Source organism: Runella sp. SP2 (assembly GCF_003711225.1).
Lineage (GTDB): Bacteria > Bacteroidota > Bacteroidia > Cytophagales > Spirosomataceae > Runella.
In genome coordinates, this window is record NZ_CP031030.1 from 2244982 (window position 1) to 2302482 (window position 57501).

General features: G+C 44.0%; 56 protein-coding genes, 1 tRNA gene and 1 CRISPR repeat array (2 of these 58 cut by a window edge). Of the genes, 24 read left to right on the forward strand and 33 right to left on the reverse strand.

The features are described from left to right. The 3 genes from DTQ70_RS09465 to DTQ70_RS09475 form a co-directional block, all read left to right on the forward strand. On the forward strand, window positions 1–466 hold the final stretch of the coding sequence (locus tag DTQ70_RS09465) for a DUF5682 family protein (protein WP_122930586.1). Its footprint begins 1796 nt before the window's first position; 466 of the gene's 2262 nt are visible here — the last part of the coding sequence; its start codon lies beyond the left edge, outside the window; it ends in the stop codon at window positions 464–466. Between the two features lie 11 nt (window positions 467–477). Further along, window positions 478–1674, forward strand: a complete 1197-nt coding sequence (locus tag DTQ70_RS09470) for a VWA domain-containing protein (protein ID WP_122930587.1) — start codon at window positions 478–480, stop codon at window positions 1672–1674. A gap of 88 nt (window positions 1675–1762) precedes the next feature. Then, window positions 1763–3004 carry a VCBS repeat-containing protein gene (locus tag DTQ70_RS09475; RefSeq protein ID WP_122930588.1) on the forward strand — a complete coding sequence of 414 codons (1242 nt, stop codon included), beginning with the start codon at window positions 1763–1765 and terminating at the stop codon, window positions 3002–3004. Between the two features lie 106 nt (window positions 3005–3110). On the opposite strand, the gene DTQ70_RS30650 is transcribed toward DTQ70_RS09475, so the two are convergent. Together DTQ70_RS30650 and DTQ70_RS09480 are read right to left on the reverse strand one after the other, a co-directional pair. Then, on the reverse strand, window positions 3111–3266 hold the full coding sequence (locus DTQ70_RS30650; RefSeq protein WP_164489948.1) for a hypothetical protein: 156 nt from the start codon (window positions 3264–3266) through the stop codon (window positions 3111–3113). 141 nt (window positions 3267–3407) lie between these two features. Further along, the gene (locus DTQ70_RS09480) at window positions 3408–4832 is read right to left on the reverse strand and encodes an ATP-binding protein (RefSeq protein WP_122930589.1); all 1425 of its coding nucleotides are present in this window, start codon (window positions 4830–4832) and stop codon (window positions 3408–3410) included. Between the two features lie 152 nt (window positions 4833–4984). Here DTQ70_RS09480 and DTQ70_RS09485 point away from each other — a divergent pair, with 152 nt between their 5' ends. From DTQ70_RS09485 to DTQ70_RS09500, 4 genes are all read left to right on the forward strand, one after another. After that, window positions 4985–5173: a hypothetical protein gene (locus DTQ70_RS09485; protein WP_164489781.1), complete on the forward strand. Its 189-nt coding sequence runs from the start codon at window positions 4985–4987 to the stop codon at window positions 5171–5173. A gap of 73 nt (window positions 5174–5246) precedes the next feature. Then, window positions 5247–7613 (forward strand): glycogen debranching protein, encoded by a 2367-nt coding sequence (locus tag DTQ70_RS09490; protein ID WP_122930591.1) that lies wholly within the window; start codon window positions 5247–5249, stop codon window positions 7611–7613. A 119-nt stretch (window positions 7614–7732) separates the two neighbouring features. Continuing rightward, window positions 7733–8884 (forward strand): sorbosone dehydrogenase family protein, encoded by a 1152-nt coding sequence (locus tag DTQ70_RS09495; RefSeq protein WP_122930592.1) that lies wholly within the window; start codon window positions 7733–7735, stop codon window positions 8882–8884. Between the two features lie 18 nt (window positions 8885–8902). Next, window positions 8903–9712 carry a DUF5829 family protein gene (locus DTQ70_RS09500; protein ID WP_122930593.1) on the forward strand — a complete coding sequence of 270 codons (810 nt, stop codon included), beginning with the start codon at window positions 8903–8905 and terminating at the stop codon, window positions 9710–9712. A gap of 48 nt (window positions 9713–9760) precedes the next feature. Here the strand turns inward: DTQ70_RS09500 and DTQ70_RS09505 are convergent, their stop codons facing one another. After that, window positions 9761–11032 carry an AGE family epimerase/isomerase gene (locus DTQ70_RS09505; RefSeq protein WP_122930594.1) on the reverse strand — a complete coding sequence of 424 codons (1272 nt, stop codon included), beginning with the start codon at window positions 11030–11032 and terminating at the stop codon, window positions 9761–9763. Window positions 11033–11098: 66 nt separating this feature from the next. Beyond that, a complete protein-coding gene (gene mog, locus DTQ70_RS09510) occupies window positions 11099–11620 on the reverse strand; it encodes a molybdopterin adenylyltransferase (protein ID WP_122934330.1) in 522 nt (173 codons plus the stop codon). A 100-nt stretch (window positions 11621–11720) separates the two neighbouring features. Here mog and DTQ70_RS09515 point away from each other — a divergent pair, with 100 nt between their 5' ends. Both DTQ70_RS09515 and DTQ70_RS09520 read left to right on the forward strand, forming a co-directional pair. Beyond that, window positions 11721–12137 carry a Fur family transcriptional regulator gene (locus DTQ70_RS09515; RefSeq protein ID WP_028525574.1) on the forward strand — a complete coding sequence of 139 codons (417 nt, stop codon included), beginning with the start codon at window positions 11721–11723 and terminating at the stop codon, window positions 12135–12137. Between the two features lie 92 nt (window positions 12138–12229). Then, window positions 12230–13192 (forward strand): hypothetical protein, encoded by a 963-nt coding sequence (locus DTQ70_RS09520; protein WP_164489949.1) that lies wholly within the window; start codon window positions 12230–12232, stop codon window positions 13190–13192. Window positions 13193–13361: 169 nt separating this feature from the next. Here the strand turns inward: DTQ70_RS09520 and DTQ70_RS09525 are convergent, their stop codons facing one another. Next, a complete protein-coding gene (locus DTQ70_RS09525) occupies window positions 13362–14012 on the reverse strand; it encodes a hypothetical protein (RefSeq protein WP_122930596.1) in 651 nt (216 codons plus the stop codon). Continuing rightward, window positions 14009–14602 carry a DUF4136 domain-containing protein gene (locus DTQ70_RS09530; protein WP_122930597.1) on the reverse strand — a complete coding sequence of 198 codons (594 nt, stop codon included), beginning with the start codon at window positions 14600–14602 and terminating at the stop codon, window positions 14009–14011. The genes DTQ70_RS09525 and DTQ70_RS09530 overlap by 4 nt, the downstream gene beginning before the upstream one ends. A gap of 309 nt (window positions 14603–14911) precedes the next feature. Between DTQ70_RS09530 and DTQ70_RS09535 the strand changes: the two genes are divergently transcribed. The 3 genes from DTQ70_RS09535 to DTQ70_RS09545 all read left to right on the forward strand — a co-directional run bounded on the left by DTQ70_RS09535 (window position 14912) and on the right by DTQ70_RS09545 (window position 18487). After that, window positions 14912–15586 (forward strand): response regulator transcription factor, encoded by a 675-nt coding sequence (locus DTQ70_RS09535; protein ID WP_122930598.1) that lies wholly within the window; start codon window positions 14912–14914, stop codon window positions 15584–15586. After that, complete coding sequence (locus DTQ70_RS09540) at window positions 15583–16845, forward strand: HAMP domain-containing sensor histidine kinase (RefSeq protein WP_122930599.1); 1263 nt, start codon at window positions 15583–15585, stop codon at window positions 16843–16845. The genes DTQ70_RS09535 and DTQ70_RS09540 overlap by 4 nt, the downstream gene beginning before the upstream one ends. A 115-nt stretch (window positions 16846–16960) precedes the next feature. Continuing rightward, window positions 16961–18487, forward strand: a complete 1527-nt coding sequence (locus tag DTQ70_RS09545; RefSeq protein WP_122934331.1) for a Do family serine endopeptidase — start codon at window positions 16961–16963, stop codon at window positions 18485–18487. A gap of 70 nt (window positions 18488–18557) precedes the next feature. Here DTQ70_RS09545 and DTQ70_RS09550 read toward each other — a convergent pair whose 3' ends face one another. Both DTQ70_RS09550 and DTQ70_RS09555 read right to left on the reverse strand, forming a co-directional pair. Next, window positions 18558–19883, reverse strand: a complete 1326-nt coding sequence (locus DTQ70_RS09550) for a DEAD/DEAH box helicase (protein ID WP_122934332.1) — start codon at window positions 19881–19883, stop codon at window positions 18558–18560. An 83-nt stretch (window positions 19884–19966) separates the two neighbouring features. Beyond that, window positions 19967–20587 (reverse strand): DUF1080 domain-containing protein, encoded by a 621-nt coding sequence (locus DTQ70_RS09555; protein ID WP_122930600.1) that lies wholly within the window; start codon window positions 20585–20587, stop codon window positions 19967–19969. A gap of 61 nt (window positions 20588–20648) precedes the next feature. On the opposite strand from DTQ70_RS09555, the gene DTQ70_RS09560 reads away from it, so the two are divergent. The 4 genes from DTQ70_RS09560 to DTQ70_RS09575 all read left to right on the forward strand — a co-directional run bounded on the left by DTQ70_RS09560 (window position 20649) and on the right by DTQ70_RS09575 (window position 24441). Further along, on the forward strand, window positions 20649–21503 hold the full coding sequence (locus DTQ70_RS09560) for an SMP-30/gluconolactonase/LRE family protein (protein ID WP_164489950.1): 855 nt from the start codon (window positions 20649–20651) through the stop codon (window positions 21501–21503). Window positions 21504–21582: 79 nt separating this feature from the next. Further along, the gene (locus tag DTQ70_RS09565; RefSeq protein WP_122930602.1) at window positions 21583–22143 is read left to right on the forward strand and encodes a DUF4126 domain-containing protein; all 561 of its coding nucleotides are present in this window, start codon (window positions 21583–21585) and stop codon (window positions 22141–22143) included. A gap of 48 nt (window positions 22144–22191) precedes the next feature. Then, window positions 22192–23541 (forward strand): Gfo/Idh/MocA family protein, encoded by a 1350-nt coding sequence (locus DTQ70_RS09570; RefSeq protein WP_122930603.1) that lies wholly within the window; start codon window positions 22192–22194, stop codon window positions 23539–23541. A 3-nt stretch (window positions 23542–23544) separates the two neighbouring features. Further along, window positions 23545–24441 (forward strand): EamA family transporter, encoded by an 897-nt coding sequence (locus DTQ70_RS09575; protein WP_122930604.1) that lies wholly within the window; start codon window positions 23545–23547, stop codon window positions 24439–24441. Between the two features lie 82 nt (window positions 24442–24523). Here DTQ70_RS09575 and DTQ70_RS09580 read toward each other — a convergent pair whose 3' ends face one another. The 4 genes from DTQ70_RS09580 to galK are packed head-to-tail and all read right to left on the reverse strand — an operon-like array spanning window position 24524 to window position 29494. After that, window positions 24524–25597 carry a mandelate racemase/muconate lactonizing enzyme family protein gene (locus DTQ70_RS09580; RefSeq protein WP_122930605.1) on the reverse strand — a complete coding sequence of 358 codons (1074 nt, stop codon included), beginning with the start codon at window positions 25595–25597 and terminating at the stop codon, window positions 24524–24526. 12 nt (window positions 25598–25609) lie between these two features. Next, window positions 25610–26662, reverse strand: coding sequence for a DUF1611 domain-containing protein (locus DTQ70_RS09585; RefSeq protein WP_122930606.1), 1053 nt, complete (start codon window positions 26660–26662; stop codon window positions 25610–25612). Window positions 26663–26669: 7 nt separating this feature from the next. Beyond that, the gene (locus tag DTQ70_RS09590; RefSeq protein WP_122930607.1) at window positions 26670–28301 is read right to left on the reverse strand and encodes a glycerol-3-phosphate dehydrogenase/oxidase; all 1632 of its coding nucleotides are present in this window, start codon (window positions 28299–28301) and stop codon (window positions 26670–26672) included. A gap of 23 nt (window positions 28302–28324) precedes the next feature. After that, window positions 28325–29494: a galactokinase gene (gene galK, locus DTQ70_RS09595; RefSeq protein ID WP_310588029.1), complete on the reverse strand. Its 1170-nt coding sequence runs from the start codon at window positions 29492–29494 to the stop codon at window positions 28325–28327. A 134-nt stretch (window positions 29495–29628) separates the two neighbouring features. On the opposite strand from galK, the gene DTQ70_RS09600 reads away from it, so the two are divergent. After that, a tRNA-Arg gene (locus DTQ70_RS09600) sits at window positions 29629–29702 on the forward strand. Window positions 29703–29795: 93 nt separating this feature from the next. Then, window positions 29796–30088: a CRISPR direct-repeat array (repeat unit 30 nt; unit sequence GTTTCAATTCCAAAATGGTACGATTTAAAG). 203 nt (window positions 30089–30291) lie between these two features. Here the strand turns inward: DTQ70_RS09600 and cas2 are convergent. The 10 genes from cas2 to DTQ70_RS09650 all read right to left on the reverse strand — a co-directional run bounded on the left by cas2 (window position 30292) and on the right by DTQ70_RS09650 (window position 39534). Continuing rightward, window positions 30292–30603, reverse strand: a complete 312-nt coding sequence (cas2, locus tag DTQ70_RS09605; protein WP_229600103.1) for a CRISPR-associated endonuclease Cas2 — start codon at window positions 30601–30603, stop codon at window positions 30292–30294. Then, a complete protein-coding gene (cas1b, locus tag DTQ70_RS09610) occupies window positions 30597–31601 on the reverse strand; it encodes a type I-B CRISPR-associated endonuclease Cas1b (RefSeq protein ID WP_122930608.1) in 1005 nt (334 codons plus the stop codon). Before cas1b ends, cas2 begins: the two co-directional genes overlap by 7 nt. A 20-nt stretch (window positions 31602–31621) precedes the next feature. Continuing rightward, the gene (gene cas4 / locus DTQ70_RS09615) at window positions 31622–32158 is read right to left on the reverse strand and encodes a CRISPR-associated protein Cas4 (protein ID WP_122930609.1); all 537 of its coding nucleotides are present in this window, start codon (window positions 32156–32158) and stop codon (window positions 31622–31624) included. Next, entirely contained in the window at window positions 32155–32667 is a 513-nt protein-coding gene (locus DTQ70_RS09620; RefSeq protein WP_122930610.1) for a transposase, read from the reverse strand. The genes cas4 and DTQ70_RS09620 overlap by 4 nt, the downstream gene beginning before the upstream one ends. Window positions 32668–32727: 60 nt before the next feature. Next, window positions 32728–33783, reverse strand: a complete 1056-nt coding sequence (locus tag DTQ70_RS09625; RefSeq protein ID WP_122930611.1) for a CRISPR-associated protein Cas7 — start codon at window positions 33781–33783, stop codon at window positions 32728–32730. A gap of 20 nt (window positions 33784–33803) precedes the next feature. Beyond that, window positions 33804–35120: a hypothetical protein gene (locus DTQ70_RS09630; protein ID WP_122930612.1), complete on the reverse strand. Its 1317-nt coding sequence runs from the start codon at window positions 35118–35120 to the stop codon at window positions 33804–33806. After that, window positions 35117–37261, reverse strand: coding sequence for a CRISPR-associated helicase Cas3' (gene cas3, locus DTQ70_RS09635; protein ID WP_122930613.1), 2145 nt, complete (start codon window positions 37259–37261; stop codon window positions 35117–35119). Before cas3 ends, DTQ70_RS09630 begins: the two co-directional genes overlap by 4 nt. After that, on the reverse strand, window positions 37261–37848 hold the full coding sequence (locus DTQ70_RS09640; protein WP_122930614.1) for a hypothetical protein: 588 nt from the start codon (window positions 37846–37848) through the stop codon (window positions 37261–37263). The genes cas3 and DTQ70_RS09640 overlap by 1 nt, the downstream gene beginning before the upstream one ends. 6 nt (window positions 37849–37854) lie before the next feature. Then, window positions 37855–38520, reverse strand: a complete 666-nt coding sequence (cas6, locus tag DTQ70_RS09645) for a CRISPR-associated endoribonuclease Cas6 (protein ID WP_122930615.1) — start codon at window positions 38518–38520, stop codon at window positions 37855–37857. 87 nt (window positions 38521–38607) lie between these two features. After that, window positions 38608–39534 carry a YafY family protein gene (locus tag DTQ70_RS09650; protein WP_122930616.1) on the reverse strand — a complete coding sequence of 309 codons (927 nt, stop codon included), beginning with the start codon at window positions 39532–39534 and terminating at the stop codon, window positions 38608–38610. 273 nt (window positions 39535–39807) lie between these two features. Between DTQ70_RS09650 and DTQ70_RS09655 the strand changes: the two genes are divergently transcribed. Further along, window positions 39808–40257 carry a DUF6934 family protein gene (locus DTQ70_RS09655; protein WP_122930617.1) on the forward strand — a complete coding sequence of 150 codons (450 nt, stop codon included), beginning with the start codon at window positions 39808–39810 and terminating at the stop codon, window positions 40255–40257. Between the two features lie 12 nt (window positions 40258–40269). Next, complete coding sequence (locus tag DTQ70_RS30655; protein ID WP_164489951.1) at window positions 40270–40422, forward strand: hypothetical protein; 153 nt, start codon at window positions 40270–40272, stop codon at window positions 40420–40422. Here the strand turns inward: DTQ70_RS30655 and cas6 (DTQ70_RS09660) are convergent. The 6 genes from cas6 (DTQ70_RS09660) to DTQ70_RS09685 all read right to left on the reverse strand — a co-directional run bounded on the left by cas6 (DTQ70_RS09660) (window position 40403) and on the right by DTQ70_RS09685 (window position 49192). Then, window positions 40403–41218: a CRISPR-associated endoribonuclease Cas6 gene (gene cas6, locus DTQ70_RS09660; RefSeq protein WP_122930618.1), complete on the reverse strand. Its 816-nt coding sequence runs from the start codon at window positions 41216–41218 to the stop codon at window positions 40403–40405. The two genes, DTQ70_RS30655 and cas6 (DTQ70_RS09660), sit on opposite strands and share 20 nt — an antisense overlap. 287 nt (window positions 41219–41505) lie before the next feature. Next, the gene (locus tag DTQ70_RS09665) at window positions 41506–41976 is read right to left on the reverse strand and encodes a hypothetical protein (protein ID WP_122930619.1); all 471 of its coding nucleotides are present in this window, start codon (window positions 41974–41976) and stop codon (window positions 41506–41508) included. A gap of 50 nt (window positions 41977–42026) precedes the next feature. Beyond that, window positions 42027–43121, reverse strand: coding sequence for a hypothetical protein (locus DTQ70_RS09670; protein ID WP_122930620.1), 1095 nt, complete (start codon window positions 43119–43121; stop codon window positions 42027–42029). Window positions 43122–43196: 75 nt separating this feature from the next. After that, the gene (locus DTQ70_RS09675) at window positions 43197–44378 is read right to left on the reverse strand and encodes a histidinol-phosphate transaminase (RefSeq protein WP_122930621.1); all 1182 of its coding nucleotides are present in this window, start codon (window positions 44376–44378) and stop codon (window positions 43197–43199) included. A 148-nt stretch (window positions 44379–44526) separates the two neighbouring features. Then, window positions 44527–45987, reverse strand: coding sequence for a SusD/RagB family nutrient-binding outer membrane lipoprotein (locus DTQ70_RS09680; protein ID WP_122930622.1), 1461 nt, complete (start codon window positions 45985–45987; stop codon window positions 44527–44529). Between the two features lie 13 nt (window positions 45988–46000). Beyond that, window positions 46001–49192, reverse strand: a complete 3192-nt coding sequence (locus DTQ70_RS09685) for a SusC/RagA family TonB-linked outer membrane protein (RefSeq protein WP_122930623.1) — start codon at window positions 49190–49192, stop codon at window positions 46001–46003. An 866-nt stretch (window positions 49193–50058) separates the two neighbouring features. On the opposite strand from DTQ70_RS09685, the gene DTQ70_RS09695 reads away from it, so the two are divergent. Continuing rightward, entirely contained in the window at window positions 50059–51243 is a 1185-nt protein-coding gene (locus DTQ70_RS09695; protein ID WP_164489952.1) for a histidinol-phosphate transaminase, read from the forward strand. A gap of 6 nt (window positions 51244–51249) precedes the next feature. Continuing rightward, on the forward strand, window positions 51250–52155 hold the full coding sequence (locus DTQ70_RS09700; RefSeq protein ID WP_122930626.1) for a Hint domain-containing protein: 906 nt from the start codon (window positions 51250–51252) through the stop codon (window positions 52153–52155). An 86-nt stretch (window positions 52156–52241) separates the two neighbouring features. Here DTQ70_RS09700 and DTQ70_RS09705 read toward each other — a convergent pair whose 3' ends face one another. Then, entirely contained in the window at window positions 52242–53093 is an 852-nt protein-coding gene (locus DTQ70_RS09705; protein ID WP_122930627.1) for a ChbG/HpnK family deacetylase, read from the reverse strand. A 47-nt stretch (window positions 53094–53140) separates the two neighbouring features. Then, complete coding sequence (locus DTQ70_RS09710) at window positions 53141–54133, reverse strand: cyanophycinase (RefSeq protein ID WP_122930628.1); 993 nt, start codon at window positions 54131–54133, stop codon at window positions 53141–53143. 113 nt (window positions 54134–54246) lie between these two features. On the opposite strand from DTQ70_RS09710, the gene DTQ70_RS09715 reads away from it, so the two are divergent. Beyond that, window positions 54247–55221, forward strand: a complete 975-nt coding sequence (locus tag DTQ70_RS09715; RefSeq protein ID WP_122934335.1) for a DNA/RNA non-specific endonuclease — start codon at window positions 54247–54249, stop codon at window positions 55219–55221. 5 nt (window positions 55222–55226) lie between these two features. Here the strand turns inward: DTQ70_RS09715 and DTQ70_RS09720 are convergent, their stop codons facing one another. After that, on the reverse strand, window positions 55227–55649 hold the full coding sequence (locus DTQ70_RS09720; protein ID WP_122930629.1) for a secondary thiamine-phosphate synthase enzyme YjbQ: 423 nt from the start codon (window positions 55647–55649) through the stop codon (window positions 55227–55229). Window positions 55650–56132: 483 nt separating this feature from the next. On the opposite strand from DTQ70_RS09720, the gene DTQ70_RS09725 reads away from it, so the two are divergent. Then, the gene (locus DTQ70_RS09725; RefSeq protein ID WP_206019668.1) at window positions 56133–56333 is read left to right on the forward strand and encodes a hypothetical protein; all 201 of its coding nucleotides are present in this window, start codon (window positions 56133–56135) and stop codon (window positions 56331–56333) included. Further along, window positions 56330–56482, forward strand: coding sequence for a hypothetical protein (locus tag DTQ70_RS30660; protein WP_164489953.1), 153 nt, complete (start codon window positions 56330–56332; stop codon window positions 56480–56482). The genes DTQ70_RS09725 and DTQ70_RS30660 overlap by 4 nt, the downstream gene beginning before the upstream one ends. A gap of 6 nt (window positions 56483–56488) precedes the next feature. Here the strand turns inward: DTQ70_RS30660 and DTQ70_RS09730 are convergent, their stop codons facing one another. Both DTQ70_RS09730 and DTQ70_RS09735 read right to left on the reverse strand, forming a co-directional pair. Then, window positions 56489–57388, reverse strand: coding sequence for an AraC family transcriptional regulator (locus DTQ70_RS09730; RefSeq protein ID WP_122930630.1), 900 nt, complete (start codon window positions 57386–57388; stop codon window positions 56489–56491). Between the two features lie 38 nt (window positions 57389–57426). After that, a protein-coding gene (locus DTQ70_RS09735) for an aldo/keto reductase (protein ID WP_122930631.1) crosses the window boundary here: on the reverse strand, window positions 57427–57501 show its 3' end. The gene runs 939 nt beyond the window's last position; 75 of the gene's 1014 nt are visible here — the last part of the coding sequence; its start codon lies beyond the right edge, outside the window; its stop codon occupies window positions 57427–57429.

A 57501-nucleotide genomic window follows, 5' to 3' on the forward strand; every position in this document is an offset into this window, starting at 1 on the left:
AAGTACATTATACCTTTTACTCGACAAAGAGGGCGTCAATTCGCTCATTTTGGGCTGTACCTGCCGACTCTTGTTTGATGCCAGCGAATTGAACGAAACACAGACCGCCCAACGGTTTGAGTTGGCTTTGTCAAAGGGCAACGAACCTGCTTACTCGGCAGGATGGGTCGAAGGGTTTCTCAAAGGAAGCGGTATGATACTGCTGTACGATAATGTGCTTTGGAACCTACTCTACCGTTGGGTCTTTGAACTTTCGGAAGACTATTTTATTGAATTGCTTCCCATTCTGCGCCGAACCTTTTCCAAATTTGAACCCTCGGAACGCAAACAACTGGGTGAAAAAGCAAAAAAAGGAGCTAACGTGGAGCAAACAGTAATTCTTGCACCCGCCGACACTACCGATTTTGATCACCATCGCGCCGAAGAAGTTTTGCCCATGTTGCAGTTATTATTGGGATTAAATTAACGAAAAAGCCAATGTCAAACACTGATTCTCAAAACTTACGCCGTTGGCGGCTTATTCTCGGCGGTGACGAGGCCGACGGAACCGACTGCCAACTCAGCGGGATGGATGCACAAATTGATGCTTCACTTTCTGCCCTTTATGAATTTGAACGAAAGCAACGGTTTGAATACATTGAAAAGGATAATTCAAAAGTAGGGCGTGGTCAATCACAACCTGCCGTGGCGCGTTGGCTGGGCGATATTCGTAATTATTTCCCGCAGTCTGTGGTGCAAGTAATGCAAGGAGATGCCCTCAAACAGCCCGTTCTACAACAAAAACTGATGCTCGAACCCGACATTTTGGAACAAGCCACACCGAACGTTGCGCTCGTTGCAAATTTGATGGAATTGGGAAAACTTATTCCCTCAAAAACCAAAGATACCGCCCGTCGGGTAGTTCAGAAAGTCGTAGAGGAGCTTATTCAAAAGTTGGAACAAAAAACGGTTCAGGCCATCACGGGGGCGTTGAATCGCAGCAGCCGTAACAAACGGCCACGTTATAACGAAATCGACTGGAACACAACCATTCGTAAAAACCTTAAACACTACCTTCCCGAATACCGTACGATTATCCCCGAAACCCGCATTGGGTACGGGCGTAAAAGCAAGCGCTCGCTCAAAGACGTGGTTCTTTGCCTCGACCAAAGTGGTTCGATGGGGGCATCGGTGGTGTATTCAGGGATTTTTGGGGCGGTGATGGCTTCGTTGCCCCAAATCAAAACCCAGATGGTTGTCTTTGATACCGAAGTAGTAGATTTGACTGAAGATTTGAAAGACCCCGTTGAACTGCTTTTTGGGGTACAACTTGGGGGTGGAACCGACATCAACAAAGCACTATCGTACTGCCAAAAAATCATTGCCAAGCCCAATGATACCATTTTAGTTCTCATCACCGACCTGTGTGAAGGAGGCGACGAAACCCAAATGCGCAAACGGGTCGAAGAACTTGTGGCCGAAGGTGTTCAAGTCATCTGTTTACTTGCCCTCGACGACTCAGGTGCCCCCTATTTTGACACCCGCAACGCCAAATTTCTAGCTACGCTGGGTGTCCCTGTCTTTGCCTGTACCCCCGACCTTTTTCCAGACATGATGGCCGCCGCCATCAGTAAACAAGACATGGCTCAGTGGGCGGGCGACCATGAAATTGTACTCAAAGGCCACAAAACCTAGGAGCACACGGAGACAATAAAGTAAAAGCAGGTTGAGGTTCACTTTTAGAAACAATCTTATATTTACAACCCCTATCCTCTCTAAAAACATGATTTTCAGGGCTTTTATACTGTTTCTTTTCATCGTCAGTTTTGGTAGTTGGGCACAACAACCCGTTACGACCATGCTGCCGTCGGGTTTTAAGAAGACCACCCTCACCCGCGAATTTATTTCGGAGGGGGCGACCGTCGCCGACTTGAACCGTGACGGTAAAATGGACATTGTGGCGGGGTATTATTGGTTTGAAGCTCCCACTTGGAAAGTCCACCAAATGCACCCTGCTGATGCGAAACAAACTGAGTCGCCTGCCGTGGGCTTCGGGATGTTTTCCAACGTTTTTAACCCCCGAAAAGAATACAGCAATTCGTTTCTGAATTTAGGAATGGACGTTAATCTGGACGGTTGGGACGATGTGGTCATCATTGATTTTCCAGGAAAACCCGCTTTTTGGTTTGAAAACCCCAAAAACAAGGCAGTAAAAGCTTGGACGAAACACATCATTGCCGACTCGATGGGCGTGTCCAACGAATCGCCCGCGTTTGTGGACATCGATAAAGACGGGCGGCTCGATATTTTGTGCGGCGACCCCGCCAAAAAACAAATTGTTTGGCTCAAAGCCCCCACCAAAAAAGGCGAAACTAAGTGGCAACGTTTTCCTCTAACGGGCGAAAAAGTAGCAGGAACCGAAAACTTTTCGCACGGAATTGGCTACGGTGACCTCAACAAAGACGGCCTCAACGACATTGTGGTGCGGGAAGGATGGTTTGAAGGAACCAAAGACCTTGGTTCAGGGAACTGGAAGTTCCACCCTGCCAACCTCGGCGACCCTTGCTCGCACATGCAGATTTTGGACGTGGATGGCGACGGCAAAAATGACGTGGTCAGTGCCTCCGCCCACGCATTGGGGGTATGGTGGCACCAACAAATTACGGATGCCCAAGGCAACCTCAACTTTAAAACCCATCTCATCAGTACTACCACCGCCCAAACTCACTCCTCCATCATGGCCGACTTAAACGGCGACGGCAAAAAAGAATACATTACGGGCAAACGCTTTTTGGCCCACCACGGCCGCGACCCAGGCGACGCCGACGCCTCTATTTTGTTTTGGCTAGCGTTTACCCCAGGGAAAGCCCCCTACTGGACTGAACACCTGATTGACAACGATTCGGGGTCGGGGCTGAACGTCACGGTAAAAGACATGAACAACGACAAGACCTTAGACATCGTGATTGCCAATAAAAACGGCGTGTATTTGTTTGTAAATTACCTTACGAAAGGTAAAAAATAACGTTAAACAGCTTCGGAGAAGCAAAACATTTGTTGAAAATCACACAACAAAAAGCGAGCCGAGGCTCGCTTTTTTTATAGAAAATGTTTGTCTTGGCTGCTAAAAGCTAGAAAAATAGCCCTTTGCTAATCATTGGGTACAAGTAGTGAAATACGATGTAACCAAAAATCAAGAGAGTTAAGCCAGCTAGCCAAATCGTCTGATCCAACACCAACGGGGTTCGTTTCTCTTCCATGATGCGGTAGCTTTTTAAGGGTTTCATAATGTGGTAAAGTTTAAGAGTTTTCAGGCTACAAAATAGCGGACTTTTCTTGAAATGATTTAGCGTAAAAATACCTGTTTTGTGAGTTTGGAAGAGGAAATTATCCCATATATCATAAGGCATTGATAATCTACACCTCATTTATTGAAAGAGCGCATCCATTGTCAATTCGTTTTGGATGATTGACGTTGAATATTCGTTAGGTTTTACCCCAAAAGTGGTGAGCATCGTCAGGAAAATAGACTTTTTGGTCGCCGTTTCTTCTTTGAATGACTGGATTTTTTGTCGAAGTTTGGCATCATACTCTTTTGTAATCACAAATTCATTAATTGAAAATTTTATTTCAAACAAATTGATGACTTGATCTCTACGATCAATGACTAAATCTATTTGGCTGCCTTTCTTTTCACCATCGCCTTTGGTGTACCAAGAATAGGTGTTGCTCAATACGCCACCGATGTTTAAGGCTCGTTTTATCTGGGTAATGTGCGCAAAGCATACTTGCTCAAACGCTAATCCCGACCATACCCTAAAAGACGGATTGTCTATTTGATGCAACCATACATTCGGTTCATATTTACCTGCTGTGCTAATAAATCGAAAATAAAACAAGGTATAAAAATCAGATATGCAATAAACTGAATTGGCTGTTTTATTGCCCAATTTGTGTAATTTGGCAATAAAACCACTTTCTTCTAATTCAGTAAGGGTCTTGGTAATAGCGCCCCCTGTGGTCATTTTTGTGTATTTCAATAACTCATCCCTCGTCAAAGCACCCCCTTTTTCAAAAATTGTTTTTAGTACCAACACGTGCTTTTCTGCGTTCCGAAACAACGAAGAAAAGACATAACTAAACTCCGTTCTTAACTTGCCATCATTTCTAAAGCACAAATCTTCAATATTCTGCATGGCGCTTTTTCCTGCTTCCACTTGATCCAAATAATACGGAATTCCACCCATAACCATGTACAATTGAATGATTTGGTAATGGTCTAAAACGATGTTTTTTTGCGTAAAATAAGCCTTGGTTTCTTGTAAATCGAAGGGCTCAAGTTTAATCCTTTCCGTTACCCGATTGTATAATCCGCCTGTATTTTTTATTAAATTATTGAGCATCCAAGAAGCCGCAGAACCACAGACAATTAGCAAGACATTAGTTTGAGCACTTGCCCAAGCATTCCAAAAAAACTCCAGTCCCATCATAAAATCCGACTTTTTAGTGTCCATCCAAGGCATTTCATCAATGAATATCACTCTTTTGTCGGTCGATTTTTTTTTCTCTAACTCTTTGATTAGAAGGCTAAACGCCTCCAACCAACTAGACGGTACTGCATGATGATTTGAGAAATAGTTATTGATAAAAATGGTAAAATTTGTCAATTGCTGTCGGGTGTTCCCTTTAGCAAGCCCCGTAGCATAAAAATCAAATTCATTCTTAAAGTAGTTTCTTATCAAAAACGTTTTTCCAACCCTTCGCCTTCCATAAACAGCCAAAAACTCAGATTGGGTCGAAGCTACAAGCTTATCTAATTTTTGAATTTCTCTAATTCTACCAATTAATTTCATTTGTCATCTCTTTCTATTATTGGCCAAAAGTAACCATAAAATTCAATTTTTGGCTAATAATAATCTTTATTCTTGGCCAAAAATAAAAATAACAGCCTATTTTGGCCAAGAATAAAGATTAATTGGTTGAGCCCAAACTCACTTGGTTCCCGATGCTCACCACTATTTTACGCGGCCCTTGTCCATACACTTGTCAATTCGTCGGAGTTTTTGTTTCACATTTAGACGACGGCAATCCTCCCCTTACTCCCGCTTGGGCTTTGGAATGTTGGCTTTGGGAAGACGATAAAAACACCGCTGCCTACGAAGATTCGTTACTTAGTTGGGAACTATCAAATTGACTATTAGGACTGCTTTTAACATCATTACAAAGTTTCTTGTAACTTGCAATCTTGTGTTCCATTTAACCTATTGATGATGAAAATAGCACCGTATCTCATTCTTGCGCTTTTGGCTGTGCAGTGTAAAACAGCCTCAAATTCTTCTTTTCAAAACTTACAGGCTAACCTTACCGATGTTGAAAAAATCAAAGGACGTACCGAATACATCGAGTCACCCTACGTAACGGCGGGCGACCGCGTCTATATGGTGGGTCACCAAGACGGCTCTTTTCCCGATTTGGGGTGGCACATTACGGGCGAGATGGGAGGAATTTGGGACCATCCGATTAAATTGATGGATGGATTTTCGGCCCAATTAACCCTCAACAATTCTACACTTTGCCTTACCAAAGCCGACACGTTTTACAATTATCCCTTTGCCAATCAGCACATTTACCTTCTCCCCAAAGAAGGAATGCGGGTTGAACGGTTGCAGTTTGTCCCTGATGGGAAGGAAGCCGTAGTAGTTCAGTATGCGTTTCATAACTCCGAAGCCAAAGAGAAAAAAATCACGTTTCAGTTCAACGGAAAATCGGATTTGCGGCCTACTTGGCTTTCGGAACGCACCAACACCCAAGACGGAAACGACCAAGCAACGTTTGATGCGGGCACTCACGCTTGGGTCGTGAAAGATAGCCTTAATGAGTGGTTCGTTACGTTTGGGTCAACGCTTGCGCCCGTTAAACACACAACGGAAACCAACGATTGTACCCTAAAATCAGGTGGCAAAGGCGTCAATGCTTCCCTGACTTACGAGCTCACGCTTCCTGCCAATGGCTCAATTGTGCTACCGTTCACAGTTGCGGGTTCGTACGAGTCGAAGGACAAGGCACAAGCCACGCTAGAAGAAGTTCAGGAAAAAACAGCGGAATTATTCAGTTCCAAAAAGAAAAGATATGCCGAATTGGCGTCACAAACGCAGATTTCGATTCCTGACCAAGACGTCCAACAGGCTTTTAACTGGCTCAAATACAGTACCGATTGGCTCGTTCGCGACGTTCCAAACGTAGGGCGTGGTCTATCAGCAGGGCTTCCCGACTATCCGTGGTGGTTTGGGGTGGACAATGAGTATTCTCTACAAGGCGCTTTGCTCATCGGCCGCTTTGACATTGTGTATAAAACCATTGAATTGCTCGTTAAAGAGTCAAATCGGGTCAATAAAAACAGCGGGCGGATTTTGCACGAAATGTCCACCAATGGGCAGGTTTTTAACGAAGGGAACATCAACGAAACGCCCCAATTTGCGACGCTCATTTGGACCATTTATCAATGGACGGGCGATAAGGAGTTTTTGGCCAAGTACTACCCTGTGGTGGTGAAAGGCTTGGATTGGTTGATGAAAGAAAACGACAAAGATGGCAATCTCCTGCCCGACGGCTTTGGCATGATGGAAATTCACGGGCTAAACAGCGAAATGATTGACGTGGCGGCCTACAGCCAAAAAGCCTTTGCAGACGCGGCACAAATGGCCAAAGAAATGGGAGATGTAACGCTGGTCGCTAAGTATCAAAACATTGCGCAAAAAATCAAAAACAAAATCAATACGGAGTTTTGGGTACCTGAAAGTCAGTCGTATGCCGATTTTATTGGTACCAAAGAACAAACGCTTCACCTCATCGACGACGCCATCGTGAGGGCAGACACCCTCAAAAAACCCTGGGCCGTCGCCGAAATGAAAGCTTTGAAGGCAAAGGTCAAATCTTTGCCCGCAGGAACGAAAAAAGGCTTTGTCCTCCACCACAACTGGGTCGTAAATACGCCGATGGAAATGGGCATTGCCGATTCGGACAAAGCCTTCAAAGCCCTTGAAACGGGGCAAAAATTTGTAAATCCGTTTGGAATGTTTGTCACGGGCATCGACCGCGACGAGTCGGCGGGAAAAGATGTAAGTTCGGCAGCGAAGGGCAAAAAAACGTTTACTTATACGGGCGCAGTGATGACGCTGCCAACGGGTGTGCAGGCCATTTCTGAAAACAACTACGGTCGTCCCGACCAAGCCCTCGATTACCTCAAGCGCATGACGCGGGCGTTTAGCTTTGCACTCCCTGGGTCGATGTACGAAGTTTCTCCCGATTTTGGCATGTTTGCCCAAGCATGGACGCTTTATAGTTTTGGCGTACCGATTATTCGCCAATTCTTTGGTGTTCAACCCAATGCCGCCCATAAAATCATTCGGATTCAACCTCAATTTCCTTCCTCGTGGGACAAAGCAAGCGTGGAAAAATTAACCATTGGCGACAATCAGTTAACGGTTCATTTTGAAAAAAGTGGCAACAAACAGACCCTTCGCCTCACTCAAACCAAACCTGATTGGAAAATCGTTTTTGCTTTGCCAAAAGGAAAGTATAAATCGTGGGAGGTAAACGGCAAAAAAGTAACAGCGACGCAGGAAGGGCGTTAGATGTGTCGGGAAGCAATGGGGAGAAAATAGTGCTCGAAGCCTTTTAATGGCATATAACTTACCTCCACCTTCCCGAAAGTTTTGAACTTTCGGGAAGGCAAAAAAGATACACCAACCCCATGAATATAAAGACTTTAACTCGCCTTTTTTCTATTATCTTCTCATTGGGGCTGTTGGGTTTCTTGTCCAATTCCCAACAACCGCTGAACCTAGAAAATGCCTTCCCTCAGCTCACGTTTGAGCGTCCTGTTGAGTTTACCCACGCAGGCGACGGCAGCAATCGTTTGTACGTAATTGAGCAAGAAGGACTGATTCGGGTGTTTGAAAATAGCCCTTCGGTAAAATCGGCTGATGTTTTTTTAGACCTTAAAAATAAAGTTTCCTCGGAAGGTGAAATGGGGCTGCTTGGGCTTGCTTTTCACCCCAATTTTAAGCAAAACGGCTACTTTTATGTCTATTATACCAAACGTAAACCGTTGGAATCCATCATTGCCCGCTACCGAGTGGTTTCCAACAAAGTGGATGTTTCAACGGAAACTATTTTACTACGGTTTGACCAGCCTTACGACAATCACAACGGCGGTAAAATTGCCTTTGGCCCCGACGGATACCTCTACATTGGAACAGGAGACGGCGGGGCGTGGGGCGACCAACATAATTATGCCCAAAACCGAAGTTCGTTGCTAGGAAAAATCTTACGCATTGATGTAAACCAAACAACCCGAGGTGCTTACGGAATTCCAGCTGACAATCCCTATGTGGGCTCAACAGAAGGTTTTCGGGAAGAAATTTATGCGTATGGACTGCGAAATCCGTGGCGATTTAGCTTCGATACCGCTTCTAAACAACTTTGGGTGGGCGACGTGGGCCAAAATGAATTTGAAGAAATAAACATCGTCACCAAAGGCGGAAATTACGGCTGGCGACTCAAAGAAGCCGTGCGTTGTTACAACCCTCGAAAGGATTGCGACCCTGCCCTACAACTCATTGACCCCATTCATCATTACCCTCGTACAGACGGTGTTTCGGTAACGGGTGGATTTGTGTATCGTGGTTTGCGTGCGCCTTCCCTGCGGGGAAAATACCTCTTTGCTGATTATAGCAACGGCAACATTTGGGCACTTACTTTTGAAGGAAATAAGAAAACGAGGCTGGAATTGGTCAGTAAAGAAGGAGGTTCGGTTTCTGCCTTTGGTGAAGATGCCCAAGGAGAACTTTATATTTTGGATCATTCTAGCGGCAAAATCAACCGATTTTCTCCATCAAACTAACCCAAAAACACCCAACGTATGACAACTCCCACCGTTCTTTTAAATCATTTTTACCTCACTCTCGACCGCGAAACATTTCAGGCAATAGCCCAATCTGAGTTTTTACGCCAACAGTTTGCCCCCAACGAAATCAGAACCACAAATCGTACCGACCGAAGTTATACTGGGCTTTATTTTTACGGGGAAAGAACGTATTTTGAATTTTTTGACGTCACGACAGAAACACACCGACACATTGGTGATTCAGCCATTGCATTTGGCCTTGAAAACGAAGGAGACACTTCGCTTTTAGAAGTCCATTGGCCTGATTCGCACCGACTTAGTATTACTCGTCCCACCCATACCGAACAAGTACCTTGGTTTGAGATGCTCATTCCGAAAGGATTCACACTTGAAAACCCTCTGACCTTCTGGACGATGGAATACCGCCCTACTTTTCTTACAAGTTGGTTTCCAACGGCCACTGCTGCCCCTTCATTGGCACGCCAGGAGGTTTTAGAGCGTTACAAATCCCGAATTGACAAAGTTTGTCAGCCCTATTTTAAAAATATAAGTGGCCTGACCATTGGACTACCCGAAGATGTCTATCAAGCTGTTGACCATTTTACCCATCAATTTGGGTATTCTAAAAAAGCCACGTCTAGCGGTTTTTTCTTTACCGATGTTGAAAATGTAACGTACCACATTCAGCTCTCAGAAAGTATGCACTATGGAATTTCGGAAGTAGTTTTTGATGTTACGCGCCAACCGAGTCAGGCAAATTGGGAATTGGGCAATTCCGAGCTTCGGTTTTTAAATGACCAAAACGCCGTTTGGAAGTTTTGGTAACTTACAGCACCTTCCCGAAAGTTCAAAACTTTCGGGAAGGTGGAACTCCTAAACGCCTTTCGCGATTTTATCCAAACGTACAATCGACTGCACCATCGAACGAACGTCGTGATAATTGATTTTCCAAGAATGGCTCATGTGTTTCCAAATCGGCACACCTTGGCGCGTCATCAGCGGCCACCACTCACCTAGTTCGTGATTAATCATTTTATCAAACACAAAACGGTGGATGTTTTCGTACGCCTCCAAATACTTTTCGTCCTTGAGGTAACGGTACGCATCCAGCATTCCAATCAACATTTCGGCTTGCTGCCAAAACTCCTTCTCGCGGTCATAGACCTCGCCCGCGTGTGAACCTTCTACATACACCCCGCCAAATTCCCAGTCAACACCATATTGTAATGAATGACTGTACGATTTTTTGATTTGCTCGCCGTACGTATCATAAGGTAAACCTAGCACATCGAGGGCGTGCATCAACAACCACGCAAACTCCGAATTGTGTCCGTAGCTAGTATTGTCTTCTGCGGCGGCTTTCATTCCGTCTTCAGAAAAACGATCCCATCCCCACACAATATCAAATTTGATTTGTGGTGCTACCGACCAATCTGCCCAAAACTGCGGGATACCCGTACCGTATTCAGGGTGCATGATTTTGGTCACCAACAATTCGATGATTTCTAACAACTTACGACGGTGCACCTCCAATCCTGTGCATTCGTAAAGCGTCGTAAAAGCTTCCATTAAGTGCATGTGCGCATCAAGCGTTTTACGATCCCCGCCTGCTGCACCTGGCCCTTTGAGCGTCCAATCGCGGTGGAACATTTCAAAATATCCCCCAAAGTGGGTATCTGCACCATATTTTTGGAGAAGGTCAAAACATTTTTCGGCGTACTCCCGACCGCGCAAATCTCCCGTAGCGAGGGTATATTCACTCAATGAATAAATACAAAAACTGAGGCCGTAGATGATTTTTTGGTCGTTGGTGACTTCCCCTTTGCGGTTGGTCATCCAGTAAAATCCACCAAACTCCTCGTCCCACATATTGTTGATGAGGTAATCAACCCCGTGGCGGGCCATTTCGGCAAATTCACCGTTTCCATATCCCGCACGGTGCACCGACGAATAGGTAAAAACCGACCGCGATTGAGCAATCAACGATTTTTCATCTTCGCCCGAATCGTTTCCAAACTGGTCGAAATGCGTTAAAAAGCCACCATTTTCTTTATCGACGGTACGCTTTACCCAAAAAGGCAATAATCCATTGTTAAGATACGTCTCAATTTCCTGACGCAAGGAAGCAATTTTTTCAGAAGTCATAGTGAAGCGCTTTTTTCATAAAAACACAAACGTGTGTAATAACTACTGACACTGTGCCGATTTGGGCTATTTAGGTCTAAACACCTTTATCACGGCTTCGTTGGTTTCTAAAAATGGCCCTCCAATCAAATCAATGCAGTACGGAATAGCGGGAAAAACAGCATCCAAACACTGACGAATGGCCGAAGGTTTTCCTGGCAAATTAACAATCAGTGTTTTGCCCCGAATCCCTGCCGTTTGGCGTGACAAAATGGCCGTGGGCACGTACTGTAAACTCACTTGCCGCATCAGTTCCCCAAACCCTGGCATCATTTTATGGCAAACGGCCTCGGTTGCTTCGGGAGTAACATCGCGGGGCGCGGGGCCCGTTCCGCCGCATGTTACTACTAAACAGCAACCTTCTTTATCAGCCATTTCGACAAGGGCTTGGCTAATCAAATGTTGCTCGTCGGGAATAACCCGATACACGGGTTCCCAAGCACTGGTTAGGTATTCGTTGAGCGTTGACACAATGGCCTTCCCTGGGATGTCTTCATAAACACCCGCACTGGCGCGGTCGGAGACGTTAATAATGCCTATTTTAATCATCATGGAACAGTTTGTTTATAGCAACCGTTTAAAAAGAAAGCCCGTTCAGTTCGGTAAATCCGAAGCTAACTTGATAAATTTGGGCAAAAATAACAAGGTCATGAATACTTTCGCCAAAGATACCCTGCGATTACACGAATTACGCCATACAAGCTGTCGTGAAGATATTTTGGAAATTTTACAAAACCGTGCTTCTGCGCTTTCACACGGGGATTTAGAAAATGGCTTAAAAGACCGCTACGACCGCGTTACTATTTACCGTACCCTAAAAACGTTCGTTGATAAAGGCATTATTCATAAAGTGTTGGACGAAGATGGCCTTCGCTACGCTTTGTGCAAAGATGCTTGCCAAGAGCACAATCACCACCACGACCACGTTCATTTTAAATGCCAAATGTGCGGTAAAACCACTTGTTTGGAAGACATTCATGTTCCGTCGCTGGCCCTACCCGCAGGTTTCAAATCCAAAGAAGTGAATTTATTGATTCAAGGCACTTGTTCGATTTGTAATAAGTAACTTTTACCGTTAACTAAAACAAGTTGATTTTCTGAGCATTAGAAGCAACTTTTGTCGTAAAGAATACCCTCACTTCAAATTTCTATACGACAATGAGACAGTTATCCATGCTTACCTCAGCACTTCTTTTTTTGAATGTGCTTTCTCTGAATGCTCAGTCCATTACCCTTACGCCCAATACAAACGGCAATCCCCAAGAAGGCCGATTGTATTATGATAATTCGGCCAAAGAACTTCGGTTCTGGAACGGGTCGGTTTATGTACCAGTCGGCAACTCGGGTAGCCCAACGCCAGGCTGGGTCAATTCGGGAACAAACCTCTTCAATGCAAATACGGGCAACTTGGGCGTAGGCACCGAATCGCCTACCTCAAAGCTTACGATACGTCATAATTTCTCCAATATCCTATCCCTTCTACACCTCAACGCCTTAAGCACGGGTTTAACCAACTCTATTTTTTTTGGAGGTAGTAACTACACCACTGGAATTATCTCTACCATTGGTACATCTAGTTCGGCTGCCCGAATGGCATTTTCAACGGGCTATTCGTTTTCAGGGGGCGTTTTCAACATGCAAGAACGGCTGAGTATTGCCAATGATGGAAAAGTAGGAGTCAATCAGCCTGCGCCCCAAGCAACATTGGATGTGGGTGGAAGCATTCGTTTTTCGGGGAGTAACCCTGCGGCATTTGTAGTAACGGCAACCTCGGGAGTCAATACCTATTCAGCACTCCCATTTTCGGGTTCACCTTCCTTAATAACTGCCGCTGGGGGTAAATGTTACGCCATCAGAATCGACCACCCGATGTGTAACAATAACGCCAATGCCATATTGATGGTAACTGCTCAAGTGTCAACTTTCGGTGGGGTTCAATATAATAACGGTTATTGGTACTTGATTCCAAGCAGCAACGAGCGCTATACCGTTGGACGTTTTAGCGCCCGACTCGACTGTACCAACACCGCAGCTTGCGTAGATGCCCTTTTTATTGGAGACCGTGAGTCGGAGTATTTTTTCAATGGCAATAAATTCAACGTGCTGATTATTCAAAATTAAGTGCTGTCGGTGCTGGAGGTTTCTTCCCGTGCTTTCGGTTTCTCAAAACCGAAAGTGAGGTTTCTCAAAACCTCGTTTTAATCAGTTTTGAGAAACCTCACGCGTCAGATTTGGTCTAAAAGTCGGTTTTGAGAAACCGACCTCACAGGGCAGAAACCCACTTCACAGGTTAGTGTCGGCCTCCTCGACCGCCGCCACTAAATCCGCCTCGGAATCCTCCACCGCCATAGCTATAACTTCTTGGCGCAGAAAATGACTGGTACGACTGACGAGTTTGAGGTCGTGCTTGATATGTTCGTGCTGATTCGTTACGGTAGGTTTGGCGTCCCGTATTTCCTGCCGACAAGCGAGGACTAGCAGGACGTGGCATGTTCAAAATTCGGTTTTCGGGAGAAAAACCAGACCGATTTACGTAATAACCAGCGGGGTAACGACGCACGTAAAAAGAGTTGTTTAACCAAGGGCGTCGAATGCCTTGATTAAGCATGACGATATAGGCCGAATTAAGGTTTATCCCTGCATACATACTGGGCAAAAAGGCCGAAGAAGCCCAAATACCCGCATTGTTGTACCAAAACAGTTGCGACGACAAATCATAATACATGCCGTAATCGGGCAAATAATAGTACTGAACACCCGCAACCGCAGCGCCTTGAGGAGCCCAAGTGGGAGGTACGTAGCTTTGATAAGTAGTACCCGACGCTATGGTATAGGTATTAGGTGAACAAGAATCGAGGGTAAAAAGGGTAACGAAAGCGACTACCCCTATGCCAATAAATCGACGTACCCCTTGAAACGGAGCGTGCTTTAGCGTTTTCATGACACAGTTTGTTTTAATGGATAATACTTGGTGAACATTTTACGAACACTCGAATTGATTTGGTTTTGGATGCGGTTGATTTTTCCGCTCAACGTTCCTTGAGCCACCCCTTCCCAAAGTACTTCTTTGGTTTTGGCATCCAAAATATCAATGACCAGCGTTCCTTCAGTGTATTGGGTTTGGTAAGGATAACCTCCTCCCCCCCAGCCCATCATGCCGTAAGGGTAAAAACCGCCCCAACGCCCCCATCCACCGAAGTAGGGATAAAAACCGCCTGAATAATTGGTGCGGCGTTGTTGCTGGGTGTAAGTATGAAATTGTATAAGAGCATCTGGTGCATCTTCATCTTCTTTCATTCCACGAGTGAGCAACTCCGTCCCCACTGACTGCTTGACGGTAGCCGAAAGCAAATCGCTGTTATACATCGGATTAGGCCCCGCTTTGACGTCAGGGCGTAACCAAGCAAAGGTTTTGTACTTACCCAAATCGGCGGCGGGGTTGATTCCTGCACTTACTTGGGCGAAAGCAGCTGAAACGGTCAGGGCAATCATTCCGAAAAACACTGACCCCATTTTTACGAACTTTTTCATTGTTTTCTAGCTATTAATTGGGTTATATTCTTGACCAAAAGAATACCACAATTCTGTAGAAAATCTATAGAAAACGGTATTGGGCCGTATTTTTTTAAGTTTTAATCACTTTTTTATTTACCCGCCGATGCCGCTGAATAGTACAAACGCAGATTTACGCTGAAAAAAGACTTTGTCAACCCATTCTTCTGCGGCATTCTGCGGCTCTACATCTGCGCTTATCTGCGGGTAAAACTTTAAACACAGGCTTACACAACACTTCGACCTCAAAATGCGTAAATGTGTTTGTAAGAAAATTTGGTAGAGATTATGAAAATCTTAATCATTGAAGACGAAGAATCATTGGCACATCCATTGCGCGAATACTTAACCAGCGAAGGCCACCTGTGTGAGTGGGTTTCGACTTATCTGGCTGCCGAAGAAAAAATAGGCGTTTATGAGTACGACTGCGTGTTGGTTGACATCATGCTTCCAGGTGGTTCGGGCCTTGATTTGGTCGATTTGCTCAAAAAAACGCAGTCACAGGCGGGAATTATCATCATTTCAGCCAAAAATGCGCTCGACGATAAAATTTTGGGGCTCGAACTCGGCGCAGATGATTATTTAACCAAACCTTTTCATTTGTCCGAACTGAACGCCCGCATCAAATCCATCCAACGGCGGCGGCAATTTGCGGGCAATCGTGAAATCAAATTTGGTGATATTCGCATTGTGCCCGATTCTAAAGAAGTATGGGTACATGATTCGGAAATTGTCCTGACCCGCAAAGAATACGATTTATTAATGTATCTGGTAGCCAATGCCAACCGCGTGCTGAGCAAAGGTGCCATTTCTGAACACCTGTACGGCGATGAAATCGACCAAGCCAATAGCTTTGATTTCTTATATTCGCACATGAAAAACCTCCGAAAAAAATTATCCGAACAAGGCTGCCCCGACTACATTCAAACGGTTTATGGGGTAGGTTATAAATTTGCCGCATGACGCTCATCACCAAAGCCACCCGCTCCTTTTTACTTGCCTGCCTTGTTGCCTTGGCCGTGGGGGGAGTGAGTTGCTTTTGGTTTTTACACAAAATCATGGACAACGAAGCCTCCGAGCAGTTGCTCCACGAAAAAGAACAAGTGGAAGATTATGTCAACGAGATTGGGGTTTTACCCAAACGATGGTTTTCCATTTCGGACAGCCTTTGGGCCATTCGCACGCATCCTCCCTTGCCGATGGTAATGAGTGACACCGTTTTATTTAGTACCGTCCAGAAAGAATACCTAGCTTATCGTCAACTTAGTTTTGGAATTGCGACCCTCAACGGCTATTATCAAGTTAATATCCGAAAAGCATTGTACGAAACCCAAGGACTCAAACAAGCTCTTTTGTTGGCATTTTCTGGCTTGAGTATCGTCTTGGTAGGACTGTTGTTTTTTATCAATTACCGTCTTTCCAGAAGCCTGTGGAAACCGTTTTACCGCACCCTTGATACCCTCAAAACGTTCCAATTGGCACAAAAAGAGCCTTTAAAGTTTCGGAGAACGAGCATCACTGAATTTCAAACCCTTCAGTTAAATCTAACAAAACTGACCAATCAACTTCGGCAAGATTACCAAAGCCTTAAAACGTTTACCGAAAACGCCTCGCACGAACTCCAAACGCCCTTGGCCGTCATTGCGTCCAATTTAGACTTACTCATTCAAGCCCCCAACCTGACCGAAGAACAGCTCGAACGCATCGGAAATCTGATTGAAACGGTGGGAAATTTATCCAAAATGAACCACAGTTTGTTGCTTTTAACCAAAATAGAAAACGGTCAGTTTACCGACGCCGTTGAGCTTGATTTGAGTTCGTTGCTTTCCGAAAAAATCGACCTCTGGGAACCGCTCATTCAAGACAAGGGCTTGACCCTTCACCAACAGATTGCTCCCAATGTTCGCCTCCACATCCATAAATTGTTGGTGGATGTGTTGTTGAACAACCTACTTGGGAATGCCCTCAAACACAACCAACCCAACGGCAGCATTCGGGTTGAGCTCACCCAAAATACCCTTATTTTATCCAACACAGGCCCCCAGCCGACCCTTCCCGTTGACCAGCTTTGGGAAAGATTCAGCAAAGGTTCTTCCCGTACTGATTCCGTTGGATTAGGACTGGCGCTTGTCAAACAGATTGCTGATACCTACCATTTCCCTATTTCTTACCACTTCCAAGACGGCTGGCACCACGTCCAAATCTCATTTAACATTTCTTAACACTCGGCCCTTCGTTTCTACAGAATCTCTACAAAATCGCGCCGTAATCTTGTTGCATCAATCAGCCACAAAGGCGTTGACAAACGATTCTTACAACCTAAAAAAACGAAAAGCCATGAGTCAAAATTGGAAACAGCTCGCCTTGGTAGGATTAATCTCAGGGGGAGTTTCAGTAGGAGCTTTAGAATTGCTCCACCAAACAAATCAAGATGTTATATTGAAAGAAGCGCCGTTAGCTTCGTTGGCCAAGCTCACTTCCGCAGGAGGCCCCGCTGGCGTACCAGGTGATTTTACCTACGCCGCCGACGTTTCGATGCCTGCCGTCGTACACATTACCTCGACCATCAAAACGAGGGGAGAAAATGCCCAAAATCTTCAGATTCCCGAAGCTTTCCGCGAGTTTTTTGGCGACCGCGCTCCCAATATGCAGCAAGGGCCTCAAAAACAACAGGCGTCTGGTTCGGGCGTGATTATTAGCCCCGACGGCTACATTGTCACCAACAACCATGTGGTTGAAGGCGCTGAAGAACTGGAAGTTGTGTTGAACAACAAACACACCTACAAGGCCAAGGTGATTGGCACCGACCCATCGACTGATTTGGCGGTGATTCAGATTCCTGCCAAAAACTTGCAGGCATTGACTTTTGCTAATTCTGACGCGGCAAAAATTGGTGAATGGGTGGTAGCGGTTGGGAATCCATTCAACTTGGAATCGACCGTAACGACGGGGATTATTAGTGCCAAAGGCCGTGGATTGGGTATCATTGGTCAAAAACAACAAAATGAATTTAGCGGCCCTGCGCGTAAAGGTGATTCTCCGCTTGAGTCCTTCATCCAAACGGATGCCGTCGTAAACCCTGGTAATTCGGGTGGTGCGTTGGTTAACCTCAAATGTGAATTGGTAGGTATCAACACCGCAATCGCGAGCCCAACGGGTAGTTATGCAGGGTATTCGTTTGCCGTTCCTTCCAATTTGGTCAAAAAAGTAGCGGGCGATTTGATTAAGTATGGCAACGTACAACGTGGTTACTTAGGCATTATGCTCGACGAATTGGACAGCAAAAAAGCCGACGAATACGGCGTAAAAGAAACCGAAGGGGTTTACGTAAAATCGTTTTCTCCCAACAGTGCCGCCAAAGAAGCGGGTCTAAAACCTGGGGACGTGATTTTGAAAGTTGATGGCAACAACGTCAATACCGTACCGCAATTGCAGGAATTGATTGGCCGTAAACAACCTGGAGAATCGGCAAAACTCGCCATTAGCCGCGACGGCAGTGTCAAAGACATAGCTGTAACGCTTCGTAACCGCGACGGTGGAAATCAGTTATTGAAACCCGATGCCGCCGAAGTTGTCCTCAACGACCTTGGCGTTCAGCTCAATGACTTGTCACCTCGTGAAAAAACCGTTTTGAAAGAAAATGGGATAGAAGGAGGGGCCAAAGTAGGCAGTATCGAAGCAGGAAAACTTTCAAGAGCAGGCGTACAAGAAGGATTCATTATCACCAAGTTGAACGGCAAAGTGATTCGTTCGGTGCAAGAATTCAAAAACGCCATTGAAGGTAAAAAAGGAACAAGGGTTCAAATCGAAGGGATTTATTCCGACGAGCCCACCGACAGTTTTACGTTTGGATTTAACGTTTAAACGTAAATTCATGGCTGTGTTAAGAGAAGTAAACGCACTCGGCAGTTTGCCGAGTGCGTTTCTTTTATGACTATCGAGGACCTTTTTTACCCTCGTTACGTTTGGCATACCAAGGACGTTGTCCACTCTTTGCTTTGGCGGCTCCGCCTTGTTCGGGGGCATTGCCCGACGGCTTGGGTCTAGCCCTTTGGAAATTGTTTGATTTTGGCGTTGCTGACTGTGGCTTAGGCTTAGCAACCTCATTTCCAGGCTTCTGACTTTGAGGATACGGGTGTTCTTCGACCACAGGAATCACCTTATCAATCAATTTCTGAATATCTTTCAACGATTTACGTTCTTCCGTTTCGCAAAATGAGTAAGCCGTTCCCGAAGCGCCCGCCCGTCCTGTTCGTCCAATTCGGTGAACGTAGGTTTCGGGGATATTCGGTATTTCGTAGTTAAAAACGTGCGCCAATTCGTCCACGTCGATACCACGCGCGGCAATGTCCGTCGCTACCAAAACACGGGTAGTTTTTGCTTTAAAGTTATTCAACGCATTTTGGCGAGCGTTTTGTGATTTATTTCCGTGGATTGATTCAGCTTTGATGTTATGTCGCATCAACACTTTCATCACTTTATCGGCGCCAAATTTGGTACGCGTAAACACCAATGCGTTTTCTATTTTCTTTTCTTCCAACAAATGAATCAACAAATTGGCTTTGTTTTCTTTATCCACAAAATACACCCACTGTTGAATCAAATCGACCGTTGACGATACGGGCGTCACTTCTACTTTTTCGGGTTCATGCAAAATAGTATCGGCCAATTTGACAATCTCGGGTGGCATCGTGGCCGAGAAAAACAGTGATTGACGGCGCGGAGGCAGCACGGCAATTACCTTCCGAACGTCATGAATAAAGCCCATGTCGAGCATTCGGTCGGCTTCATCCAACACAAAGATTTCGAGGTATTTAAGGCTTACAAAACGTTGAGCCATTAAGTCCAGCAAGCGCCCAGGCGTTGCCACCAGAATGTCCACACCGTTGTGAAGGGCATCCGTCTGACGAGCTTGTTTTACCCCGCCAAAAATAACGGTATGTTTCAAACCCGTATAACGGCCATAAGAGGCCAAACTTTCCCCGATTTGAATCGCTAACTCGCGGGTTGGCGTCAGAATGAGCGCTTTGATGGCGCGTTGTTTGGCATTTCGATGCAATTGCCGCTCCGACAAAAGTTGAAGAATTGGAATGGCAAAAGCGGCGGTTTTCCCCGTTCCCGTTTGGGCACATCCGAGCAAATCTTTTCCGCTTAAAACAATCGGAATGGCTTCGGCCTGAATCGGGGTTGGAGTTTCGTATCCCTCGGCCGTTAGTGCGCGGCGAATAGGGTCAATTAATTGAAGTGAGTCAAATGTCATGTAATCTTGTATAAATAAAAAGCGTGGAAAGTAGCTACTTTCCACGCTCATCGGGTAACTATACCGCAAAGATAGGTAAATAATTACAACGACTTAATTTTTAAATTCTTCCAGTTGACTTTGATACCCCCACCGTCGTGAATTTGAAGGGCAATTGACCCGTTTCCAGCGCCAATTTTCTCGTCGTTGATGTCCACCATTTCGTGGCCGTTCAACCACGTACGAACGCGCGGCCCTTCTGCTCTGATTTTAAGGGTATTCCATTCACCAAATTTCAAAAATCCTTCTTTCTCGTCGGGAATCTGAATCAACCAACCACGGCCGTACGATTCGTAAATTCCGCCCGTATCGTGGTTTGGAGGGGCTACTTCTACCTGCCAGCCGCTAATTTTGGTACTTCCGTCGGGAATATTTGAACGAATAAAAACGCCGCTGTTGCCGTTGGCACCTTGTTTAAAATCAACCGACAGTTCGAAGTTCTTGTAGGTTTTGGTCGTTGCTAAGTATCCATAACCTTTGTCAGGACCACTTTCACAGATCAATTCACCGTCTTGAACGTACCATTTTTCGGTACCATATACCTTCCAACCTGTGAGGTCTTTACCGTTAAATAAATTTTCTTTTTTTTGGGCCATGGCCCCCGTTGTCAACGCCAATGAGCAGGCAGCAATTAGAAATGGTTTACGTAGATTTGAGAGAAACATTACTTTAAAGGATAAACGGTTAGTGTAAATAATTATCAGTGCAAAACAAGTCTTTTTTAACGTGAAAACCTCACTTTTTCTTACCTCCGCCCTCATTATTGGTAGCTTTTTTTCAATAAAAGCGCAAGATAATGCCCCCATTAGCCTTCAAGAGCTTTGGAAATCGGACACACTCCTCCGCACGCCCGAGTCGGTTTTGTACGACCCCAAAGGGAAACAATTGTTTGTGGCCAATATCAACAAAATGAACGTTGATAAACCCGATGGCGACGGCTTTATCTCTATTTTGAGCACCGATGGAAAAATCAAAAACCTCAAGTGGACAACAGGGCTTAATGACCCCAAGGGCATGGGAATTGTAAAAAAATCGTTGTTTGTGGCTGATTTAAAAGACCTTGTCGAAATCGACTTAACCTCAGGAGTTATTCTGAAACGCCATGCGGCGATCGGTTCGGTGATGCTCAATGACGTAAGTGTAAGTCCCAAAGGAGAAATTTTTGTGAGTGACTCGCGCGGACATAAACTGTACCGATACGCCGATGGAAAATTAGAATTGTATTTGGATGACCCTAATTTGCAAGGCCCTAACGGCGTTTTTGCCGAAAAAGAGCACCTGATTGTCGCTTCCGCAGGAACGGGCAATTTGTGGAAATTGGATTATGGCACCAAAAAATTCAGTTCATGGGCCATGACCAACAAAACCGCCGATGGGATTCTTCGTCATGGTGATAACTACTTGATTTCGTGCTGGCACGGTGAAATTTATTGCGTCAAACCAGATGGTAAAGTGTGGAAGCTCATCGACAGCAAAAATCCGCAAGTCAATACGGCTGATTTTGGTTTTATTTCTGACAAAAAAACGGTTTTAGTCCCTAACTTTTATAAAAATACGGTGACGGCTTATTTGATTAAGTAAATTATTTTGAACCATATAAGGGATTATAAGAAAAACTTATATGCTCTTATATGTCTTATATGGTTCAACACATCCAACAATGGAAATCTTCCTCAGTCTCTGCTTGGGCGTCGGCTTAGCGGCATGCTCAGGTTTTCGGGTGTTTGTGCCCCTGCTTATCAGCAGCTTGGGCATTCATTTTGGCCTCGTCAACGTCGATACGGGCTTTGAATGGATGGGAACGTGGGCAGCCATCGCAGTACTAGCCAGTGCAACCGTACTTGAGATTGGCGGCTATTACATTCCTTGGGTCGATAATTTGCTAGACACCATCGCGACACCCGCCGCCGTAGCCGCTGGAACGCTACTGACCACTTCTTTTATCGAAATTGACAATCCTCTGTTGCAGTGGGGCTTGGGAATCATCATGGGTGGAGGAACGGCAGGCTTCATCCAAGCAGGCACGAGCCTTGTCCGATTGGCTTCCTCTAAATTCAGCGGAGGACTGGCCAATCCCGTCGTCTCCACCGTCGAAAATGTCACCGCCATCGGCTTTTCACTTTTTACCTTTTGGTTGCCCGTGGTCGCTTTTGTATTGGTCGTTTTATTTATCGTTTGGTTAATACAAAAGTTACTAGCTCGAAAAAGTAAAACCACTTGATTCTAGGCTTTTAGCCCTATACGCGTCTCTGCCTGCAAAAAACCAAACATGAAAACCAACCGTCGCGACTTCGTCAAACAACTTGGAATTGTATCGGCTTCTACGGCTGCCGTTCCTCACTTCAATATCATTAAAAGCCTGAACGACAACAAAATCCGAATTGCTACCATTGGAATGGGAATTCAGGGTTTTCAGGACACCAAAGCCGCCTTACGCACCGATATGTGTGAGCTAGTTGCGGCGGCTGACTTGTACGATGGACGGCTCGCCCACGTAAAAGAAACATTTGGTAATCACGTATTTACCACCCGCGACTACCGCGAAGTACTTGAACGAAAAGACGTGGATGCGGTTCTCATCGTGACACCCGATCACTGGCACGACCGCATTTCGATTGCCGCCCTCAAAAAAGGCAAACACGTTTACTGCGAGAAACCGATGGTACAAAACATCGAAGAAGGAGCGGCCGTCATTGCTGCCGCAAAAGCCGCAGGAAAGGTAATGCAAGTAGGGAGTCAACGCATTAGCGGGGCGGCTTTTCAGGAAGCAAAACGATTGGTGGAAGCAGGCGATATTGGAAATATTAATTTTATCGAATCCACCAACGACCGTTTCAACGCCATTGGCGCGTGGCAATATTCCATTCCAACCGATGCCTCTCCCAAAACCATCGACTGGGAAACATTTCTGGGTGACGCCCCCAAACGTGCATTCGACCCCGTTCGCTTTTTTCGCTGGCGCAACTACCGCGACTACGGTACGGGGGTAGCGGGCGATTTGTTTGTCCACCTCATTACGGGCGTTCACTTTGTGACAGGTTCGCTGGGGCCTAGTCGAATCTATTCCTCTGGACAACTTTCGTACTGGAAAGATGGCCGCGACGTGCCCGACGTGATGGTGGCAAGCATGGAATACCCCGCCCAAGGCAAATTTGATGCTTTTCAAATGGTGTTACGGGTTAATTTTGCCAATGCAGGATCCATCAAAAATGTCACTCGTATCGTTGGCAATGAAGGTGAAATTACGTTTGGCGGTGATTCGCTCACACTTACCAAACGTAAATTGCCAGCCGCGCCAGGCTATGGAAATGGCGAAAGCTTCGGCACATTTTCGGACGCCCAACAAAAAGAATATTTAGCGGCCTACGATGCCAAATACCCCGCTGATTCGCGCACACCTGAGCCCGTCAAAGAAGTGAAATTTGATGCTCCCCAAGGCGATGACGCCCATAAAAACCACTTTGCTAACTTTTTTGAAGGCATCAAAGACAACAAACCCGTTATCGAAGGCCCGTTATTTGGTTTCCGAGCGGCAGCGCCCGTTTTAGCTTGTAACAAAAGCTACTTTGAGAAAAAAGTAGTAAAATGGGATGCCAAAAATCTCAAACTTTTACCGTAGCGAATGCTCTTACTCATTCTTACTACAACGACTTTGGCGATTGGGATTAGGATTTTGGTAAACCCTTTATCCAACGTTTTCCAAAAATACCTAACCCAGCGCCAAGCCAACCCTTTATTCATTGTCACTTGCACCTACGGTTTTCTCAGTTTGGGTTGTATCGGTTACTTATTGGTAACTCCCCCTTCCAAATTACCCACCTCATTTTGGCAAAACTCCCTTGTATTTAACATTTTAGCGGTAGGAGGCAACTATTTTTTGGTTAAATCCCTCCAACACGGCGATTTATCTGTTTTAGGGCCTGTCAATGCCTACAAATCGTTGGTAAGTTTGGTATTAGGTTTGTTTCTTTTGGGTGAGTTCCCCAATCTATGGGGTGTAGTTGGAATGCTTTTGATTGTGGGTGGAAGTTACATTGTCTTAATTCCCACTAATTCCAAAAGCGGAATAAGTTGGCAATTATTCCAACAACCCGAAGTACGGTACCGTTTTTTTGCACTGTTTTTTTCGGCCACGGATGCCTTATTTTTGAAGAAAATCATCATCGCCACTACCCCTACTTTGGCGTATGTTTCGTGGTGCATCGGGGGCTTTTTTTTCTCGCTAATTGGGTTGCTTTTTCTACAAAAAAACGAACCACTTCTACCTCAATTTCAAGCGCTTAAAGCTTATAAATGGTATTTTTTGGCCTTAGCTATTTCAACGGGATTGATGCAACTTTCGACCAACTTTGCCTTTGAAGGCATTCAAGTGAGTTATGCTTTGGCGTTGTTTCAAATTTCGGCCTTGGTGAGTGTGTTTTTTGGGGTTCACTTTTTTCAAGAAACCCAGTTGTGGAAAAAACTAGCAGGAGCGTCTGTCATGGTGGTAGGTGCTGTATTGATTATTTTGTTCAAATAGGTCAGACGGTAGTCAGACCCAACCTAGCTAATAGGTCAGACGATAGTCAGACCGTACAAGCAGGCCAATTGGTTCGGTCTGACTACCGTCTGACCGATGATAATCCTAAACCCGCTTTGTCTGTCAGGCTTAAAAAGCCATCTTTAAGTACAAAACCACCCGAAACTACGTCTTCGGCGAGGTCAAAACTTCCGTCTAAATCCAAATAACGGGTAGTGGGGCAGGCAAAAGCAGCGTGCAAAGCCGCAGTAATGCTAACGATACTTTCGTCGTTACACCCCCAAAACAAGTCAATTTTAGCATTTTTAGCGATGGTGGCAATCTCAAAAGCATTGAGGATTCCACCGCATTTCATGAGTTTGACATTGAAAACCCCAAAAGGCTGCGGGGATTGGGTAAGCGTGAGGGCAGCCTTGGCATTTTTGAGCGATTCGTCCGCCACGAGGTTCTTTCTTAGTTCGGCATCAAGCGACAATAGGGAAGCCTCCTCTCCTACCACTAACGGTTGTTCGATGACCTCAATCTCTCCTTTTTCGGTGGCTTTGCTAAACCGTTTCAATTCCTCTAAACTGTAACCTTGGTTGGCATCCACCCTAATTTTGAATGTAGCACCATAGTTTTCATGCAGTCGCAAGACCCGTTCAATGTCTTCTTCAACAACCTCTCCTGTCTTAACTTTCAGCACTTTAAAACCTAATCTTCGGTATTCTTCGGCTTCTTTTAGCGTTTCCTCAACCGACATTATCCCGATGGTAACGGAGGTAGGAAGTGAGGTTATTTTTTGACCGTAATACGCTACAATTGGGGTTCCAAGGTACTGCCCAAACGCATCGTGAAGCGCAATATCCACCACGGCTTGCGTGCCTGGTAGCATCGGAAAAGCTTGACAAGTTTCAAATATTAGTTGCCGAAAATGACGAATATCCCGTCCGACAAACCCTTGAAAAAAATCCGATTGCAATTGGGCAAACGTCTGCGTTCCCGTTTCTCCGACCACTTCTTCCGCTGGACTGGCGGCTCCAAGCCCGACAATGCCGTTTTCAAGTTCAATTTCCAAGAAAACATTTTCCGCGTCTGTAAACGTATAGCCCGCAATGGCGTAAGGTTTACTCAATGCCAATTTTTTGAGAAAAGGTCGAACGCGGGTAATTTTCATAAAGTGTTGATTTTATACCAAAAGCAGCTGAAGCTGCTCCACAATTTCCTGAACCCCTTGTTCTAAAGGTAACACCACAGGTATAGCCAATCTTGAACGGTATTCTTGCTGAAAATCAAGGGCTTCCTTTTCTGTGCAACCTTCCGTATTAAGGGCTAATGCAAGTACTTTTGACCCGAATTTTTCAATGATTTCAATTTCAGACTCCACCGACGGGATTTTACCCCAATGCGCCTCATTGTCAAAATAAATACGTTTCGGAGCGTGTACCAACACCACGTACTTGGCTTGGCCAGAAATCAAAAACTCCAGTCCACACGGGCCGCTGGGGTTTCGGAGCGACGATTGGCCTTCTACCAAAATCAGGTCGGCATTGGTTTCTTTCCAACACGAAACAATGGCGTGTTCGACCTCACCCGACACAAAATCGTTGAGCGTTGAGTCAAAAATAAAACCGTATTTTCCACCCTGCAACCAGCCCGTTTGACCCGTATAAATCATTTGGGCGTTGATGTTTTGTGACCCACAAGCTTGACGAATCAACCTTGCCGTAGTGCGTTTGCCTAGGGCACAATCCATCCCAATCACCGCTACAATTGGACAACTTACGTCATAAATTTCTCCCGTCCAAAAATGCAAATCCTTGCGGGCTTTGGGTTTACGAACGTCGATGAGCTGGACATTATGTTGGGCAGCAAGTGCTACTATTTCGGGCTTTTCCGACAAATATTCGTGTAAACCATTCACAATAGACAGTCCATTTTTGATGGCCTCCTCTACAATCGTGAGCATATCAGGTGGCAAAACCCCTCCCACCGTCGCAACCCCAATGATTAGATAATCAACTGACGGTAACTGCTTTAAACTTTTCGACAAGCTACTAAAAATGGGAATATTGCGAGTTTTGCCGTCCAATACTTCCCCCGCATCTTGCCCAGCGGTGGGTGCATCAATCACCCCCACAATGGTGTATCGTTCCGTGCCCCGAATCAGACCGTGTGCCGTTTTGGCGTCGTTGGTACTTAAAAGGCCATTGGTTAAAATGAGCGCATTGTTACTTTTCATTTCAATTTTATTGCGCTGATTTGATAAATGATTGAAGTTGAGCGGTATATTCGTCGATTTGCTGCTGTTTTTGTTCCATCGTCCAGCCCAATTCTTGCGCCATCAAATCGGCCACTACGGGTAGGGCTTCCAAAACAGCTTCCCAATCCAGAATTTCCAAACGCGTACGTCGTGCAAAAACATCCCGCAAGGTCAAGGCCATTTCTTCCCGAACTTGGTAAATGACCTCCGCTTGAATAAAGGGATATTTGTCCACCAAGCGCTGCGCCCAAAGGATATTTTCTTGCGTCAGACGCGCGACTTTGTGCGCCCTGCTTCCATATTTACGAATGAGGTTTTTGGCTATATCTTTGGCCAAACGATATACCGTTTGAATAATTTTCCAATCTTCAAACGCGTAATCTTCGCCACCTACTAGAAGATGCTGTGCAGTAGTACATTCACGGTCAACGCTCAACAATTCACAGGCTTTGTCGATGGTATCTTTGGCCATGTAACGGTAGGTTGTCCATTTTCCTCCCAACAAACTTAGCAAATTCGACGTAGGGTCATGTTCAACTTCGTGGTCGCGCACTAGCTTCTTGGTAGAGGCCGATTCACTCGCCGCCAATAAAGGTCGAAGTCCACCAAAACCTGCTTTTACCTGTGATTTATCGGGGCGTTTGGCCAAGTACCTAGTAAGTGTATCCAACAGAAAATCAACCTCTTTGTCATCTAAAATAGGCTCTTTGTCTAAATCTTTATAATCCGTATCTGTCGTTCCTAAAAGCAGTTGACCTTCAAACGGAATCGCAAAAACGACACGCCCATCGCTGGTTTTGGGAATCAGCATGGCATCATCACTTTTCAGTACTTCGTACGGCAACACCACGTGCACCCCTTTGCTTGGGCGAATACGTTTTGATAATTTAGGATTGGCCATCAATCGAACGTGATCCGCCAATGCCCCCGTACAATTGATAAATAATTTTGCTTTTATCCCAAACGTAGCCTCCCCTTCGGTTGGTCTTACTTGCGCTTCGGTCAGTTTTCCATTAGTATCTTTTTTTACCCCCACCAATTCCGTATAATTGGCCACGGCAACGCCTGCTTCTTCGGCCGCGTGAGCCAGGGCAAGGCAATAACGCGCATCGTCGAGCTGCCCGTCAAAATACAGAACTGCGCTGTGCAATTTTTTAGCATCCAAAGAAGGCATTCGCAAAAGCGTTTCTTTTTTGCTCAACCAACGGCTTTTAGGCAAGGCGTCACCTTTGGCAAAAAAGTCGTACATCCGCAACCCAATCGTAAAATACAAGCCTTCAAACCAACTAAAAACGGGTGTCAGAAGGGGCAGCGGCCGTGCCAAATGCGGGGCATTTTGGAGCACAATTTGGCGTTCTTCTAAGCCGTGACGCACCTGTTTTAATTGGGCAAAATCTAAGTTTTTAAACGCTTGTTCAAGGTAACGTACTCCCCCATGAATCAACTTTGTCGATTTCGACGAAGTTTCGGAGGCAAAATCTTTTTTTTCAATCAATGCCACCTTAAAGCCGCGCAGTGCCGCGTCGAGCGCACAACCTGCCCCGCTGGCCCCGCCTCCAATGATACAAATATCAAACGTTTCATTTTGAAGGCGTTGCAAATTTTTTGAACGATTCATGGGAATGAGTTTTTAGTGTAACGTTATAACTTTTCTAGTCGGGCAACGCCTTCCGTGATACCCACGACGTGGCAAACCAATTTTTTATTAAACTGCTCACGGTAGGCCACGGTCATCTTTTCGATAAAAGAATCCACTTGCGCCGTTTCGACGATATTAATGGTACAGCCGCCAAAGCCACCGCCCATCAGGCGAGCCCCCAAGACCTCGTTAAGAGCAACCGTTTGTTCTACCAAAAAATCAAGTTCTACGCAACTCACTTCATAATCCTCACTCAATCCCGTATGCGTTTCGTACATTTTTTTACCAAAAGCGACTAAATCACCCCGTTGCAAATCTTCACACGCACTTACGACCCGCTCAATTTCACCCGTCACGTACCAACAACGGCGATAAACATTTTCAGAAAAATCGGCTTTATGCGCCTCAACTTGCGCTAAACTTACATCGCGTAAGCTGGCAATAGTTGGGTAAAATTGCTGTAAAATTTCTACCCCTTCCTCACACTCTTGGCGGCGGGTGTTGTAAGCTGAATCAGCCAACGTATGTTTTACACCAGAGTTGCAAAGCACCAACTGGTAGTTTTCAAAATCGAAAGGAAAATATTCAAACGTCAAATCGCGACAATCAAGGCGAATGACGGAATTAGCTTTACCATGGATAGACGCAAACATATCCATGATCCCACACTGAAGCCCAGCGAAATGATGTTCAGCACGTTGCGCAACGAGGGCAAGTTGCAAACGCGGGATTGCCAACCCAAATAACTCACTCAACGCCCATCCCATTCCGCTTTCCACTGCTGCCGACGACGAAAGACCCGCTCCGTTTGGTACATCTCCACCAAAAGCTACTTCAAAACCCGTCGGGATGACATACCCCTCCTTGATGAGTTCGCTAGTCACCCCAATGAGGTAATTGGCCCAACTTTTAGGGCATTTATTGAGCGAATCAAGGCTAAACTCAAACGCATCGTTCAAATCTGCGGCATACACCTTACAAAGTCGGTCGGTACGGGGCGCAATGGCAAAATAGATTGCTTTATCGATGGCCGCGGGTAGTACAAACCCATTGTTATAATCGGTATGTTCACCAATAAGATTGATGCGACCAGGGGCACGCACGACGAAGGAAGGAGTTTTTCCAAAAATTTGTTGAAAGTCCTCGACAATTTTTTCTGAATACAAATACACGCTAAATAGTTGGTTTGTGGGTCTTTAGTAAGTCACAAAAATAGGCAGATTCGGGAGGGATACACAATTTTTGGTGAGAATGTTGTTAAAAGTCGCAAAAACATTTATTTTTGCACCCGCGTTCGAAAAGAACAGGTCCCGTAGCTCAGCTGGATAGAGCAACAGATTTCTAATCTGTCGGTCTTAGGTTCGAATCCTAACGGGGTCACTCATAAAAAGTTTTCATCGCGAAAGTGCCTTAAACTCGTTTTAGGGCACTTTTTGTTTTTCTAAGCAGTCTCTTCTTCACGAATTAAACTGTTCTTCAATTCCAAAATGGTACGATTTAAAGTGCTCCTGCAGTTCAAGTACCTTTGACATTTTATTTGTTTCAATTCCAAAATGGTACGATTTAAAGACGCAATTTCCAAAGCGGGCGAGCAGCTGGAGCAATGTTTCAATTCCAAAATGGTACGATTTAAAGATAATGTTACCAGAAGAAACCCTTACATACGAAGAAGTTTCAATTCCAAAATGGTACGATTTAAAGTGAAAGGGCTACGTATCATATCGCCAAGCAACTTTGTTTCAATTCCAAAATGGTACGATTTAAAGCCGTCGGAAAAACGGCTATTTTGGCTCAATTTTAAGGTTTTTTTGCGTCTTTTTCAACTAAAAAATCGTCGATGGTCAATGGCTCGATTTTACCCGACCATCGACGACATCTCATTATCAGGCACTTACCTCGACAACATTCGTTTTATAGTCAATATGTCAACGAACTTTTGAGCCGCTTTGTGGCTTCGACGACTTCTCCTTCAAAGAAAGTTATCAATAGAACTTCGTTCTACCCCAATAATTTCTTTGTCGAGCCATCGCTCGTTCCGACTCTTAAAGAGGATGACACTATCTTGTTCTTCATTCATAATCGCACGCGCCCCCATCAACATTTCTTTCAACTTCGCTTCCGTAATTTCTCCTTCAAACACCGAATTTTGAATCCAGTTTAGGTACTTGCGGCAGTGTTTCAGCATCTTTGCCACTCGTTTTTCTCCAATATCATACACCAATATCACATACATAGCAATTAAAATTACTCCCCCATTGGGGGCGGGGGGGGCTTTTACCACATCATTTTAAAAGGTTTATATACTTCCATACCGAGCAGGTGCTTTTGCAGTTTGTAGCACTCTAGTTTTACTAAATGCTTATAACTCACGCTTCTACCCAACGAACGATGTTTAAATGTCTCTTTCAGCCGCTCTTCAAACGCTTGTACAAATACTTTTTTTGCCCCTTCTTTCAACACGCAGCGGTTGATATCCTGCCGAAAATCGCTGGCTTGTAGCTGTTTTTTGTTCAATACGGTGAAAATCGTGCGATCGACCAACATGGGTTTAAATATCTCCGACAAATCCAACGCCAAAGAATACCGCCTCGCCCCAGGTTCGTGCAAAAAACTGATGGTGGGATTGAGTTGGGTGTGGTAAATTTGGTCTAAACACACCGTATAACACATCATATTGCCAAACGAAATCAACGCATTCACCTCGTTTTGAGGCGGTTGCTTGCTGCGGTTTCCCATGTCAAAATCGTTGATTATCTCCCCAAACGCCCCATAATAGGCTTGTCGGATATTGCCTTCGATGCCCATCAACTCCGAAATGCCTCCCGCATTGGCAATCAATGGCGTAAAACTGTCGATTTGTCCAAGTTGCTTCGCTACGTCTTTACCGCGCCCTTGGTAGTACTTTAGGTTTTTGGACATGTTAAAAGCCGCCCCTTCGACCAAGGTCTTCGCTACGACCATTCGTTTTTTGTCGGAGAGATAATGTCGCGTTTGTTCTACTTGCATTTTGCCCGCCAACAAATACTCTTTGGCCATAAACGACCCCGTATAATGTTCGTAATAGTCGAAAAAATGAACCGATACGTGGTTTTTACCCAAAAAATTGTACATCGCGCTGTTGGCGTCCAAACTCCCAAAACAGTAGAGGTTATCGACTCCTTCAATGGGAATATAGCGCGGCTGTCCTTCGTTACCGTCCTCGTCAACGGGCACAAAACAGAGGGTGTTGTCTTTTCGACTCAAGCGGCCAGGGTTAAAGAGATAATAGCTTTTTTTCATTTTTTGTCTTCCAATGGTTGTTATTCGTCTCCCACCCAGCAAAATTCAAAATAGCTACACGTTTTGCATTTTGAAATTGGCAACTTCAGCGGACATTGTTCTTGTTCGAGCACTTCCCTGATTTTTTCGATACTGGCTTCAATTCGTAGCACGTCGGCTTCCCCAAGTATCACCCGTTCGGTTTGGCGTAATTTGGGGTATTCGATAACGCCGTGACTGACTTCTACGCCATTTTTCTGCAACAAATAAAGATAAAACTGCAATTGCGCGACATGCGCCCATTCTTTGGCTGCCGATTTTTTGGTTTCGTGAACAATCCCACGTTTGGCGTCAAAAAAGTCGATTTTGGCCGTTAGGACTACCTTTTCGTTCTCAAGGGGGAGCGATATTTCTAGTTCTTCGTTTTTGTCGGCCCGAAAAGGGTAACTCTCTTCCCCTATCAGCTTGCCTTCATACACCACCTCCGAGGTGTGTTCCATTCGGATGGCATGGTAGTGCAGCCACATTTTGCGGTGGCAAAGCTGGTAATAGTTTAACAATGTCGCGTTGATGTTCATTGGTCAAAAAATTTGTCCCAGAAACGTTCTTGCCAACCAAAATTCTGCTTTGGAAAGGTTTCACGGATATGTTTGGTACAGGCCGATTTAAACGATCGAATCACGGTTGGTATCGACCCTGCATCGGGCGAAATCGCCTGATAAAACGTGGGGGCATTCGTGGGGGGTAGAGACGTTGCATGCAACGTCTCTACGTCGTCGTCACCATTGTCGCCCCGATTTTGTTCCTGCAACGATTTATCCAATACCAAAATCCCGTGAATATGATTTGGCATCGTCACAAAGGCCCCCAACGCAATGTGTGGAAAATGCGCGGGGATGTCGTACCAACACCCCTGCACAATTGCCCCCATGGTCGATAATTTCATTTTACCATTGACACATTCGCCAAAGAAATGTGCGCGATCTTTGGTACAAATGGTAATGAAATAAGCCCCTTCCGACCCATAATCCCATCCTTTCAACCGTGCCGATTCGATACGGTATTTATTTTCAAACAATTTCCCCATAGCCGTCTAAATTTTTTAGGCATTAGACGGCTATGGGGGAGAATGGTAATGGCTATCTTTTTATTGATTTTCGTAGTCAAAGGCTGATAAAAGTTCAATCAACTTAGCCTCAGCGCGGTCGAGAGCGTCGTAGGTTTCCCCTTTAGTTCGGATATAACCACCAGCTTGCAAGGTGATATACGTTTCCACACCCATATTTTTGAGACTTTCATCAATAATAGGTTCTGCTTTTTCAGAGTCTTCTTCCGACAGTTTTGCTCGAATACTTCCTGCTATCAAATTAGCATTATCACTAATCGAAATGGCCAAAGTATCCATTAAACTGAATGTACGTGCTTGGTTAGATGTTATTCTCCAATTGATTATTGCTTTTGCCAAACCTTTTATCCAAGCATCACGTAATTCCTTTGGGGCAACTAGACATGGCCCGAAAACATTTTTTGACTCAACCCAGCCTTCACTTTTCAATTTAGCTATAGTTTCATCACTCATTTCAGGCTCAAAAGAGTTAGTTGTTACAGAGAATAAACGACGTAAGTCTATGGCAATGTCAGCAACAAAGAGACCAGTAGCTCTATTTGCGGGTTTAATCCATTTTCTACTGAGACTTCTGTCTTTTCCCTCTAAAAAAGCAACAATTTCATCATTATTTAATTTATTGCCCTTCTCATCTCTTACAATAACTTCGTTATTAGACCTTTCACTTCTATCAAAAGAAGCATTTTCTCTGTAAGTTCCTGCTAATAATGGGTGTAATGCTCTCATGGCTGATATAGATAAAGGACTCCGTCTTTTCAAAGTTCGGTCTTTCCCACCCTTAGCAGCTTTCATCCATCCGCCAAATAGCTGGTCAGCATAAGTTGGGTCACAAGTTCCATAGACCTCTCCCTCTTCCAAGTTTTTTTGTTTGTTTACGTCAAACAAAAAAGTGGTAGGTGAAGGAGTTTGTTTAATAGCTTCGCAAAGAGAATCAATTAAAGACCTTTTAACTTGCTGCCCACTTGAAAAAGGAATATACTTACCAAACTGAACATCAAAATAAGTCTTTTGACCGTCTGCAACACAAAAAACAGTGTGTTCGGCTCTTTTTAGTGTTCTGATATAGAGGGTATTCATACAATCTTTATTTTAAAGTTTTAAGATTTTTTTTCAACAAAAGCGTAATCGAACTTTAGAAGTGTACAGAAATAAGCAAACTCTTCATTTGTCATTAGGTGTACTTCGTCTTTGAGTTGTTTAATTATTTCTAAATCCTTACTCTCAAGATCTTTAATCATTTCTATCAAAGCCTCAATGAATAACCTCCTAGTTTTAGACGCAAATAATTTAGAGTCAATCAAGGTTTTTCGGTCATTTTTAGTGCCTTGATTCCTATACCTCAGAATGGTCTCCGCCAATTCTAGCGTATAATTGGTAATTTCTTCTTTGTTTTTTGTTAGCATTGCAGTAAGCCAAGTTTTGTATGCAAAATAATTGAGTGTATCATCTGGTTTGGAGAAAGACAAATTCTTGCTTTCACCCATGTACTTTGTAATTCCTTCGGGCCTAAGAGCTTGTAAGCCAATACTTCCAAGTTCGCAAGCACGTTTTATGTGCATGCCGAAAAGTGCCTCAAAACGTTTCTTGTCAGTATCAAAACTTCCAAAAAGCTGCCTGTAAACTTCGATGATTCTACTTCCAGATTTGAGGTAAAATGGAATAAATCCGATTGTTTTATTGGTTTGCCCAAATCCATAGACATAGCCTGTTTTTTCCCCTTTCGGATATAGTTGAGATAAGCTAAAAAACAACGCCGACCAATTGACAGTATTCGCTTCTATCAAAGTAGCGTTCACTTCAAAAATTTTCTGAGTTTGTAAGTCGGTAAAATCAAAGTCTTCTCGAAACACTTCTGAGTCTAATGAATACGTAAGCCATTGCCCATTCCATGTATTGATTTGATTTCCTCTCAGTTTACTTAATGAATTATCATTCAAATATTTACGATAAACTTGCCAACCTTCAAAAGTTTTGAGGGTTATTTCTGGGTCATCAAAAAGAATAGAAAAACCACCTGCGACACCAATTCCTAAGCCACTTCCAATCCAAGAAAGATAGACATCATCAGAAGTAGTAGGTAGTTTTACATCACTCACCAAACCCGAAGTGCTAGCATATTCCTTGGTTTCAGAAGCAGGAAAACCCAAAGCAAAACTTCCATCTGGCTCCTCGTTCTCTACTTTTGAAAACAGGTTCTCTAATTTTTCCTTTCGTTCGTCACTTGTTAATGTATCTGGTTTCTGTCCTGATTTCATTTGTACAAATGGCGAGTTTGTAATCCACTGCATATATTTGGAGTGGTTATAGAACAATTCAAAATAGACTTCCTCAAAAAACTCCTTGGGTGATTTGTTTGATTCATACTTTTTATTGTATGCTTCCAAGAAAGTTCTACCCACCACAGTTGTTATCATAAAAATTGATGTTTAGAGTCCAAGTTTTCTTCTTTTATTTCACTGAGCATCAGTCCTTTTGCGATGCTATATGCCTTATCGGGGATTACAAAAGGTCGGTTACCTTTTTCAAGTTGCTCCATTTTATGCACTGAGAAATACCGAATAGGTATCTCCAATTCAAGTCGTCGTTCAAAAAAGGAATTTTCGTATTCTTCTCGGTCAGCTTCTCGGATACATGCAACCGAATCAATGTCGAGTAGTTCAAATAGAATAGATTTACTCACATGCGTTAGTTTGTCGATGGTTATTCGTCCATCAGTTTTGAATTTTGCATGTTCTTCAATATTCATAAAATCAATAGAGGGAAATACTGCATCTATTTTGTCTTGCAAATGCCTTTCATTTAAGATTTCTCCATCAACAATTTCGTCAAAAGACCTTTTCAATACTTCAACATCGTAGGGCTTCGCTTCTTTTTTAGTTTCGGGTGGAGCTATCACATATACGTCTTTGATTTGTCTTTCAGCAGTACGTTTTCTGTTGATACGTCCAAATCGCTGAACCATGGCATCCAGTGGGGCAGTTTCGGTAATCATCACATCAAAACTTATGTCCAAACTCACTTCGACTATTTGGGTCGATACCACTATACAAGCTTTATTAGAAGTATTAAACTCCTCGGTTGGGTTTCCGTTTTCATCAAGCCCAATCAACAGCTTTTCTTTTTCATTTCTATCAACACGTCTAAATCTGCTGTGAAGCAATAAAATAGGTATCGTTGGGTATTTTTCACTCAAAACATCATACACGAGTTGGGCTTGTTTTACTTGATTTAATACAACTAATACCTTTTGATCTTTTTGAACGGCGGCATCAATAACTTTTTCACTTGATTGAAAATCTGCCAACTTGTGAGTTCGATGTCGGTCAAATAAATCTAATTCTTCCTTCGACAAACTTGTTTCTAATACATCATCTCCTAAAATTTCAAGTATTTTTTGGTACAAAACCGTCGGCATAGTCGCCGTTCCGATATGAATTCGACATTCTATTTTTTTCAAAATTTCCACCAACTTCAGTACAATTGCCTGTGAAATACCCGTGTAGGTATGAATCTCGTCAAGAATAATATCGCACCCTTTCAAGTCCAAAAGCAAAGCTTCGTAACCTTTCAATCCGAAAGCAATCGCTGCCAATTGATGCGGAGTTAAGATTTTCACTGCTGAGCCAAAGAGCGATTGAAGTACACTTTCTTCTTCATCCTGCTTACGTTTGACAACCGTTGACGCTCCATGAAGTACCCGTATATCAAGATTGGGGTTCGACTTTTCAAGGTCATTAGCAACTCTTTTGTACATCGCATTGATAGATGCTTGAAAAGGAAGCGTATAAAAAACTCGTCCACGACACCTTTTGAACAAATAATCTGTCTTCCCTGCCCCCGTACAAGCCACTACAATTGTATGTTTTTTATCTGATTGATAGTTCGTTTTTTGTGACAATGGATACAACGAACTTATTCTTTGATAAAAGCTCAGGTCTGGCAACTTAAAAGCATTCTCAATAAAACGTTGAGTATCACTAATAGCTGCCGAAGCAAAATGGTCAGCACCCATCAAAAGCCCCCGCCACTCAGAATAGCCTCGTTCATTTGATTTCCTTTTGGTATATCTAACCACTTTTTCCATGTTTTCCAAGGCTTGGTGTCTCGAAATTGGAGTTGCAGCTATTCCAAAGTGGTTCAATAAATCTATTCCGTCATTACTCCATTCTTCCCATTTACCCAGATGATGTTCTACATAATCATAGCCATTGTCTAAATCTAGTAATCCTTTTTCACCAACATCATTTTTCACTGATTTATGATGCCCCACTACCATTTCTATTAAAGCGGAGTGCTCATTTTCAGGAAAAATAGACAGAAAAAATAAAGAGCTAATTTCATGTCGTAATGGCTTTGTACTATTCGATTTCCCTAAAAGCCGTTGCTGAAAAAGTGGATGTGCTTTGCCTAAATCGTGCAAAACAGCTCCTTTAAATGCCAACTCTTCCTCCAAATGAAGGTGTTTTGCAAATGCCCTGACAGCAATTCCAACATGAAGAAGGTGTTCCTGTAATGAAGTCCATTCTGGGCTAGATTTTGCGAATAACTTTTTCATTAGAAATACTTTACAGGTGAGCCTACTATTTTTAACCAACCATACATTGCTTCGTTTGTCAAACGATTGTAGCCTACCAAAAACGACTTTTCATTTTTTTCAAACACTAATTCATAACCTGAATAACTTTCAGCATCACTTTCAAAATCAACTTGTTGTACCTCTTCTAAAATTTCGGGGAGTAGAATATCTTCATTACGGCACAAACAAACGTGTTGCGAAAAAGCCTTTCCAGCATCTTCTTTATTTTCAAACGCCAGATGTAATATAGGTTCGTGTAAAACCCCTCTAATCAAAATAGCATTGGGACGCTCAAATAATATCTGTTTGCCCTGTCGAGTCGAATTCCAACCGCGTGTTTGAATAACTTCCTGTTGGGAACTTATTTGACTGTATGAAAGTCGATGTCCAACAATCTTCCGAATTCCATGCACCCCCAACAACTCAGGAAATAGCTTTTTCTCAATACCTTCCACAATGGAAGGAGTAAGAAACTGTTGCGAAAATGTTTCGCTATCTCTTACCGCAGTCCACGGCTTTATAAAACCGAATTGCCCGCTGTATTTAACTACATAATATTTTTCCATTGTATCTTAAATTAATGAGCCAAATCCAATACCTGTTGAATTTCCTACGCCAACATTCCAAGCAAATGCCAGTTGTTCGGGAGTTCCGTTAATGATTACGGGACATATCGAGCCTTTGTTGAAAATGCCTTTGTAGGTAACTCCTTTAGTCGTTGGATTTTGATAAGATTCATCAAACTGAACAGAAACATCTTCATACGACAATCCAGCATCATTCAGTTTATGTTGTAAGCTCTCGGTCAAAAACTGATTTGCTTCTTCATCATTATAATAGAAGAATTTTACCCCTTTCTCTTCAGCTTGCGAACGCTTGATAAAAACAGGGCTACCTACCAAGAAGCGGTGCTGATATTCAAAATCTGGTTCTTTTTCAAGAGTCAAAGCCTTGATTTTCATTCCCCAACCAAAGTCATTGTCTTGCTGAATGCTTTTTATGAGCTGTTTTATGAGCGAACTATCATAACAACTAATAAAAAATTGACTTCCTGTTTTAAAATTCAAACCTTTACTTCCTTCTTGACGACCATTTTTTAGCCATGAAAAAGAGTACAGAGATAACTTATCGTGTAACTCATTTTTGCCAAGCCAATAATGTAACTTACTAACCTGCTGTTCCTGATAATTAAACGGAACGATAGTTGTATTTTTTGATAACCGAATATGAAGACGCATACTTGTTTTCTATAATTTATGTTTCAATTTTCTGATTCAAATATTCACCCCTCCCCCCCTCATTATTCGCCCTACCCCTCAAATTTTCTAAAAATTTATTTTTGCAATGTGCCTTCGGATATGCGCAATGAGCAGTTCTGGTTCTACAATTTCAACGATATGCTCGTGATAGCCCAGAATAAAGTTGGTCAACCCGAAGAACTTCTCATTGACATTACATTCAAAATCATATACACCAGGCTCGTCAGCCGAGGGTTGTAAATAGGCTTGCGTAAGCGGGAAGCGTTCTATCAATTCGTTATAGCCACCCACACGCAAGCGGATGTGCACCCGTATTTTTTGGTCATTTACAATCCTAAAAGGGTCTGTGGCAGTTACATAATGTTGCGTTTCGTATTGCCAAGGTATTTCCTGCAACTCTACTCGCTCTATTCTTGAAATCCTGTAATGCCGAATATCCTTGCGTTCGATGGCAAAAGCATGAAGTATGTCCTCTTTCACATTTACCGAAAACGGCTCTACCAATCTATCTGACACTTCGCTACTATTGGTTGAACGGTAATTGATCAGTTTCACCACTTTTTTATGTTGCTTGGCTTGCTCCAGCAAATTGGCTTTCGAGAGAAAAGTCCTTGAAAACAAGCTACTTCCCAATTTTGATACGTCATAAATTGCATTAAGCTTTTCCTGCATACGCTTCGTTCTTTTTTCAGAAGCTTTGGCGTTGTTGGCAAGAGCATCCATCAAAATTTCTTTCTCGGTTTCTGTGAAGAACAACATATCCTCTAAGTGTTGCATGGGCTTATTAGGAACGATAGCATATCGGTATTGATGGTCGTGTTCCACATTAAAATCGGCATCACGAAGCTCCTCAAAATCCTTTTTGATAGTATCGGGGACTACATTGTACATGGTCGCCAATGCCTTTTTCGTATATTGGTACGGGCTCTCAATGAGGAGCTTGAGAATCGCCAACAAGCGGTATTTTGGACTATTATCGTTGAATTTATTCATCACTCAAATTCATTAACCTAGCGTATTTTCTTTTTCTAAAAATTAACTTCCGAAACCCTTTATTCCACCAGCTCCACACACCATCAAGCAACCCTTTCCAAATCATTCCAAGTTACCTATCTCTTTATGTTTAGTCTCATAACTTTAATTCATCAAGGTTACTTCTCTAAATTTAATCACTGGTTGAAATTCCAATTAAAATTTATTCCTTTGAAAATCAATCGAACTAAACAGTTTTTCTGCCAAAAACTTATCAAACGGTAACGCAAACCCATGAATCAGCCCTTTTACGAATTCACCATTCTTGACGAGGCGCTTCGCTATGAGTTCGTAAGCGCGGGAAAATCCATTATTCACAAAGTTGTCAGCATATCCCACACCGACTCTGACAACCTTTTTACCCTCACACTTGCTGATATACGGCTTGATGGATCCCTTGATACACATATTGCAAGTAATAATGGTGACTTAGAAGCAATCATTGCTACTGTGATTAAATGCCTTGAAACTTTTTTTGTCTATTACCCTGCTGCTGCCGTCGCTTTTACGGGAAGCGAACCTCGTCGTATGCGCCTTTACCAGATTATCCTTAATCGCGAACTTACTTCTCTTCAACCCCGTTTTAACATTTGGGGTATTAGCGTTGAAGGTATTGTAACTTTCACTCCAAATCATACCTATGAAGGTTTTATCGTTTCATTAAAAAGTGTTATTATTGCTTAAAAACCAACTTACATGGCAACTACGACGACAAATCACCCAAAAGCTTCTGACAAATCACCCAAACAACTTGGTCAATTTGCAACCATTGAGGAAGCCTCACAGGCCAAAAACGCCGATTTGCTTAAAACCCTCCAGCGCCTGAACGTTAAGGTGGTGAAGCACTAACCACCTCCACACACCCACACCCCATCGAACAATACTTCCCAAAACCTCCCAAATAACCCACCTCAATGAGTTCGGGAGGGGCGGTCAGGGCAAACGTAAAGTTATGATACCCAATCACTTTTGTTTGTTCCATTTCTTTGCCTTCTTTGGCCAAAAAACCTCGCTTTTTAATCCGTTCGGGGTCGCTTAGTAACTCAAACTTGACCAGTCGCTCCGCAATCGACGCGTCCATTTCCATGGAAGGTTGCACCGAACGCAGTTTATCGACCAAATTGACCGCAAAAAATCGCCCAAAATCAGCGTCCGTTGGAGTGAGGTATTGATCTAAATCGCCCACTTTTTGAGCCACAACCATCGGCGACAGCGTACGAAACGTCATCGAACTTTGCATCGCGGGCAAGGGCGCTGTCTCCACGCGTTCTACCACAAAATCGGCCCTACATTCCCGATTATAAATGCTCAACTGCTGCTGTTGAAACAGCCCAACGATAAAATTTTCGGCCGATTTGTCCACATAAAATGAAATATATAACGTCAAAACGCCCGAACGAAGTACCATATACGTATCACCTTTCTTGATGGGTTCGATGCTCGGTATTTGCAAAGACGAAAAAGTAAAGTGCTTAAACGCCTTCCGACTCTCGGGTACTTGGTAACCGCGTTCGTGCAGAAAACCCGCATACTCAGCGTCAGCATTGGCCAAACGACCATAAATCCACGCTTGCAGGGGATATTGGTAGTTGAACAATAAACGCTGACGGTCTCTAACGGGGGCTAACGTGAGTTTGAATCGCATATATTATGTCATTTTGTACGCTAATCTATGCCATAAGTTAGTTTAACGAGAACTTTACTTATGTTTTACTAAAAAAATAAAAAAAACAACGCCGAGGCGAGTGCCTCGGCGTTGTCAGTTCAATCATTGATTATTCAAACCCACCAATAATCTTTAAGTCAATAGTCCACGGTCGATGGTCAATAGTCCATGGTAGTCGAGTCATCCATAGTCCACTGTCGATAGATTAGACCATTGACTATGGACTGTAAACTATCGACTGACAACTGTGGACTGTCAACTATTGACTAATTCGCTTGGAGACGCGCGAGTTTTGTAAACGCTTGCTCCTTATATTTTCCAGTCAGTGTTAGTGATACAGTATTTCCTGATTTAGGGGCCGACAGTCCAAACTCAGCCCACGTTTTTGTAATCGTCGCACGGCCGTTCGCGTCAGTTGTCACGTCTGCAATTTTTGTTCCCGTACGCGTCGTCAATGCCAAACTCAACCCCGTAAGAGGAATAGAGTCAATGCCTTTCTTGTAATCCAATATGTTGGTTTTGTCCAATTCAAATATCCGAACGCTAACCGTCGCTTGCGTGTTTGCGGCAGAAGACCTGACCGTCGGTTCAGTTGTAAAACCTCCGCCGTCGCCCACAGCATTGTCAAACACTAGCAATACAGGCGAAACAACTCTGTCCACAAAGGGGTCTTCTACTTTGCAAGATGCTGCTGCCAAGGCCGTAGCCACAAATAAGAATATTTTCAAAGTTTTCATTGGTTCATCAGTTTTGTTGAAACATTCATTTTACAAATGTTCGTCGCTTTTTATGCTTTCGACAAACGAACGGCTTTACGTCCCAAAAAAGTTGGAACAAAACCTACTAGCATCAAAACAATTCCAGTAATGGCAATCGTACTGGTATGGGCAAAAAACGTTCCCGTTGACAAAATCCCTAGGATGAGCAAAGTAGAAAAAGGCAACGAAAAGGCCATAACCAACACCGCTAACTCGGCGTTGAAAGTGCGGCGTTCTTTTGGAATCTCAAGGGCTTCCTCGCGTGAGTTAAAAGCTGAGATGTGCGCAAATGGCCAAAAACTCGCCGAACTCAATGGAATCACGGTGGCCAACAAAATCATGGTTGGTTCATGAATGCCCAGCAGCGTAATAACAGCGGCACTAAAAAGCATCGTTAGTCCTGCACGAAATACCAACAACGAAGCAATAAGTCTTTTTTTACGTTGTTTTAGTTGAACAGCTACCCCGATAAAAATCAACACCAACGGCGTCATCATTGCGCTTGTTTTGTCAAATACCTCCTGAACAATCATAGGAAGTGCTTTAAAATTTAAGCCAAGGCTCAACAAAACCGCCGCCGAAATAATGATGATGTTGATTGGCTCTTGAACGAGGTTCATCAAAAGACTTTTGATTTTTTCGCCCATTTTGGTTTCCTCCGATTTGGTGTTTTTGAGGAACATGTTCATGGCGATAACGTACAAGAAAATCAATACAAAAAACTTGTTTCCTACGTCGCCAAGCGCGGCCATGGCCACACTTTTTTCACCCAAAAATTCGGCAATAAACGGAAAGCACGACAAACCAGGCGCCAACGACGGCAACAACATCACCAACGTACGCCCCATTGAGCTGTCTTTTTCGATGCCAAAAAAATGAAAGGCCAACGGTGCCGTGAAATACATAAAAAAGTTAAACAACAATGTCAACGCAGGAACTACAATCAGCTTGGCGTCCACGTCGATTTTCATCAAGGCGATAAAAATCGTGGCAGGAAGGGCCACCGAAAGCACCATTTCCTTAATTCCGTTGGTTTGTTCCTTGTTCTTAAACTTAGAACGTAATATAAGACCTAACCCAATCAAAGCCAACAGGGTTATGGCTTTTTGTAAAGCTTCACTCATAAGTAAATGTGGAAAAGTAACAATTGGTTGGGCGTAGGTAGGTTTGCTACCTACGCCGCTGTCCTTATTTCAAAATTAGCTTATTGCCTCAAGCGTACTTACAAACTGCTTGATTTCGTCCATCGTACCCATACTTACACGGCACCAAGGCTTGCCCTGAATTTCGTATCCGCGCACCATGATGCCTTTCGCCATCATTTTTTGGAGCAATTCTTTGGTCGGAATGTTGATTGGGAAAATCACGAAGTTGGTGTATGAAGGCACGTATTTGTAACCCAAACGATCGAGGTTTTTACAAAGGTAAGTTTTCACTTCGTGGTTCAATTTACGCGTTGTGTCTTGGAACTCCGCATCGTCCATACTTGCCACCGCTGCGGCAATCGACGTTTGGGTGATGCCCATTCCACCACGGGTGATTTTCTGAATTTTATCCAACGTCGCAGGGAGCGCCGCAACGTATCCTACGCGCAAACCTGCCATACCCATAATTTTTGAGAAAGTACGAGCGATGATGACGTTTTTCTTTTGTGCCAACAACGACACCATACTCTGAGTATCAGCACCTACGGCCAATTCAAGGTACGCTTCGTCCACAAAAATGGGTACTTTTTCTGAAACCCGTGAGCAGAAATCCATCAACTCTTTGCCCGACGTGATGCTACCCATTGGGTTGTTAGGGTTACAGATATAAACAAGTTTTGTGTCCTTGTCGATAGCCGCTTCCATTGCTTTCAAGTCGTGCGACCAGTCACCTTTACACGGCACAGCCTTCCAGGTAGCTCCCGTCGCCTCGGCTACTTTCACCAATGACATATAAGTTGGGTCAGCCGAAACTACATTTCCACCTTTTTGGAAAAGTACAATAGCTACTTTTTCCAACAAATCCGACGAACCAGGGCCCATCATAATGTGGTCAGGAGTAACGCCTTCTTTTTTAGCGATTTTTCCAACAAGGTTTTCTAACTCTTTCCACGAATAACGGCTACCGCCCGCAACTGCATCTGCCACTGCCTTCCTAGCGCTCATTGGAGGGCCATAAGGATTTTCGTTGGCATTGATACGCACAAGGGTTGGCGGCGTTTTTGGCGGGTTTTCCAACACCGTTTCTCTGAGTAAAGGGCTATGAAATATATTACCGTTGGTGTCTATACGTGAAGGTACATTTGCGAAGGCACCTACTGCTGGGGCAGCGGCCATTCCTCCTAAGGTCATCAAACCTGATTTAAGTAAACTGCGGCGGTTGATAATCTGTGTCATGTGTTTGTGAGTGTGTTTTGAATTGGCGGTTTAGCTTGTGGCTTTTGTTGGTACTTTGTTATGGTGACTCTAAGTTAACTATTTTATTCACAACAACATAGCAAAATTGAAATTATGTATTTCTGTGAACAAAAATTTAACAATTGGATTACTTTTCAGACCACCAAAGCTTGGTTTTCATGTTATCGGCACCGCCATTGAGGGCAATACCTTTTTCCAAACTAGCTTTGTTGAGCGAATATTCGGTACTTGGATACGGCAAACGCGTTGGCAAAACACCATCGTTTTCAAAAACGGCGCGTGGATCTTTGGCAGGTAACACAGGGAAGCCTGTTCTGCGGTATTCGGTCCAAGCCTCTACCCCTACTCCGTACAATGCTATCCATTTCTGGTCAAGTACTTTTTCGCGCGTTACGGCACCTACTTTGGTAAAATAATCGGCAGGTACTTTCAAACCGTATTGTTCAAAAGAAGCCGTAATTCCGTTTTCAAAGTACGTTTTGGCGTCGCCCGTAATATCTCCATCAATAGCAGCTTCGGCCAAAATTAGGTTCAATTCTGAAAGCGTCATAATCACACTTGGCGTCTCAGGACGAGTGAAGTAGCTACCAATCGTTGAGCTCGACGACAAATAAGTCGTAGCAATCGCATCGGGCAGGCCGTTGGGGTGTCCAACATATTTTCCAGCTACTGGATTTGCATAAATCGTGATGCGGGTATCGCCCAAAGCGTTGAGCTTATCGGCCAAAGTGCTACTGATATTCCAGTCAGTACGGCTACCGCGCACCATCACTTCGTGCCATTCGTTGTTGCTTGGAAGTGTTGCCGTATTTTTAATCAAGGCATTGTCGTCGTTGCTTGTAAAAATGGGGTACTTTGTAGCATCGCCCAAAATTTCCCGCATAATCGCCCGTGACTCAGCCGGCTTTTTCGCAGCCTGGCGATTGGCCAAACGCAAACGCAATGAATTGGCAAACTTCTTCCATTTCAAGATGTTACCTCCGTAAATAATATCCCCTTGAACGCCTGGGCCACCAACTACGAGTTTTTCATTGGCAATTTTAAGGTCGTTCAACAACCCTTCATACACTTTGTCTTGTGAATCATACGCTGGTGTATAATTAGGGGATTCGGCCGTACCCTTTAAGGCTTCCGAATACGGGATGGCACCCCAAAGATCAGTTGTCACCGAAAACAACCACGAACGCATTACCAAAGCCACTCCTTCATAATTGGTGTTTGGCGCTTTGCCCGTTGGCGAGCTATCCACAATGATTCGTTGGAAATTCAACAAGCCATCGTTGAAGAAAGACGCCCAGTTGTTGTTGTAAAATGCGGGTGAAAGTCCGTAATTGTCACCTTCGTTTGAGTAAATATTTCGGGTAAAATACTGCATCCAAAGCATCATTCCGTCGATGTTCAAACGCTCAAAACGCGTGCTTCCTCCCCAAAATCTATCCACCGATTTTTCCATGGCGTAGGGCAGCAAATACTGCGGACCAATGGCCGTTGGGTTGTTGGGGTCGATGTTCATTTTGTCAAACTCTTTGGTACAAGAAGAACCCAAAAGAGCAGCCAACGTCAGCGAAAGTAATGTATATTTTTTCATAGAGATAAGTCGTTTAGAATCCGAGAGATACGTTAAAACCAACACTACGAGAGTTAGGTAACTCGCCGTACGCAAACCCTTGACGGTTTCCACCGAAGCGGTCCACTTCTGGGTCGATGTGTGGTGTATTCTTGAACAAAATCGCAAGGTTACGTCCAACGATAGACACCTTGGCCGAGCGGATGAAAGAGCGTTTCAAGATGGCCTCAGGAACTGAATAACCGAAAGACATCTCGCGAAGTTTGACGTAACTTCCGTCATAAATAACGGCTTCATGATAACGACGTGGATTGTTGTACCCGTATAATTGATTGGCTGCCACAATGATGTCGTTTGGCGCATATACCGACGAGCCATCTGCATTGGTGCTTACCACTTTTACGCCTTTACCGATGATACCTTCTTCACGTCCAATCGCCGTTTCTTCGTACTGACCTGTCCAACGCGCCGTTCCCGTACCTTCGTCGAAGAAATCACCTCCTACGCGTACGTCAATCAAAGCAGCCAATGAGAAGCTCTTGTAAGTGAAGGTATTAGAGAAACCACCCGTCCAGTCAGGCTGGATATTTCCGAGCAAACGTGGCGTGGTTGAAACCACTGGCAAACCGTCTTTGTAGATAATTTGTCCATCGGGCGCTTTTTCAAAACCAATACCGTACAAAGCACCATAAGGTTGACCAACGCGCGCTTCCGAAGTCAAACCACGCTGGGTGTGTAGGGTATAAGTAGTTAAACCTTCAGCGAGTGCCACTACTTTGTTGCGGTTGCGGGCAAAGTTGAAGCTCACATCCCAAGTAAACCCGTTTACAGCTTTCAAAGGCGTACCCGAAATTACTACTTCAAGTCCTTTGTTGACAATCTCACCCGCATTTAAGATTCGACTATTGTAACCAGATGCTTTAGAGATTTCTACACCAAGAATTTGGTTTTTAGACGATTGATTATAATACGTCACGTCTAAACCTAACTTACCACGAAGGAAACGCAAGTCTAAACCTAACTCAATTCCCGTCGTGATTTCGGGTTTAAGGCTTGAATTGGCGATGGTTGTATTTTCAAAATATTCAGGTGTGTTACCATTCCAAGCACTGGCAGAGCGGAAGGTTTGAGCCAATTGATACGGCGAAGCATCGTTTCCAACTTGTGCCCAGCTAGCGCGCACTTTACCAAAAGTCAGAATAGAGCTTTGAAGATCCAATAAGTCGGTTACAACTGCACTTGCCGAAACTGATGGATAGAAGTATGAACGTGCATTAGAAGGCAAAGTACTTGACCAGTCGTTACGCGCCGTAAAATCCAAGAACAAGGCATTTTTCCAACCTACTTGTGCCGTTCCAAACACACTTTGCATCTCTGTCTTTTCGATGCGGCTCGACACAGTGTTCAAACTGGTGACGGAGTTTGACAAGTTATAAAGTCCATCTACCACCAACTCCCCAACTTGGGTGAAGTTACGTTTGAAATAATTGGTACGTTTGATGGCTCCCGCTTGAGCACTTACCGAAATGTTGTTGGTTACGTTTCTGTTGAAAGATAAAATGATGTCGCTGTTGGTTTCTTGGGCGCGTTGAACATCTTCTGAATATTGCCCAGGTGTACGGTTTCCGTTACGAACGCGGTCAAAGTTAATGACGTTGATACGCGTATCCGACCAGTAGTCCGTTCCCGAACGAGCTAAGACACTAAACGAAGGCGAAATTTTGTAGTTCAAGGCAATGTTTCCTACCAAGCGGTCTTTTTCATTGGATGAAGGCAAACGGTCTTGCACAAAGAATGGGTTGGTAAAGAAGGTATGTTGCCAGTTAGGTGGATCATTGTCTGGGAGACGACCCGCCACTTTACGTTGAATATGAATTGCATTGTATTCGTCGTAGTTTTTCAACATTGACCAATCGGTATGGCGGTGCGCCCAAATAAACTGCTGACCTTCTTGAAAAGAACGGTTGTCTGAGCCGCTTTTTACGTATTCAGCTGATACTGTTGCGCTTAACTTTGAAGTGAAGTTATAATTGGTATTCAATTTAAAGTTGTTCCGCCAAAAATCGTTGTTGTACATAATACCTTTTTGATCCATCCGACCCATCGACAAGCGGAAACTTCCTTTGTCATTTCCAGCCGAAAGGGCTACGTTATTGGTCGTGGTAGCACCTGTTTCCCAGTATCCTTCCCAGTTGTTGGGCTGAGGTGTGAGTGGTGCCACTGCAGTACCTGTGTACCAATGACGTACCAAACGACCATCCAAAGGAGCACCCCAGCTTTCGTCCGTCCCTTCTGTTCCAGTCAAAGGTGCGTTAGGGCCGTAGGCAGCGCGGTACTGTTGGATTTCGGTGGGATCAGTAATGGTACCCGACCAACCATCGTTATACCAAGTACGGTATCCGTTTCCTCCACCGTACATGTTTTGAAACTTTGGTTTGACCAATGGACGTTCAAAAGTCGTATTGTGGTTAAACTCAAGGCCAATTCCTTTAGTACCTGCGCCATTTTTTGTTGTTACCAAAATAACACCGTTGGCCGCGCGCGAACCATACAAGGCTGCCGCGTTAGGCCCTTTTAGGATACTAATATCTTTGATGTTGTCTGGGCTAATCTCCGACAAACCACCGCCAAATTGCTTTTCACCGCTGGTCATGCGGGTTGAGGTTGATTGGTCAATGGGTACACCGTCAATAACTACGAGTGGTTGGTTGTTTCCTGAAACCGACGAACTACCACGAATCTGTACCGTAGAGCCACTACCAGGGCCGCCATTGCTTGAGACACGCACCCCTGCGACACGCCCCGAAAGGCTATTGACAACGTTGTTAGAACGAGACTCAGCAAGCTGTGTACCTTTGACTTCTTGCACCGTGTAACCAAGGGCTTTTTTCTCTTTTTCGATACCAAAAGCCGTTACTACTACTTCCTGAAGGGCTTTGATGTCTGGGACAAGTTCGATATTAATAGTAGAACGTCCCCCGACAGGAATTTCCTGAATTGAATAACCAATAAAACTATAGACCAAAACCGCGTTATCGTCAGGAACGCTAATTTTGTAATTTCCTTCTGCATCCGTCACAACCCCAGCTCTCGTACTTTTTACGATTACGTTCACGCCAGGCAAAGCACCTTCGTCTTTTGAAGTAACCGTCCCTTTGACAAACCTTTGGGCATATCCAACCCACGCGATTGTCATTAATGCTGATAAAAGTAGATATTTTTTCATCTGGTAACAGTTTTGTTTTAGGTATTCGTGTGATTCCTTTCACGCATTGCACCGACTGAACAGTTGCTAATCTATACTGGCCGCATTAGCATAAACTAACCATCCGAACAGTCGGGCAAGCGTGGCCAAGCAAGAGGATTTTTCCTCCTTTATCTTTCGATTGAAAACAGCAAATGGAAAAGCCAAGCTTTTCGTTTGGGTTTCAATCTGAATGCCATTTTGGAATTTCAAGTAACTGCGATACTCAGCGAGCAAACGTCCATAACCTCGTTTGCTTTCCTTGCAAGAAATACGGTGGTCTGCACAGAGACCTTTCAATTTTTATTGTTGAAGCAACCCCTACAAGTGCGGCTCTGGAGTTTCTCAACTAGAAGAAAATTGTACTATTCCTTAGTTTGTTGACTCGAAAGTATATCATCATCTCCAAATTGCCAAATATATTTTAAAATATTTTGCAAAATATTCCTTATTTATCATTTTAATGCAATTATTTATTGATTTTACATTATTTTATTCTATATTATCAATCATTAACAAACTATTTACAACAGTAAAATTGCAAAATAAGCTTGTTTCTATTTAAAGCTATTTTGATTACATTTTTGATTTTTTACCATATTTTAGTTTAATTTTTGATGTATATACGCCAAAATATTGATTTTTATCGATTTTTTAATTTAATTTTTTTAAAATATGTATTGACATTAAATTATATTTTTCTAATTTTGCATCATCAAAGACGCAGTCACTTATTCACACCATTAGTATATATAGATAAGAATAAGTACTTCCGTTTTATCGCCGCCAAGCGAGAGTCCAGTTTTTCTTTTGGGAAACAAAACGAAAACCTTTTTACCGCTATCACTATGTCTTTTATTGTAAATCGTCGGGATTGGTTAAAGTCTGGGCTATTGGCCTCTACAGGACTTGCTTTGGGTTCAGCAACTACAGCTCAAGCGTCAACGACTTATTCATCACTTGGGATTTTTGATGTCTATGCTGAGCGCGAACGAGAAATTGTTCAAGAAGCCCTGTTGGCAGCGGCGCCGCAAGTGAAAGCGCGCTTGTCATCCAATGAAAACCCTTGGGGTCCCGCGCCAACGGCAATCAAAGCCATTGCCGACAACGCACCAAAAGCCTTTTTGTACGCTGGCCCCGTAACTGCCGAGCTCAAAAAGACCATTGCAGACATGCACGGCGTAACAACCGACCAAGTGATGCTGGGGGCAGGTTCTTCGGAATTGTTGATGGCAAGCCTTTTATTGGCCGCCACCAAAGGAAAAGTGATGATGGCTGAAACTTGCTACATCTCTGGACGCGATGCCCGCGAAGATGGCGCGACAATGAAAACGGAAAAAGTGCCTTTGACCAAGGATTATCAATATGATTTGGAAGCGATGGCAACGCGCGTAAATAGCGAAACTAGCATGATTTACGTGTGCAACCCCAACAACCCAACGGGTGTGATGTTGCCTTCGGCTAAATTAAAGTCTTTTTGCGATTCGGTTTCTCCCAAAGCAACGGTTTTGGTGGACGAAGCCTACATCGACTACGCACCCAATCCTGCCACGGATAGCATGGTAGAATGTGTTCGTAAAGGACAAAATGTACTCATCTTGCGTACGCTTTCTAAGCTCCACGGTTTTGCGGGCTTGCGAATTGGCTACGCTTTGGGGCAACCTGCTTTGTTGAAAGATTTACGCAAATTCTGCTCGGGCGGCTTTACCGTTTCTACCACTTCGGCAGCGGCGGCAACTGCGTCTTTTAAAGACAAAGCATTTCAGGACATGGTTTTAAAAAACACCATTGAATCTAAGAAATTCCTCTGCGACAGCCTTACTTCAATGGGATACAGTTATTTACCTTCATCAGCAAACTTCGTTTTATTTCCCATCAAAATGAAAGGGCCGATGCTCCTTCAAAAAATGATGGCTGAGGGCGTCAGTGTTAAAAGTTGGTTTTTTGACCAACAACACTGGTGCCGCGTAAGCATCGGAACCATGGACGAAATGAAAGCCTTTAAAGATGCTTTTGCAAAATCGGTCAGCTAAAAAGTCATGAGATTTATTCCCTTTGTTTTAGTCGCTGTCAGTTGGGCAACGTTTGCTCAGGAAAGGCAGCAAGGAATGACTTTGGCTGAATTTGATAAAGCAAAAACCGTAGAGATTCGTAGTGGCTCCCCAAAAAAACATTTTCGGAGCCACGGCCTCTCCTATCGTCAGCACGAAACCCCGCAGTCGTTTCAGTTTAACGATGGCGTGGAACACAAGGTGTCGTTTTATGACATTTCGGAACGTACTGGCCAAAGCGCACTTGGACAACTGGTCGTGTATTCGTCGCAAAACCGCCTCGTAACGCTCGTTTTACCCAACGAAACTTCGTCTAAAACGGTCAAGGATAATTTCTTAGCTGACTTAAAAGCCCAAAGCCTCACCAACGACGGACTAGGTATCTGTTTTGCTTTAGCATTAGGCCAAGCTACACCTCGCACAAACAGCGCTTTGGCTCATCCTCAGGAATTTTGTTTTCCTGCCGAGACTTTTGTCAACCTCGTGGATGGTACCGAAAGGAAAATTTCGGGCATTAAAGTTGGTGATGAAATTACGGGCATAAGTGCCAATCGGGTTGAAAAAGTGGTTGTCAATGAAGGCGTTTTTTCGCTTACGCGCCTGCTTGTTCGTCCCAACGGGCAAGCGTGGGTAAGTACGCGCAATGAAAGTGGTTTGCTTTCTTTGGAAGTAACGCCCAACCATCCTGTACTGACGCTGCTGGGTGAAAAACGCGTAGAAAACTTGCAAAAAGGCGACTGGCTCTTTGTTCGAGACGCGGTTACAGGAAGGTACCTGACGGCTGAATTGACCAACATTGCTCCAGCTTTCCGAACCGTTGACAAAGTGTATCACTTACAAACTGAAGGCGGCACCTACGAAGCCGAAAATATTGTCGTACTGAACAAGCACTAGCATTCCGAACCCTTCTATATACAAGAACTGTCTTAAAAAGAAAGGGCGCTCTCCAGCGCCCCCTTTTTAGACAGTTTCTTTTTTTATTACTTCCCCGCCATTGCCTCTTTGATACTTATAAGTTTGATACCACGCTCGGCAACGACTTTTTTTACTTCAGCACTCGTAAAAGCGCGCGTCACCCCTTCGCGGTCGTAGGCGACGTTTTCGTAGCCCACGTGTCCTACGCCTTTCATGTCTCCCGAATCATAACCTGGGTGTTCGACCAAAAAGTGCGTTCCTGCGGGGAGGTTTTTGAGGATTTCAACCAAATCTTTTTCCTTTTGTTCGGGCGATTTATCGGCCCCGCCAAACCCACGAACGTACTGAACGTCTTTTGGCATTTGAATGGGTAAATTATATTCTTTCGACAAACGCTCTACCATCGTTTTTACCTCGGGGGTAGCGTTGGTGCAGCCCATGTGCGCCGATAAGTGACTTGCCCACGGCAAATGCTTTTTGACGAGTTCGATTTGCGCCCGAAATTCGCGTTCTACTTCAGCTACGTTGATGGTTTTTTGAAGCAAATAGGGGCTGTCTCTTAATTTTTTGTTTTCCCAAATGAACTGCGGAAAATACCCGTCGGCGTCCGTCAACGAAGGAGCTGACGTTAAGGGACGCCATTTTAAGTTTTCCCACTCGCTCGTCAAGCACAAATGCACGCCGACGTCGTAATTGGGCTGGGTTTTAAGCATTTTCACGGCTTCCATAAACCACGGGGCGGTGGCGAGGATTTCAACCGAACGACTGATTCCATTGGTATAGACTTTCATGCAGGCGTCGTTAGCCGTGTGACAAAATCCAATATCGTCCGAGCGAATAATCAGACGGATTTCGTTGGAGGTTTGGGCCAATAAGCCCTGAGTCAGGCATAATAATGCTAGGAGTATCTTTTTCATGGGTTTATTTTTTTCTCGCAGATGGGCGCAGATTAAATGCACGCTGATTATTCGGTTATTGTGCCTTCGTTAGCAAACCAGTACGTCCACGTTTGGCCTTTGGGGAGTTTCCAAGTGTTTAGGTCAAAGCGCCCGTCTCCGTTGAGGGTCGCGGGGATTTTATACACTTTTACGGCTTTTCCGCCACGGTTCCACGTCAGTTTTTGTCCTGATTCGCAGCGCTCTGGTTTTTTTTTGTTGGCCATAATAAAATAAGCTGCTTGACTCCCAAAGACACGGGCAATGCCTTTTTCATCAATGCACACCGAAGTTTTTTCATCAACCCCAATTCCTTTGGCCTTCATTCCCCAATCTTGTTTCATTCTAGCCAAAAAAGCCAAATGCCGCCCGTGCCGACTGCGGTTGCTATAGTGAGTATCGGTAATGGTGTTTTTTAGGATTGGTATATCAATAAAACCGCCGTTTAAAAGTGTCATTTTGGGATGAAAAGGATTCGTTAGGGCTTCTTCCGAGTTGATACCGTCGTTGAGCGCGGCAAAACCTACTTCCCCCAAAATAGCGCAACCCGCACTCGTTCCACCGATAGGTGCTTTTTTGACGTGAATCAAATAATTGATGGCTTCTTCAACGGGGGTATCTTGCCAAAACTTTACATAATTTCCTTGGTCACCACCCGCAATAAAAAGAAGTTCGGCTTGCTTAATTCGCTGTCCAACAGCGGGATTCAACGCCAATTCTCGGTTGTTAATCAGCAATGTTTCTACCGAATTGACTCCACCTAAGCCATAAATAAAATCATTGTAGCCCGTAGCGCCACTGGCACGAATAATGACGACATCGCCGCCTTTGGCATGTTCAATCATCCACTGCAAAGCTTCTTTGACATCGGTACTTCCGCCTCCTAACACAAAGCCCGTTTGGGTCGGGACGGTGACATCGGCCGTGTCGCCTACTATCCCAATGGAAGCAGGGGTAGCACCCTTTGTTTGGGCAAATAAGGTGGTTATTTTTAAAAATAGAAGTAAACAAATCAAGCGCATTGGGAGAGTAAGTTTAGATGAAGTGTACAAATAAAAGAGTTATTCCTTCGTTTTTTGTGTGCCGTGAAAAAAATAAGACCTTTGGGGTCGAATTTATTGTAAAATTTATTTGTATGAATCTTTTCCGTTCGTTGGCTGTCCTTGCGCTGGTAGCTGTTGTTGTATCAAGTTGTGCTCCAGGTTACACGCCTGTTACCAACCAAAGTCCGCATTTAGCCCTTGGAAATCCAAGTAATGCCCAAACCAATCCTTCGTCGTACGACAATTATTTATTGAACAAACCCCAATTTGCGCTTTCGTACAACCGTTCCAAAGGCCATGCCAACTGGGTAGCGTGGGAGTTGTCGCCAAAATGGTTGGGAACGATTGACCGCCAAAACGATTTCCGTCCTGACGAAGCTTTGCCGCAAGATTGGCCTAAAATAAAACCCAGCGACTATTCAAGTTCAGGATTTGACCGTGGGCATTTGTGCCCGTCGGCCGACCGTACCAATTCGACGAGTAGCAATTCGAGCACTTTTTTGATGACTAATATGATTCCACAAGCGCCCGACCTCAACCGAGAAGCGTGGGAGCACTTGGAACAATTTAGTCGGGAATTAGTCGAGAAAGGCTACAAACTGTACATAACAGCAGGTGCCTATGGCACAGGTGGCGAAGGAAGCAAAGGCACTGCTACGAAGCTCGACGATGTGGTCAATGTCCCTGCGCGGGTGTATAAAATCATCGTAGTATTGCCAGGAAATGCGTCGGTAAATGAAATCAATAGCTCCACGCCCGTAATTGCCGTCGATTTCCCGAACAAAAACAGTACGGTCAAGAACACAAGCTGGATTCGCTATATCACAACCGTGAGCGAATTGGAGAGAAAAACGGGCATGGATTTTTTCAGCAGTCTCCCCTCTTCTACCCAATCGGCACTCCAAAACGCACGATTTGACTACCGCAGCACGTCCATTAATGTTGACACCAGATGCAGCGTTTATAACGGCAACTCTCTCTATATTGGCAAAAGTGGGGGCTGTTATTACCTCACGGCCAGTGGCAAAAAAACGTACGTTGACCGCGACTTATGCGACTGTAAATAAGCGCTTTACTCTCCCCAAGCGGTTATCATTACTGTGCGAGCACCTCCATCGTTGCGGTGTTCGCACAAATAAATTCCCTGCCAAGTTCCTAGCGCTAAACGCCCATTTCTTACGGGAATCAGCACCGAAGCACCTAACATTGAAGCTTTTAAATGCGCAGGCATGTCGTCAGAACCTTCGTAATCGTGGCGATAATCGGGGTCGTTTTCTGGGACGGCCTTGTTAAAAAACGTTTCAAAATCTTGACGAACCGTAGGGTCTGCGTTTTCATTGATGGTCAACGATGCTGACGTGTGTTGGATAAATACTTGGCACATTCCTACGGAGATTTCGCGCAGTTGCGGAAAAGCCTGCAAAACTTCGGCAGTTATGAGATGAAAGCCTCGTTTACGGGGTTTTAATTGGAGTTGTTGTTGAAAGAGTTTCATTGAAGAATAAATGGCTAAATTATCAAACTGTAAAGATTGCTAAATTATATCCATCCTAAAATCCCACGCCTTCAGGCTAGGGCTATATAATTGTTCAACACTTGCATTTCCCAACCTAAAGGCATGGGGTTTGTTGAAGAAAGTATAAAATGGCTATATTCGTGTATTAGTTTAAAACTTGTAGAGCCAAAAAATTTTTAGTAAATTCATTTCGTGAACAAGAGACAACATATTGAGCTTGACTTCTTGATAGATAAGTTAACCAACTCTATTTAAAATATAGTAACTGTACGCGAACTTATCAAAAAATGTGCCTATAGGCACTACCTATTTGTAGTTATAGAGACCTATTTTCTTATTTTAGTGTGCCGTAGGTACACAACATCGCTTACAAGTAGTGTACCTACGGCACACCAAATCGGACAAACCCTCATTGTTCTACAAATGTTAAGCCTCTATGAGGCACAAAACCAAGTACTTATCTTGAAAACTATTGCTTTTGCTTGCCGTCTATCTTTTCAAAGAGGACACGAAGGCAATATTTCGTTTTTATCAAAATCACAACTCATTGAACATTACGAAAAAACTCTTGGCGCCATCCATTTTGGGGGACGTATTATGATTATTGAAACGACGGCAGCCCTCAAACTAATTAATAAATATTTCAAAAACACAAACTTATGAAAAAACAAATCATAGAACCCGATTTTATCGGTGGTCAGGGCGGATTAACTAAAGAAGAAGAAAATGCCCTATCAAAATACTTTGCAGATAAAAAAGTAAAAAACAAAAAAAGGATTAATGCACAGGCAGTACCCACTAAGATGTTTTAACTCCCTCTACGCCCGAAACGCCGTAGGGGTCATTCCTGCGTGTTTTTTGAAGAAATGATTAAAATGAGCAGGCTCTTCAAACCCCAATGAGTAACTGATTTCGGACACATTCCGATGCGTGTGGCGCAACATCGCTTTGGCCTCCCCCATCAATCGTTCGGCAATGTGCTCGGTGGTCGTTTTTCCCGTACTTAGTTTTATCGCTCGATTGAGGTGATTGACGTGGACATTCAACTTTTCGGCGAAGTCTTTGGCAGAGCGCAATTGGAATTTTTGAGTAGTAGGCTCAACGGGAAACTGACGTTCGAGCAGTTCCATAAAAACATTCGTAATGCGCGCATTGGCATCAATGTTCCGATACAGTTTTTCGGAGGGCTGGATTTTCAGCGCATTATGAATAATTTCCATAATGTAGTTCCGAATGAGGTCGTTTTTAAAACGATAATCGGACTGAATTTCTTCGAGCATTTTTTCATAAATCGCCCCAAAACTGCGAAACTGAGCTTCGTCCAGCATGTAAGCAGGCTTTCCTCCAGGGGCATACATGGGCAATTCTCGCAAACTATTTCGGAGGTGGTCGCTAAAATATTCTCCTCTAAAAATGCAAAAAAAACCCGTACGCTCGTTTCCCAAATGCTCCATGGTGTAGGGAACTTCGGGGTTAAAAAACAACAATGTCGCTCCGTTTACTTCCAAGCTTTTATCGGCATAGTGATACACAAAATGCCCTTTTATCAGCGAAATTTTGTAAAATTCTCGACGCGCATACTTCAGCGGCGCTTTTTGAGTAGGCGCGTGGTCTTCTACCCGAAATACGTTGAAATGCCCAGGGTCGTTGGGATGGACTTCAGGAAGCGTCGCATATTTTTGCCGATAAAATTCTTCTAGGGTTTCGACGGTTGACATTGCTGTTTTCTTTAATTACTCAAATACAATACAATGGTTTATCGACGATCAGCACCTTGGCGTTCAATCATCCAAGCGGGGTATTCAGCAGGTAATTTGCTGATTAAATCCAA

Excerpts from the sequence above, each read along its gene's own strand:
- DTQ70_RS09470 (WP_122930587.1), top strand. The coding sequence starts at position 478 with ATGTCAAACACTGATTCTCAAAACTTACGCCGTTGGCGGCTTATTCTC.
- DTQ70_RS09475 (WP_122930588.1), top strand. The coding sequence starts at position 1,763 with ATGATTTTCAGGGCTTTTATACTGTTTCTTTTCATCGTCAGTTTTGGT.
- DTQ70_RS30650 (WP_164489948.1), bottom strand. The coding sequence starts at position 3,266 with ATGAAACCCTTAAAAAGCTACCGCATCATGGAAGAGAAACGAACCCCG.
- DTQ70_RS09480 (WP_122930589.1), bottom strand. The coding sequence starts at position 4,832 with ATGAAATTAATTGGTAGAATTAGAGAAATTCAAAAATTAGATAAGCTT.
- DTQ70_RS09485 (WP_164489781.1), top strand. The coding sequence starts at position 4,985 with ATGCTCACCACTATTTTACGCGGCCCTTGTCCATACACTTGTCAATTC.
- DTQ70_RS09490 (WP_122930591.1), top strand. The coding sequence starts at position 5,247 with ATGATGAAAATAGCACCGTATCTCATTCTTGCGCTTTTGGCTGTGCAG.
- DTQ70_RS09495 (WP_122930592.1), top strand. The coding sequence starts at position 7,733 with ATGAATATAAAGACTTTAACTCGCCTTTTTTCTATTATCTTCTCATTG.
- DTQ70_RS09500 (WP_122930593.1), top strand. The coding sequence starts at position 8,903 with ATGACAACTCCCACCGTTCTTTTAAATCATTTTTACCTCACTCTCGAC.
- DTQ70_RS09505 (WP_122930594.1), bottom strand. The coding sequence starts at position 11,032 with ATGACTTCTGAAAAAATTGCTTCCTTGCGTCAGGAAATTGAGACGTAT.
- mog (WP_122934330.1), bottom strand. The coding sequence starts at position 11,620 with ATGATTAAAATAGGCATTATTAACGTCTCCGACCGCGCCAGTGCGGGT.
- DTQ70_RS09515 (WP_028525574.1), top strand. The coding sequence starts at position 11,721 with ATGAATACTTTCGCCAAAGATACCCTGCGATTACACGAATTACGCCAT.
- DTQ70_RS09520 (WP_164489949.1), top strand. The coding sequence starts at position 12,230 with ATGAGACAGTTATCCATGCTTACCTCAGCACTTCTTTTTTTGAATGTG.
- DTQ70_RS09525 (WP_122930596.1), bottom strand. The coding sequence starts at position 14,012 with ATGAAAACGCTAAAGCACGCTCCGTTTCAAGGGGTACGTCGATTTATT.
- DTQ70_RS09530 (WP_122930597.1), bottom strand. The coding sequence starts at position 14,602 with ATGAAAAAGTTCGTAAAAATGGGGTCAGTGTTTTTCGGAATGATTGCC.
- DTQ70_RS09535 (WP_122930598.1), top strand. The coding sequence starts at position 14,912 with ATGAAAATCTTAATCATTGAAGACGAAGAATCATTGGCACATCCATTG.
- DTQ70_RS09540 (WP_122930599.1), top strand. The coding sequence starts at position 15,583 with ATGACGCTCATCACCAAAGCCACCCGCTCCTTTTTACTTGCCTGCCTT.
- DTQ70_RS09545 (WP_122934331.1), top strand. The coding sequence starts at position 16,961 with ATGAGTCAAAATTGGAAACAGCTCGCCTTGGTAGGATTAATCTCAGGG.
- DTQ70_RS09550 (WP_122934332.1), bottom strand. The coding sequence starts at position 19,883 with ATGACATTTGACTCACTTCAATTAATTGACCCTATTCGCCGCGCACTA.
- DTQ70_RS09555 (WP_122930600.1), bottom strand. The coding sequence starts at position 20,587 with ATGTTTCTCTCAAATCTACGTAAACCATTTCTAATTGCTGCCTGCTCA.
- DTQ70_RS09565 (WP_122930602.1), top strand. The coding sequence starts at position 21,583 with ATGGAAATCTTCCTCAGTCTCTGCTTGGGCGTCGGCTTAGCGGCATGC.
- DTQ70_RS09570 (WP_122930603.1), top strand. The coding sequence starts at position 22,192 with ATGAAAACCAACCGTCGCGACTTCGTCAAACAACTTGGAATTGTATCG.
- DTQ70_RS09575 (WP_122930604.1), top strand. The coding sequence starts at position 23,545 with ATGCTCTTACTCATTCTTACTACAACGACTTTGGCGATTGGGATTAGG.
- DTQ70_RS09580 (WP_122930605.1), bottom strand. The coding sequence starts at position 25,597 with ATGAAAATTACCCGCGTTCGACCTTTTCTCAAAAAATTGGCATTGAGT.
- DTQ70_RS09585 (WP_122930606.1), bottom strand. The coding sequence starts at position 26,662 with ATGAAAAGTAACAATGCGCTCATTTTAACCAATGGCCTTTTAAGTACC.
- DTQ70_RS09590 (WP_122930607.1), bottom strand. The coding sequence starts at position 28,301 with ATGAATCGTTCAAAAAATTTGCAACGCCTTCAAAATGAAACGTTTGAT.
- cas1b (WP_122930608.1), bottom strand. The coding sequence starts at position 31,601 with ATGAAAAAAAGCTATTATCTCTTTAACCCTGGCCGCTTGAGTCGAAAA.
- cas4 (WP_122930609.1), bottom strand. The coding sequence starts at position 32,158 with ATGAACATCAACGCGACATTGTTAAACTATTACCAGCTTTGCCACCGC.
- DTQ70_RS09620 (WP_122930610.1), bottom strand. The coding sequence starts at position 32,667 with ATGGGGAAATTGTTTGAAAATAAATACCGTATCGAATCGGCACGGTTG.
- DTQ70_RS09625 (WP_122930611.1), bottom strand. The coding sequence starts at position 33,783 with ATGAATACCCTCTATATCAGAACACTAAAAAGAGCCGAACACACTGTT.
- DTQ70_RS09630 (WP_122930612.1), bottom strand. The coding sequence starts at position 35,120 with ATGATAACAACTGTGGTGGGTAGAACTTTCTTGGAAGCATACAATAAA.
- cas3 (WP_122930613.1), bottom strand. The coding sequence starts at position 37,261 with ATGAAAAAGTTATTCGCAAAATCTAGCCCAGAATGGACTTCATTACAG.
- DTQ70_RS09640 (WP_122930614.1), bottom strand. The coding sequence starts at position 37,848 with ATGGAAAAATATTATGTAGTTAAATACAGCGGGCAATTCGGTTTTATA.
- cas6 (WP_122930615.1), bottom strand. The coding sequence starts at position 38,520 with ATGCGTCTTCATATTCGGTTATCAAAAAATACAACTATCGTTCCGTTT.
- DTQ70_RS09650 (WP_122930616.1), bottom strand. The coding sequence starts at position 39,534 with ATGAATAAATTCAACGATAATAGTCCAAAATACCGCTTGTTGGCGATT.
- DTQ70_RS09655 (WP_122930617.1), top strand. The coding sequence starts at position 39,808 with ATGAATCAGCCCTTTTACGAATTCACCATTCTTGACGAGGCGCTTCGC.
- DTQ70_RS30655 (WP_164489951.1), top strand. The coding sequence starts at position 40,270 with ATGGCAACTACGACGACAAATCACCCAAAAGCTTCTGACAAATCACCC.
- cas6 (WP_122930618.1), bottom strand. The coding sequence starts at position 41,218 with ATGCGATTCAAACTCACGTTAGCCCCCGTTAGAGACCGTCAGCGTTTA.
- DTQ70_RS09665 (WP_122930619.1), bottom strand. The coding sequence starts at position 41,976 with ATGAAAACTTTGAAAATATTCTTATTTGTGGCTACGGCCTTGGCAGCA.
- DTQ70_RS09670 (WP_122930620.1), bottom strand. The coding sequence starts at position 43,121 with ATGAGTGAAGCTTTACAAAAAGCCATAACCCTGTTGGCTTTGATTGGG.
- DTQ70_RS09675 (WP_122930621.1), bottom strand. The coding sequence starts at position 44,378 with ATGACACAGATTATCAACCGCCGCAGTTTACTTAAATCAGGTTTGATG.
- DTQ70_RS09680 (WP_122930622.1), bottom strand. The coding sequence starts at position 45,987 with ATGAAAAAATATACATTACTTTCGCTGACGTTGGCTGCTCTTTTGGGT.
- DTQ70_RS09685 (WP_122930623.1), bottom strand. The coding sequence starts at position 49,192 with ATGAAAAAATATCTACTTTTATCAGCATTAATGACAATCGCGTGGGTT.
- DTQ70_RS09695 (WP_164489952.1), top strand. The coding sequence starts at position 50,059 with ATGTCTTTTATTGTAAATCGTCGGGATTGGTTAAAGTCTGGGCTATTG.
- DTQ70_RS09700 (WP_122930626.1), top strand. The coding sequence starts at position 51,250 with ATGAGATTTATTCCCTTTGTTTTAGTCGCTGTCAGTTGGGCAACGTTT.
- DTQ70_RS09705 (WP_122930627.1), bottom strand. The coding sequence starts at position 53,093 with ATGAAAAAGATACTCCTAGCATTATTATGCCTGACTCAGGGCTTATTG.
- DTQ70_RS09710 (WP_122930628.1), bottom strand. The coding sequence starts at position 54,133 with ATGCGCTTGATTTGTTTACTTCTATTTTTAAAAATAACCACCTTATTT.
- DTQ70_RS09715 (WP_122934335.1), top strand. The coding sequence starts at position 54,247 with ATGAATCTTTTCCGTTCGTTGGCTGTCCTTGCGCTGGTAGCTGTTGTT.
- DTQ70_RS09720 (WP_122930629.1), bottom strand. The coding sequence starts at position 55,649 with ATGAAACTCTTTCAACAACAACTCCAATTAAAACCCCGTAAACGAGGC.
- DTQ70_RS30660 (WP_164489953.1), top strand. The coding sequence starts at position 56,330 with ATGAAAAAACAAATCATAGAACCCGATTTTATCGGTGGTCAGGGCGGA.
- DTQ70_RS09730 (WP_122930630.1), bottom strand. The coding sequence starts at position 57,388 with ATGTCAACCGTCGAAACCCTAGAAGAATTTTATCGGCAAAAATATGCG.